This window comes from Clostridium sp. Marseille-P7770 (genome assembly GCF_902143525.1).
GTDB lineage: Bacteria > Bacillota > Clostridia > Lachnospirales > Lachnospiraceae > Pilosibacter.
On sequence record NZ_CABFVC010000009.1, the window covers coordinates 1 to 57,671 of the forward strand.

General features: G+C 48.5%; 52 protein-coding genes and 1 other annotated feature. Of the genes, 48 read left to right on the forward strand and 4 right to left on the reverse strand.

The window, feature by feature from the left end; genetic code table 11:
- Nucleotides 1-148: 148 nt before the first annotated feature.
- From FN001_RS18800 to FN001_RS16375, 6 genes are all read left to right on the forward strand, one after another.
- Entirely contained in the window at nucleotides 149-340 is a 192-nt protein-coding gene (locus FN001_RS18800) for a DUF7724 family protein (protein WP_142412546.1), read from the forward strand.
- Nucleotides 341-376: 36 nt separating this feature from the next.
- Nucleotides 377-649: a DUF7724 family protein gene (locus tag FN001_RS16355; protein ID WP_142412547.1), complete on the forward strand. Its 273-nt coding sequence runs from the start codon at nucleotides 377-379 to the stop codon at nucleotides 647-649.
- On the forward strand, nucleotides 639-860 hold the full coding sequence (locus FN001_RS16360) for a DUF7723 family protein (protein ID WP_142412548.1): 222 nt from the start codon (nucleotides 639-641) through the stop codon (nucleotides 858-860). Before FN001_RS16355 ends, FN001_RS16360 begins: the two co-directional genes overlap by 11 nt.
- 1 nt (nucleotide 861) lies before the next feature.
- On the forward strand, nucleotides 862-1,140 hold the full coding sequence (locus FN001_RS16365; RefSeq protein WP_142412549.1) for a DUF4160 domain-containing protein: 279 nt from the start codon (nucleotides 862-864) through the stop codon (nucleotides 1,138-1,140).
- Between the two features lie 85 nt (nucleotides 1,141-1,225).
- A complete protein-coding gene (gene xerA, locus FN001_RS16370) occupies nucleotides 1,226-2,212 on the forward strand; it encodes a site-specific tyrosine recombinase/integron integrase (RefSeq protein WP_142412550.1) in 987 nt (328 codons plus the stop codon).
- Nucleotides 2,213-2,221: 9 nt separating this feature from the next.
- Nucleotides 2,222-2,680, forward strand: coding sequence for a restriction endonuclease subunit S (locus FN001_RS16375; protein ID WP_142412551.1), 459 nt, complete (start codon nucleotides 2,222-2,224; stop codon nucleotides 2,678-2,680).
- On the opposite strand, the gene FN001_RS16380 is transcribed toward FN001_RS16375, so the two are convergent.
- Nucleotides 2,677-3,441 carry a restriction endonuclease subunit S domain-containing protein gene (locus FN001_RS16380; protein ID WP_142412552.1) on the reverse strand — a complete coding sequence of 255 codons (765 nt, stop codon included), beginning with the start codon at nucleotides 3,439-3,441 and terminating at the stop codon, nucleotides 2,677-2,679. The two genes, FN001_RS16375 and FN001_RS16380, sit on opposite strands and share 4 nt — an antisense overlap.
- Here FN001_RS16380 and FN001_RS16385 point away from each other — a divergent pair.
- The 5 genes from FN001_RS16385 (at nucleotide 3,415) to FN001_RS16405 (ending at nucleotide 5,718) form a co-directional block, all read left to right on the forward strand.
- Entirely contained in the window at nucleotides 3,415-3,687 is a 273-nt protein-coding gene (locus FN001_RS16385; protein ID WP_142412547.1) for a DUF7724 family protein, read from the forward strand. The genes FN001_RS16380 and FN001_RS16385 overlap by 27 nt on opposite strands.
- Nucleotides 3,677-3,898, forward strand: a complete 222-nt coding sequence (locus FN001_RS16390) for a DUF7723 family protein (RefSeq protein ID WP_142412548.1) — start codon at nucleotides 3,677-3,679, stop codon at nucleotides 3,896-3,898. The genes FN001_RS16385 and FN001_RS16390 overlap by 11 nt, the downstream gene beginning before the upstream one ends.
- 1 nt (nucleotide 3,899) lies before the next feature.
- Nucleotides 3,900-4,178, forward strand: a complete 279-nt coding sequence (locus FN001_RS16395) for a DUF4160 domain-containing protein (RefSeq protein ID WP_142412549.1) — start codon at nucleotides 3,900-3,902, stop codon at nucleotides 4,176-4,178.
- Nucleotides 4,179-4,263: 85 nt separating this feature from the next.
- The gene (gene xerA, locus FN001_RS16400) at nucleotides 4,264-5,250 is read left to right on the forward strand and encodes a site-specific tyrosine recombinase/integron integrase (RefSeq protein ID WP_142412550.1); all 987 of its coding nucleotides are present in this window, start codon (nucleotides 4,264-4,266) and stop codon (nucleotides 5,248-5,250) included.
- 9 nt (nucleotides 5,251-5,259) lie between these two features.
- Complete coding sequence (locus tag FN001_RS16405) at nucleotides 5,260-5,718, forward strand: restriction endonuclease subunit S (RefSeq protein WP_142412551.1); 459 nt, start codon at nucleotides 5,260-5,262, stop codon at nucleotides 5,716-5,718.
- Here the strand turns inward: FN001_RS16405 and FN001_RS16410 are convergent.
- Nucleotides 5,715-6,440 (reverse strand): restriction endonuclease subunit S, encoded by a 726-nt coding sequence (locus FN001_RS16410; RefSeq protein ID WP_142412553.1) that lies wholly within the window; start codon nucleotides 6,438-6,440, stop codon nucleotides 5,715-5,717. The two genes, FN001_RS16405 and FN001_RS16410, sit on opposite strands and share 4 nt — an antisense overlap.
- A gap of 18 nt (nucleotides 6,441-6,458) precedes the next feature.
- On the opposite strand from FN001_RS16410, the gene FN001_RS16415 reads away from it, so the two are divergent.
- The 19 genes from FN001_RS16415 (at nucleotide 6,459) to FN001_RS16500 (ending at nucleotide 27,904) form a co-directional block, all read left to right on the forward strand.
- Nucleotides 6,459-9,584, forward strand: coding sequence for a type I restriction endonuclease subunit R (locus FN001_RS16415; RefSeq protein ID WP_142412554.1), 3,126 nt, complete (start codon nucleotides 6,459-6,461; stop codon nucleotides 9,582-9,584).
- A gap of 375 nt (nucleotides 9,585-9,959) precedes the next feature.
- On the forward strand, nucleotides 9,960-10,184 hold the full coding sequence (locus FN001_RS16420) for a hypothetical protein (protein WP_142412555.1): 225 nt from the start codon (nucleotides 9,960-9,962) through the stop codon (nucleotides 10,182-10,184).
- On the forward strand, nucleotides 10,181-10,813 hold the full coding sequence (locus FN001_RS16425) for a stage V sporulation protein AA (protein ID WP_142412556.1): 633 nt from the start codon (nucleotides 10,181-10,183) through the stop codon (nucleotides 10,811-10,813). Before FN001_RS16420 ends, FN001_RS16425 begins: the two co-directional genes overlap by 4 nt.
- Nucleotides 10,803-11,225, forward strand: a complete 423-nt coding sequence (locus FN001_RS16430) for a stage V sporulation protein AB (RefSeq protein ID WP_142412557.1) — start codon at nucleotides 10,803-10,805, stop codon at nucleotides 11,223-11,225. The genes FN001_RS16425 and FN001_RS16430 overlap by 11 nt, the downstream gene beginning before the upstream one ends.
- A gap of 136 nt (nucleotides 11,226-11,361) precedes the next feature.
- Entirely contained in the window at nucleotides 11,362-11,802 is a 441-nt protein-coding gene (spoVAC, locus tag FN001_RS16435) for a stage V sporulation protein AC (RefSeq protein ID WP_118296823.1), read from the forward strand.
- 181 nt (nucleotides 11,803-11,983) lie between these two features.
- Nucleotides 11,984-12,982, forward strand: a complete 999-nt coding sequence (locus FN001_RS16440; RefSeq protein ID WP_142412558.1) for a DUF362 domain-containing protein — start codon at nucleotides 11,984-11,986, stop codon at nucleotides 12,980-12,982.
- Nucleotides 12,983-13,141: 159 nt separating this feature from the next.
- Entirely contained in the window at nucleotides 13,142-13,273 is a 132-nt protein-coding gene (locus FN001_RS18640) for a hypothetical protein (RefSeq protein WP_279230977.1), read from the forward strand.
- 1 nt (nucleotide 13,274) lies between these two features.
- On the forward strand, nucleotides 13,275-14,324 hold the full coding sequence (locus tag FN001_RS16445; RefSeq protein ID WP_142412559.1) for a stage V sporulation protein AD: 1,050 nt from the start codon (nucleotides 13,275-13,277) through the stop codon (nucleotides 14,322-14,324).
- A gap of 120 nt (nucleotides 14,325-14,444) precedes the next feature.
- Nucleotides 14,445-14,801 carry a SpoVA/SpoVAEb family sporulation membrane protein gene (locus FN001_RS16450; protein ID WP_142412560.1) on the forward strand — a complete coding sequence of 119 codons (357 nt, stop codon included), beginning with the start codon at nucleotides 14,445-14,447 and terminating at the stop codon, nucleotides 14,799-14,801.
- Between the two features lie 538 nt (nucleotides 14,802-15,339).
- Nucleotides 15,340-16,518: a PucR family transcriptional regulator ligand-binding domain-containing protein gene (locus FN001_RS16455; RefSeq protein WP_142412561.1), complete on the forward strand. Its 1,179-nt coding sequence runs from the start codon at nucleotides 15,340-15,342 to the stop codon at nucleotides 16,516-16,518.
- 265 nt (nucleotides 16,519-16,783) lie between these two features.
- Nucleotides 16,784-18,013 (forward strand): hydantoinase/carbamoylase family amidase, encoded by a 1,230-nt coding sequence (locus FN001_RS16460; protein WP_142412562.1) that lies wholly within the window; start codon nucleotides 16,784-16,786, stop codon nucleotides 18,011-18,013.
- Nucleotides 18,014-18,191: 178 nt separating this feature from the next.
- Entirely contained in the window at nucleotides 18,192-18,797 is a 606-nt protein-coding gene (gene thrH / locus FN001_RS16465) for a bifunctional phosphoserine phosphatase/homoserine phosphotransferase ThrH (protein WP_118320936.1), read from the forward strand.
- 302 nt (nucleotides 18,798-19,099) lie between these two features.
- Entirely contained in the window at nucleotides 19,100-19,768 is a 669-nt protein-coding gene (locus tag FN001_RS16470) for a FadR/GntR family transcriptional regulator (RefSeq protein WP_142412563.1), read from the forward strand.
- 336 nt (nucleotides 19,769-20,104) lie between these two features.
- Nucleotides 20,105-21,397 carry a nickel-dependent lactate racemase gene (larA, locus tag FN001_RS16475; RefSeq protein WP_142412564.1) on the forward strand — a complete coding sequence of 431 codons (1,293 nt, stop codon included), beginning with the start codon at nucleotides 20,105-20,107 and terminating at the stop codon, nucleotides 21,395-21,397.
- A gap of 57 nt (nucleotides 21,398-21,454) precedes the next feature.
- Nucleotides 21,455-22,894, forward strand: coding sequence for an FAD-binding oxidoreductase (locus FN001_RS16480; RefSeq protein ID WP_142412565.1), 1,440 nt, complete (start codon nucleotides 21,455-21,457; stop codon nucleotides 22,892-22,894).
- A gap of 141 nt (nucleotides 22,895-23,035) precedes the next feature.
- Nucleotides 23,036-24,172 carry an acyl-CoA dehydrogenase family protein gene (locus FN001_RS16485; RefSeq protein ID WP_118296809.1) on the forward strand — a complete coding sequence of 379 codons (1,137 nt, stop codon included), beginning with the start codon at nucleotides 23,036-23,038 and terminating at the stop codon, nucleotides 24,170-24,172.
- Nucleotides 24,173-24,274: 102 nt separating this feature from the next.
- Entirely contained in the window at nucleotides 24,275-25,051 is a 777-nt protein-coding gene (locus FN001_RS16490) for an electron transfer flavoprotein subunit beta/FixA family protein (protein ID WP_142412566.1), read from the forward strand.
- Between the two features lie 86 nt (nucleotides 25,052-25,137).
- Nucleotides 25,138-26,106 carry an electron transfer flavoprotein subunit alpha/FixB family protein gene (locus FN001_RS16495; RefSeq protein ID WP_142412567.1) on the forward strand — a complete coding sequence of 323 codons (969 nt, stop codon included), beginning with the start codon at nucleotides 25,138-25,140 and terminating at the stop codon, nucleotides 26,104-26,106.
- Nucleotides 26,107-26,278: 172 nt separating this feature from the next.
- Entirely contained in the window at nucleotides 26,279-27,904 is a 1,626-nt protein-coding gene (locus FN001_RS16500) for an IS1182 family transposase (RefSeq protein WP_142412568.1), read from the forward strand.
- Between the two features lie 302 nt (nucleotides 27,905-28,206).
- Here the strand turns inward: FN001_RS16500 and FN001_RS16505 are convergent, their stop codons facing one another.
- The gene (locus FN001_RS16505) at nucleotides 28,207-30,900 is read right to left on the reverse strand and encodes a transglycosylase domain-containing protein (protein WP_142412569.1); all 2,694 of its coding nucleotides are present in this window, start codon (nucleotides 30,898-30,900) and stop codon (nucleotides 28,207-28,209) included.
- A gap of 358 nt (nucleotides 30,901-31,258) precedes the next feature.
- On the opposite strand from FN001_RS16505, the gene FN001_RS16510 reads away from it, so the two are divergent.
- From FN001_RS16510 to FN001_RS16520, 3 genes are all read left to right on the forward strand, one after another.
- The gene (locus FN001_RS16510; protein ID WP_142412570.1) at nucleotides 31,259-31,912 is read left to right on the forward strand and encodes a YigZ family protein; all 654 of its coding nucleotides are present in this window, start codon (nucleotides 31,259-31,261) and stop codon (nucleotides 31,910-31,912) included.
- 429 nt (nucleotides 31,913-32,341) lie between these two features.
- Complete coding sequence (gene typA, locus FN001_RS16515) at nucleotides 32,342-34,183, forward strand: translational GTPase TypA (RefSeq protein WP_142412571.1); 1,842 nt, start codon at nucleotides 32,342-32,344, stop codon at nucleotides 34,181-34,183.
- Between the two features lie 220 nt (nucleotides 34,184-34,403).
- Nucleotides 34,404-34,880: a 2-thiouracil desulfurase family protein gene (locus FN001_RS16520; RefSeq protein WP_118606469.1), complete on the forward strand. Its 477-nt coding sequence runs from the start codon at nucleotides 34,404-34,406 to the stop codon at nucleotides 34,878-34,880.
- 341 nt (nucleotides 34,881-35,221) lie between these two features.
- Here the strand turns inward: FN001_RS16520 and FN001_RS16525 are convergent, their stop codons facing one another.
- Nucleotides 35,222-35,686, reverse strand: coding sequence for a methylglyoxal synthase (locus FN001_RS16525; RefSeq protein WP_118531692.1), 465 nt, complete (start codon nucleotides 35,684-35,686; stop codon nucleotides 35,222-35,224).
- Between the two features lie 301 nt (nucleotides 35,687-35,987).
- Nucleotides 35,988-36,214 (forward strand) — a binding site (T-box leader).
- A 68-nt stretch (nucleotides 36,215-36,282) separates the two neighbouring features.
- Here FN001_RS16525 and pheS point away from each other — a divergent pair.
- The 15 genes from pheS to FN001_RS16600 all read left to right on the forward strand — a co-directional run bounded on the left by pheS (nucleotide 36,283) and on the right by FN001_RS16600 (nucleotide 57,603).
- The gene (gene pheS, locus FN001_RS16530; RefSeq protein ID WP_142412572.1) at nucleotides 36,283-37,305 is read left to right on the forward strand and encodes a phenylalanine--tRNA ligase subunit alpha; all 1,023 of its coding nucleotides are present in this window, start codon (nucleotides 36,283-36,285) and stop codon (nucleotides 37,303-37,305) included.
- 18 nt (nucleotides 37,306-37,323) lie between these two features.
- The gene (gene pheT / locus FN001_RS16535; RefSeq protein WP_142412573.1) at nucleotides 37,324-39,738 is read left to right on the forward strand and encodes a phenylalanine--tRNA ligase subunit beta; all 2,415 of its coding nucleotides are present in this window, start codon (nucleotides 37,324-37,326) and stop codon (nucleotides 39,736-39,738) included.
- A 226-nt stretch (nucleotides 39,739-39,964) separates the two neighbouring features.
- Entirely contained in the window at nucleotides 39,965-40,198 is a 234-nt protein-coding gene (secG, locus tag FN001_RS16540; protein WP_118296789.1) for a preprotein translocase subunit SecG, read from the forward strand.
- A 186-nt stretch (nucleotides 40,199-40,384) separates the two neighbouring features.
- A complete protein-coding gene (gene rnr, locus FN001_RS16545) occupies nucleotides 40,385-42,619 on the forward strand; it encodes a ribonuclease R (RefSeq protein ID WP_486463533.1) in 2,235 nt (744 codons plus the stop codon).
- Between the two features lie 91 nt (nucleotides 42,620-42,710).
- A complete protein-coding gene (gene smpB, locus FN001_RS16550; protein ID WP_118297114.1) occupies nucleotides 42,711-43,181 on the forward strand; it encodes an SsrA-binding protein SmpB in 471 nt (156 codons plus the stop codon).
- A 162-nt stretch (nucleotides 43,182-43,343) separates the two neighbouring features.
- Nucleotides 43,344-43,481 (forward strand): 4Fe-4S dicluster domain-containing protein, encoded by a 138-nt coding sequence (locus tag FN001_RS16555; RefSeq protein WP_118606514.1) that lies wholly within the window; start codon nucleotides 43,344-43,346, stop codon nucleotides 43,479-43,481.
- A 518-nt stretch (nucleotides 43,482-43,999) separates the two neighbouring features.
- Nucleotides 44,000-45,424, forward strand: coding sequence for a hypothetical protein (locus tag FN001_RS16560; RefSeq protein ID WP_142412574.1), 1,425 nt, complete (start codon nucleotides 44,000-44,002; stop codon nucleotides 45,422-45,424).
- 112 nt (nucleotides 45,425-45,536) lie between these two features.
- Nucleotides 45,537-47,333: an ABC transporter permease gene (locus FN001_RS16565; protein WP_243021210.1), complete on the forward strand. Its 1,797-nt coding sequence runs from the start codon at nucleotides 45,537-45,539 to the stop codon at nucleotides 47,331-47,333.
- A gap of 1 nt (nucleotide 47,334) precedes the next feature.
- Nucleotides 47,335-48,987, forward strand: coding sequence for an ABC transporter ATP-binding protein (locus FN001_RS16570; protein ID WP_142412575.1), 1,653 nt, complete (start codon nucleotides 47,335-47,337; stop codon nucleotides 48,985-48,987).
- Nucleotides 48,988-49,509: 522 nt separating this feature from the next.
- A complete protein-coding gene (locus FN001_RS16575; RefSeq protein ID WP_142412576.1) occupies nucleotides 49,510-50,799 on the forward strand; it encodes an IS110 family RNA-guided transposase in 1,290 nt (429 codons plus the stop codon).
- A 441-nt stretch (nucleotides 50,800-51,240) separates the two neighbouring features.
- Nucleotides 51,241-52,536 carry a CapA family protein gene (locus tag FN001_RS16580; protein WP_142412577.1) on the forward strand — a complete coding sequence of 432 codons (1,296 nt, stop codon included), beginning with the start codon at nucleotides 51,241-51,243 and terminating at the stop codon, nucleotides 52,534-52,536.
- 391 nt (nucleotides 52,537-52,927) lie between these two features.
- Nucleotides 52,928-54,478 carry an AbgT family transporter gene (locus FN001_RS16585; RefSeq protein ID WP_142412578.1) on the forward strand — a complete coding sequence of 517 codons (1,551 nt, stop codon included), beginning with the start codon at nucleotides 52,928-52,930 and terminating at the stop codon, nucleotides 54,476-54,478.
- 112 nt (nucleotides 54,479-54,590) lie between these two features.
- Nucleotides 54,591-55,784, forward strand: a complete 1,194-nt coding sequence (locus tag FN001_RS16590; protein WP_142412579.1) for a M20 metallopeptidase family protein — start codon at nucleotides 54,591-54,593, stop codon at nucleotides 55,782-55,784.
- Nucleotides 55,781-56,947, forward strand: coding sequence for an amidohydrolase (locus FN001_RS16595; protein WP_142412580.1), 1,167 nt, complete (start codon nucleotides 55,781-55,783; stop codon nucleotides 56,945-56,947). The genes FN001_RS16590 and FN001_RS16595 overlap by 4 nt, the downstream gene beginning before the upstream one ends.
- Nucleotides 56,948-57,087: 140 nt before the next feature.
- On the forward strand, nucleotides 57,088-57,603 hold the full coding sequence (locus FN001_RS16600) for an SEC-C metal-binding domain-containing protein (RefSeq protein ID WP_021904246.1): 516 nt from the start codon (nucleotides 57,088-57,090) through the stop codon (nucleotides 57,601-57,603).
- Nucleotides 57,604-57,671 lie beyond the last annotated feature (68 nt).

A 57,671-nucleotide genomic window follows, 5' to 3' on the forward strand; every position in this document is an offset into this window, starting at 1 on the left:
AGGAAGTGCTTGAAGCAGAAAACTCACGACTTGCTGATATTCGAGATTCGTTGTTACCTAAGTTGATGTCTGGCCAACTTGATATATCTGCCATTGACCTCTAAGCCGCTAAATTCTTGTTTAGAAAAATTAAGGGGGTGAAATACTCATGAATAACTGTGCAATTATAAAGCATATTGGAGAATACACAGAATTTATATTTGATAATCAGATTATTCGCTTTATCACATCTGCGCGATTGGAACGATATACGAAAATCGTGGAATGGGATCACGGGTATTTAGTACTCATGGCAAAATATAAAGGGCTGGATGAAGTCGAAGAATATATCGATTNCTAAATTCTTGTTTAGAAAAATTAAGGGGGTGAAATACTCATGAATAACTGTGCAATTATAAAGCATATTGGAGAATACACAGAATTTATATTTGATAATCAGATTATTCGCTTTATCACATCTGCGCGATTGGAACGATATACGAAAATCGTGGAATGGGATCACGGGTATTTAGTACTCATGGCAAAATATAAAGGGCTGGATGAAGTCGAAGAATATATCGATTTAGTTCCGATTCTTGAAAAACTATATTATGATGTGGATGAATTTTTAAAACCGATTAAGGAGGTAAAAATTGATTATGCCGCTTAATATTAAAGAAATTGCAGATAAGGCCGATATGATTATCAATGGCTATGCGTTTACAAAAGAAGGAGATTATATACGTGTCTTAAACTTGAACTGTGTGAATCATGCAGCGGTTATTCTCAATGACAGAATTGTAGAAACCAATATGGATGATATTGAAAATCAGATTGTCCTGGACTATTACAAAGAGAATAAGCAATTCATGGAGGAGTGAGATGCCGAAATATTATGAATTTAAGGTTTGCGGATATTATTTGTACTATACAGCAAGCTGTGTGATCGAGGCAATGCATGTTCATGCGAGTGACGGTAAATTAACGGAAGCGGGATCAGCAAAATTTTTTGTAAAAAGTGATGGCGATACAACAGTAGAAAAGCAAGGAAGACTGAATGAACGTGAGATTCGTAAAATACGTGAATTTATAAAAAAGAACTATAAAGAAATGTATTTGAAATGGCAAATGCTTGCAGATACCGGATTTTATGGGGAATAAAACAAACTCCTGACAACGGCGGGAGATAAGCCAAAGGAACCCGTTGAGTTGTTCTCTGGAAAAATAAACTGAAGGAGAATAACTCATGAAACAGCAGATTATTACTAAAGTTATGCAGCAAATGCAGGTGCATCTTGATAATGCCCAAATGCAGCAATTGAAAAGTGTATTGGAAAGGGCATTGTTTGAATGCGAAATCACAGTGCAGACAGAAAATGAGAAAACCAATGATAATCCGAGGCTGATAGAGGCTTTTGTTGCTGCAAAGCGGATCGAAGGCTGTTCAGAAAAGACATTGAAATATTATCGCACAACAATTGAAACGATGATAACTTCAATAGGCAAAGGCGTTTGCCATATTCAGACAGAAGATTTGCGTTCTTATTTAACAGATTATCAGAGTAAACATCAATCTGGCCGAGTGACAATAGATAATATCCGGAGAATTTTGTCTAGCTTTTTTTCATGGTTGGAGGACGAGGATTATATTTTGAAAAGTCCTGTCCGTCGAATTCACAAGGTGAAAACAGTGACTAACGTCAAAGAAACTTATACAGATGAAGACCTGGAAAAAATGCGTGATAGTTGTTCAGAACTCCGAGATCTGGCAATGATCGACATGTTGGCATCCACTGGAATGCGTATCGGTGAAATGGTTTTGCTTAATAAGGCAGATATCAATTTCAATGAACGAGAATGTGTTGTTTTCGGTAAAGGAGATAAAGAACGAATGGTATATTTCGATGCTCGGACAAAGATTCATTTGCAAAATTACATCGATAACAGAACCGACGAAAACCCTGCATTGTTTGTTACCTTGCGTTCTCCAAACGACAGAATCAAAATCGGTGGTATCGAATCTCGCCTCCGTGAAATGGGGAAACAACTGGGCATTCAGAAGGTTCACCCGCATAAATTCCGCAGAACACTTGCAACGATGGCGATTGATAAAGGAATGCCGATTGAGCAGTTGCAGCAGCTCTTGGGACATAAACGAATAGATACGACCTTGCAGTATGCGATGGTCAAGCAAAGCAATGTAAAGTTGGCTCACAAAAAATACATAGGTTAGGAGAAAAACATGATTTGGGGAGATTTGCTTACTTTCGAATATGGTAAGCCTGTTAAGGATAAGGCAAGTGTAGATGGAGAGATTCCTGTTTTTGGAACAAATGGGCAAATTGGAACGTCACATTTACCGCCGTTGTGTAAGATTCCTTCTTTTATCGTGGGTCGAAAAGGTGCTTATAGAGGAGTTCATTATTCGAACGTTCCATTTTCGGTTATTGACACAGCATTTTATGCTATGCCTTTGACAGATACATTTGATATGAAATGGGCTTACTACAAGTTTTTAACTTACGATATAAATAGAATGGACAGTGGTTCAGCTATTCCATCTACTGATAGATATGAATTATATCGGATTTCGGTTGAATTGCCGCCGATTCAAGAACAAAGAAAAACGGTGGCAGTGTTAGAGGCTATAGAGAACAAGATAGAACAGAATACAAACATAAACAAGAATTTAGCGGCTTAAATATCAATGTCCGAGACATCCAATTCGCCGTACATCAGCTTGGGCACAAGAGTATCTCGAAGAACAGCAAGATATCCATTTTGCTTGCCATTGGCAAAAATCTGATTGAAAATTGATTTGCAATAATCATCAAATGCTATAACTTTATTTACTGGTGGAATTAAAATAGTTTCCGTTTCAATAAAGCCTGAGAAGTCAAGGTTCTTAATACCTGTTGTACCGTTTTCATAAGAGAAAAAAACACCTTTACCATACAGGTATTGCCAATAATAGTAGATGAACAAACTGTATCCTTCTTTTGGTTTCATTGCCTTACAGAAATTTGTGCAAACCATACCGCTATCATAACGGTCGAGTAATGATTGAGTTATAGCTGTACATCTACCGGTTGATTGAGTAGGACTACCTCCTGAAATTTCAACAACAATGTCACCGGCTGTAAGTTGTTTTGTGGCAAAGTTTTTAGGAATAATATATCTTGTGGGCATTTGGCCTTTATTGCCTGCTTTAACTTCGGGAATATCTGCACCTCTAATGCAGTAAACCTTTTCGGTATTATTGCCTGTCGGTGCTTCTTTTCCCCAATCACCATTTAAGGTTGATTTAATAAGTTCAGAGAATGTTCCTGTTGACCATTCATTGTTTTCGGGATTGTCTATAAACCATTCTTTGAATATTACCTGAGCTTGCTGCTCTAAATTCTTGTTTAGAAAAATTAAGGGGGTGAAATACTCATGAATAACTGTGCAATTATAAAGCATATTGGAGAATACACAGAATTTATATTTGATAATCAGATTATTCGCTTTATCACATCTGCGCGATTGGAACGATATACGAAAATCGTGGAATGGGATCACGGGTATTTAGTACTCATGGCAAAATATAAAGGGCTGGATGAAGTCGAAGAATATATCGATTTAGTTCCGATTCTTGAAAAACTATATTATGATGTGGATGAATTTTTAAAACCGATTAAGGAGGTAAAAATTGATTATGCCGCTTAATATTAAAGAAATTGCAGATAAGGCCGATATGATTATCAATGGCTATGCGTTTACAAAAGAAGGAGATTATATACGTGTCTTAAACTTGAACTGTGTGAATCATGCAGCGGTTATTCTCAATGACAGAATTGTAGAAACCAATATGGATGATATTGAAAATCAGATTGTCCTGGACTATTACAAAGAGAATAAGCAATTCATGGAGGAGTGAGATGCCGAAATATTATGAATTTAAGGTTTGCGGATATTATTTGTACTATACAGCAAGCTGTGTGATCGAGGCAATGCATGTTCATGCGAGTGACGGTAAATTAACGGAAGCGGGATCAGCAAAATTTTTTGTAAAAAGTGATGGCGATACAACAGTAGAAAAGCAAGGAAGACTGAATGAACGTGAGATTCGTAAAATACGTGAATTTATAAAAAAGAACTATAAAGAAATGTATTTGAAATGGCAAATGCTTGCAGATACCGGATTTTATGGGGAATAAAACAAACTCCTGACAACGGCGGGAGATAAGCCAAAGGAACCCGTTGAGTTGTTCTCTGGAAAAATAAACTGAAGGAGAATAACTCATGAAACAGCAGATTATTACTAAAGTTATGCAGCAAATGCAGGTGCATCTTGATAATGCCCAAATGCAGCAATTGAAAAGTGTATTGGAAAGGGCATTGTTTGAATGCGAAATCACAGTGCAGACAGAAAATGAGAAAACCAATGATAATCCGAGGCTGATAGAGGCTTTTGTTGCTGCAAAGCGGATCGAAGGCTGTTCAGAAAAGACATTGAAATATTATCGCACAACAATTGAAACGATGATAACTTCAATAGGCAAAGGCGTTTGCCATATTCAGACAGAAGATTTGCGTTCTTATTTAACAGATTATCAGAGTAAACATCAATCTGGCCGAGTGACAATAGATAATATCCGGAGAATTTTGTCTAGCTTTTTTTCATGGTTGGAGGACGAGGATTATATTTTGAAAAGTCCTGTCCGTCGAATTCACAAGGTGAAAACAGTGACTAACGTCAAAGAAACTTATACAGATGAAGACCTGGAAAAAATGCGTGATAGTTGTTCAGAACTCCGAGATCTGGCAATGATCGACATGTTGGCATCCACTGGAATGCGTATCGGTGAAATGGTTTTGCTTAATAAGGCAGATATCAATTTCAATGAACGAGAATGTGTTGTTTTCGGTAAAGGAGATAAAGAACGAATGGTATATTTCGATGCTCGGACAAAGATTCATTTGCAAAATTACATCGATAACAGAACCGACGAAAACCCTGCATTGTTTGTTACCTTGCGTTCTCCAAACGACAGAATCAAAATCGGTGGTATCGAATCTCGCCTCCGTGAAATGGGGAAACAACTGGGCATTCAGAAGGTTCACCCGCATAAATTCCGCAGAACACTTGCAACGATGGCGATTGATAAAGGAATGCCGATTGAGCAGTTGCAGCAGCTCTTGGGACATAAACGAATAGATACGACCTTGCAGTATGCGATGGTCAAGCAAAGCAATGTAAAGTTGGCTCACAAAAAATACATAGGTTAGGAGAAAAACATGATTTGGGGAGATTTGCTTACTTTCGAATATGGTAAGCCTGTTAAGGATAAGGCAAGTGTAGATGGAGAGATTCCTGTTTTTGGAACAAATGGGCAAATTGGAACGTCACATTTACCGCCGTTGTGTAAGATTCCTTCTTTTATCGTGGGTCGAAAAGGTGCTTATAGAGGAGTTCATTATTCGAACGTTCCATTTTCGGTTATTGACACAGCATTTTATGCTATGCCTTTGACAGATACATTTGATATGAAATGGGCTTACTACAAGTTTTTAACTTACGATATAAATAGAATGGACAGTGGTTCAGCTATTCCATCTACTGATAGATATGAATTATATCGGATTTCGGTTGAATTGCCGCCGATTCAAGAACAAAGAAAAACGGTGGCAGTGTTAGAGGCTATAGAGAACAAGATAGAACAGAATACAAACATAAACAAGAATTTAGCGGCTTAAATATCAATGTCCGAGACATCCAATTCGCCGGACATCAGCTTGGGCAAAAGAGTATCTCGAAGTACAGCAAGATATTCATTTTGCTTGCCATTGGCAAAAATCTGATTGAAAATTGATTTGCAATAATCATCAAATGCTATAACTTTATTTACTGGTGGAATTAAAATAGTTTCCGTTTCAATAAAGCCTGAGAAGTCAAGGTTCTTAATACCTGTTGTACCGTTTTCATAAGAGAAAAAAACACCTTTACCATACAGGTATTGCCAATAATAGTAGATGAACAAACTGTATCCTTCTTTTGGTTTCATTGCCTTACAGAAATTTGTGCAAACCATACCGCTATCATAACGGTCGAGTAATGATTGAGTTATAGCTGTACATCTACCGGTTGATTGAGTAGGACTACCTCCTGAAATTTCAACAACAATGTCACCGGCTGTAAGTTGTTTTGTGGCAAAGTTTTTAGGAATAATATATCTTGTGGGCATTTGGCCTTTATTGCCTGCTTTAACTTCGGGAATATCTGCACCTCTAATGCAGTAAACCTTTTCGGTATTATTGCCTGTCGGTGCTTCTTTTCCCCAATCACCATTTAAGGTTGATTTAATAAGTTCAGAGAATGTTCCTGTTGACCATTCATTGTTTTCGGGATTGTCTATAAACCATTCTTTGAATATTACCTGAGCTTGCTGCTCTAAATTCTTGTTTAGAAATAACACCACAAAGGAGTTGATGAACCCATGGCTGGCTTTTATACCGAAGCAGATTACGAAAATTCTGTCATAGAATTATTCCAGAATATGGGGTATCGCTATGTCTATGGTCCGGATCTGGAACGGGATTTTAAAAGTCCCTTATATGAAGAGGAGTTAGATGAAGTGTTGCATCGCTTGAATCCGGATATGCCGGAGGATGCGATTCATGATGCCTTGTATAAGCTGAAAAACTTTGAAAATGCAGAGCTGGTGCAGAAAAACGCTCTGTTTATGGACTATATTCAGCATGGCGTGGAAGTGCGATATTTTGTCAAAGGCGAAGAACGCGCTGGTCTGGTGTATCTCGTTGATTATAAGAATCCGGACAACAACTCCTTTATCGTGGCAAATCAATGGACTTTTATCGAAAACAGCAATAAACGTCCTGATATTTTACTGTTCTTGAATGGCCTGCCGGTGGTGCTGGTGGAATTGAAATCTCCATCACGCGAAGAAACAGATGCATCCGAGGCATATACTCAGATCCGCAATTATATACATGAGATTCCATCTATGTTCATCTATAATTGCATCTGTGTTATGAGCGATCTTATGACTTCCAAAGCAGGTACGATTACCTCAGGCGAGGATCGGTTTATGGAATGGAAAACGAAGGACGGAAATTATGAGAATACGCAGTATGCCCAGTTTGACACATTTTTTGAGGGTATCTTCGAGAAAAAACGCCTGTTGGACATTATCAAAAACTTTATCTGTTTCTCTAATGAAGGGACAAAGCAATTCAAGATTTTAGCCGGATATCATCAGTATTTTGCAGTCAACAAGGCAATTCTTTCCACGAAACATGCGACGGAAACAGATGGAAAGGCTGGTGTGTTCTGGCATACACAGGGCAGTGGAAAGTCGTTGTCCATGGTATTCTATGCCCATCGGTTACAGGAAGCACTGGACAGTCCGACGATTGTTATTATCACAGACCGCAACGATCTGGATGATCAGCTTTACGGACAGTTCGCAAAATGCAAGGATTTCCTGCGTCAGGAACCGGTTCATGCGGAAAGCCGAGCACATTTGAAAGAATGGTTGGACGGGAGAAAAGCCAACGGCATTATTTTTACCACCATGCAGAAGTTTGAGGAATCATTTGAGTGTCTTTCTGAGCGCAGAAATATTGTAGTTATGGCAGATGAAGCGCACCGTGGGCAGTATGGACTGAAAGAAAAGGTTGATGCGAAAACAGGTGAAATTAAGATTGGCTCTGCTCGTATTATCCGAAACACGTTGCCAAATGCTACATTTATTGGCTTTACCGGAACACCAATTTCCATGAAAGATCGAAACACGCGAGAGGTATTCGGTGATTACATAGATATTTATGATATGACACAGGCAGTGGAAGATGGTGCTACCCGTCCGGTGTACTATGAAAGCCGTGTCATTAAGCTGAAACTTGATGAGAATACTTTAAAACTCATCGATCAGGAATATGACATCATGGCAAACAATGCAGATCCGGAAGTGATTGAAAAAAGCAAAAAAGAACTGGGGAAGATGGAAGCGATTCTCGGTAATGAGAAGACCATTTATTCTCTTGTAGACGATATTTTGAACCATTATGAAAATTATCGTGCGGAGCTGCTGACAGGCAAGGCAATGATTGTGGCATACTCCCGCTCGATTGCCATGAAGATATATAATCGTATTTTACAGCTTCGCCCAGGATGGACGGATAAAGTTGCAGTTGTTATGACAAGCAGCAACAAAGATCCGGAAGAATGGAATAAAATCATCGGGAATAAGCACCATAAAGATAAACTGGCAAAAGAGTTTAAGGATAACGATAGTCCGCTGAAAATTGCGATTGTTGTAGATATGTGGCTGACGGGATTTGATGTGCCGTCTCTTGCAACGATGTATGTATATAAACCAATGCAGGGCTATAATCTGATGCAGGCAATTGCCAGAGTCAACCGGGTATTCAGAGATAAAGAAGGCGGTCTTGTCGTTGACTATGTTGGCATTGCTTCTGCATTAAAACAGGCGATGAATGATTACACTGCCAGGGATAAAAAGAATTATGGTGATACTGATATTGCGAAGGTTGCTTATCCGAAATTGCTTGAGAAATTGTCTATTTGCCGTGATCTGTTTCATGGATATGATTATTCCAAGTTTATGACAGGGACAAATCTGGAACGTTCGAAAGCAATTAGTGGAGCGGTCAATTTTATTGTTGGAATGGACAAAGAAAAAGAACGAGAAGATTTCCAGAAAGAAGCGCTTCTTCTCAAACAGGCATTATCTCTTTGCAGTTCTCTGGCGGAAAGAGAACTGCGTGTAGAAGCAACTTTTTTTGAATCGGTTCGTGTACTTGTTACACGATTGATGAATCAAGGCGAGGGCAGGAAAATATCTCTGCCGGAAATGAATGCCCGTATCAATGCATTACTGAAAGCCAGTGTGCAGAGTGAAGGCGTAATCAATCTTTTTTCTGATGTGGATCGGGAATTTTCAATTTTTGATCCACAGTTTCTTGAAGAAATTTCCAGAATGAAAGAGAAAAACCTTGCGGTAGAACTTCTGAAAAAATTGATTGCGGAACAGGTCCGGATCTACCGCCACACAAATATTGTGAAGTCTCAAAAATTCAGTGAGATTATTCAAAAGGTCATGAATGCGTATCTGAATGGAATGCTGACCAATGAGCAGGTAATTGAAGAATTGCTGAATTTGGCTAAACAGATTGCTGTCGCACATAAAGAGGGAGATCAACTGGGGTTGACAGCTGATGAGCTAGCTTTCTACGATGCCTTGACAAAACCACAGGCAATTAAGGATTTTTATGAAAATGAAGAATTGATTGCGATTACAAAGGAACTGGCAGACACACTCCGAAAAAATCGTACGATTGACTGGCAGAAAAGAGATTCTGCCAGAGCCAGAATGCGCATCATGATTAAGCGGCTGCTGAAGAAACATCGATATCCTCCGGAAGGAATGGATGATGCAGTGCAGACTGTTATGACGCAGTGTGAATTGTGGACAGATAATAATGATATGGAGTCGGAGGAAAAAAGTAATATATATTCATATTCGCCGAAAGTAGATCTGGGTATGGTTGCTGAGGAAAGATCGTCTTATTGTGATTAAACAGTTTTCTCTGAATATTACATAGTGTGAGAAATTTTTTGATATTAAAAGGAAGGTGTCATGATATGAACAATAAAAAGAAAAAGAACTTGATGTTCGTAGCTCTGCAGCGTAATATCTGACCTTTGCTGCCTCCACCGGTGAGAGCGATGCTGCTTCAGAAAAAATATCATCGTAGTTAACATTTATCGGAGACAGAATAATGACCTCGACATTGAAAATGGCGTTAATGTGGAGAATAATGGCATTGATGGTGTTGAAATGGCATTAATGACATTAAAAATGATGTTGATTCAGAAAACTCTGCATAAAACCATTCCAACCTGCGCATCCTTCTCCTGACAGAAAAGTTTGGATGAAAAGGTGGAATGTGAAATGAAACCGTTGAAAGACTATGTGGAGATTATTTTTGCGGTGCTGGCGCTGGCGGCTCTGGTGTTTGTGTTCTGGTATTTTCTTGTGGCGGTTCCGGCGAAACATGCGGAGCAGTCCGGGACGTTTGTGATGGTTCCGGGGGCGGAAGCTCCAGCCCGGAAAGGGAGTGTCACAGGGATCTTAAAGACACTTGAGGACGTGGAAAGAAAGCCGTGGAAGGCATGAGCAGTACGACTGTCTACTTAAAAATCCCTCAGGTGAAAGAGGTTTATGAGACAGAAGTGTATCTGGGGATGATCGCAGATGTCCACAGCAGCGACAGGGCTGCGGAGGCGAAGGCGAAAGCCGTGAAGGTCACCTCATTTTCCGGAAAGGGAAAGGAGGCGGCCTATGTCGGAAACGTCATGGATCTTGTGGAAAAGATCGAGAAGGCCGGGCAGAATATCCAGGTGGACAATCTCGGAGAAACAGATTTTGTTGTCACATACCGGGCGAAAAGGAGGAAAAGCCGCCTCTGGGAGTGGATGAAGACGGGACTTGTCTCTGCGGTGGCTTTTTTCGGGGCAGCATTTGCGATCATGACCTTCAACAATGACGCCAATGTGACGGATGTATTCGCGAAGCTCTACGAGATGGTCATTGGGACACGGGCGGACGGGCCGACGATCCTCGAGGCATCTTACTCCGTAGGACTTGCAGTGGGGATCCTGCTGTTTTTCAATCATTTTGCATCCTGGAAGATCACGGTGGATCCGACTCCGATCGAGGTGGAGATGCGCCTGTACGAGGAAAACCTGAATAAGACGCTGATCAAAAACGGCGGGAGAAAGGAGTCGGGGATCGATGTATCTTAGACTTGGACTCCTGGCGTTTGCGGGTCTCGGAGCGGGTGCTGTCATTGCGGCCGGAATCTTTGCCTTTCTTGCGATCATCGGTGTTTTTCCGCGGCTCATCGGTGTGACGCACACGGCAGAACATGTGCTGCTCTATGAGACACTGCTGATCCTCGGGGGAGTATGGGGAAACCTGGCGGATCTCTACCGTGTACCGTTTCCGTTTCCTGGGAGAATCGTGCTTGTAATATGCGGCATGTCTGTGGGGATCTTTGTCGGTTGTCTCGTGATGTCACTTGCGGAGACGTTAAAGGCGCTCCCTGTTTTAAACAGACGGATCCGGCTTGCGGTGGGACTTCAGTATGTGATCCTGGCTGTGGCAGCGGGGAAAGCGTTTGGGGCAGTAGTGTATTTTATAAGAGATTTTGGATAATGGAAAGCTGCTTTCGGGCAGCAAAAAGCCCATGGCTGCAGAGAAATCCTGCAAAGTGCCTGTCAGCCTCTGTGGCGGTTGAAATTCTGCGCCGGAGTGTATGTGTGTCTGAGTTGAAGATTATGAGGTGAAGATTATGGAGATCGACAAAAAAGAATACGGAAACTATGTAAAGCAGGTGACGCCGGTCCACAACACTTGGAAAAATCTCTGGCGCGCATTCCTGGTCGGCGGACTGATCTGCATGCTGGGGCAGATTCTGACTTCTGTCTACATGTCCTTCGGCATCGAAAAAGAGAGCGCTGCTTCATGGACAACCTTAAGTCTCATCGGACTCAGCGTGATCCTCACGGGAACCCATATATACCAGAAGATCGTAAAATTCGGTGGCGCCGGAGCGCTCGTTCCGATCACCGGTTTTGCAAATTCGGTGGTTTCGCCGGCAATCGAATATAAGGCGGAGGGCCATGTCTTCGGGATCGGCTGCAAGATCTTTACGATCGCCGGACCGGTGATCCTCTATGGGATCTTTGCGAGCTGGGTACTCGGAATGGTGAAATTTTTCTGGAGATTTTAGGAAAATTCGGATCTTATACAGTCGAACGGTCTCTTCGTATGCTTTTGTATTTTACAATATTTCAGCTAAAAAGTCCTTGACTTAAACCTAAGTTTAAGTTTTACAATCATATCAGAAAATGAACTTATGCGGCTGTGTGAAAGAACAGCCGCAAACTTTTTATCACAAAAAGGAGGACATTATGGCACAGAAAATTTTACCGGGAACCGGCGGAGAACATTATATTCCATATGAAGAGAGAACGGGGGAGGAGTCTGTTGTATACTTTACAAGAGATCTCTCCCCGGAAGGGCTGAGAAAGATCTACGAGCGCGTCAATGAGAAGATCGAGGGAAAGATCGGAATCAAGCTCCACACAGGCGAGAAGAACGGTCCGAATATCATCCCGCATACATGGGTGAAGGAACTGGTCGAGAAAGATCTTCCGGATGCAGCGATCGTGGAGACGAATACATATTATGAGGGAGATCGCTATACGACAGAACAGCACAGAGAGACTTTAAAGGTCAATGGCTGGACATTCTGCCCGGTTGATATCCTGGATGAGAACGGAACGACGATGTTCCCGGTAAAGGGCGGAAAATGGTTTGCTGAGATGTCTGTGGGAAAAGATCTTGCAGATTATGATTCCCTGGTTGTCCTGACTCACTTTAAAGGTCACACGATGGGCGGTTTCGGCGGTTCCAATAAGAATATCGGGATCGGCTGTGCGGACGGACGGATCGGAAAGGGAATGATCCATACAGTAGAGGGATCCGACAATATGTGGAGCATCAGCATGGAAGAGCTTATGGAGCGCATCGCGGAATCTACGAAATCAGTTGTGGACCATTTCGGCGAGCACATCACATTCGTGAATGTCCTCCGCAACATGTCGGTATCCTGTGACTGTGAAGGCTGTGCGGCTGCTCCGGTCGTAACACCGAACATCGGAATTGTTGCGTCCCGCGATATCCTTGCCGCGGATCAGGCTTCCGTGGACCTTGTGTACGCATTAAAGGAAGATCAGCATAAAGATCTCGTAGAGCGCATGGAGACCCGCCATGGTCTTCGCCAGCTTTCCTATATGAAGGAACTCCACATGGGCAACGACAAGTATAAACTCATCGATATCGATAATGAGGACCATGAGATCCTTCCGAAGGAAGCGGTCAAAGATGTAAAGCCGTTTGAGGGCTGATCGTAACGCGCGAAACGCAGATATGGAAATAAAATATGGAAATGAAAAAGATGCGGAAATTCAGAGAGTGCTGGATTTCCGCATCTTTTTTTGCATTTTGGGGAAGATATCGGTATCAAACATTTGCATGCTGTCACAGTGTATGGAATCTTCTTGACCATGAATGGCAACGGAAAAGCCGGAGCAGCAGGTCGTATGGGAGAAGTTGCGGAATGGTTGTTTGGCTATGAGCAGGCAGCGAAAGCGGACTGCAAATATCCTCTGAGAAATAAAAGACAGGAGCAGGAATGAAATGAAGGGAAAAACAGGAGAAGGAAAAAAACAGCGGGGGCGGGCGAGCATTGTATTTGAAACTCCGCCAGTGATTACCGCCGCGGCTTCAACCGTGGGAAAGAAGGAGGGAGACGGGCCGTTAGGGACCTGCTTTGACCGGGTGGAGCTGGATCCCATGCTGGGGAAGAAAACGTGGGAGGAGGCGGAGAGCGAGCTTCAGAGCAGGACCGCGGGGCTTGTGATCGAAAAGAGCGGGCTTTCCAGGGAGGAGATCCGGTACTCGTTTGCGGGCGATCTTCTGGCGCAGCTCATTGCGACGTCGTTCGGGAATGTGAATCTGGAGATCCCGATGTTCGGACTTTACGGGGCATGTTCCACGATGGGAGAAGGACTGGGGCTGGGTGCCATGTGCGTGGAGGGCGGATTCGCAGACCATGTGCTCGTGAGCGCGTCCAGCCATTTTGCCTCGGCGGAAAAGCAGTTCCGGTTTCCATTGGAGTATGGGAATCAGCGGCCGTATTCGGCGACATGGACGGTGACGGGATGCGGTGCGGTGATCCTATCTTCCGGGAGTTATCGGGGAGAGGAGCCGCCGCTTGCGAAGATCACGGCGGTGACGACCGGAAAGATCGTGGACATGGATTTTCATGATTCCATGAACATGGGCGCGGCGATGGCGATGGCGGCGCTCGATACGATCGTCAGGAATTTCCGGGATCTCGGGGTGGATGAGACGCATTACGATCAGATCATCACCGGTGATCTCGGGACTGTCGGAAGGAGACTTCTTCTAGATTATCTCATGCAGGCGGGATACCGGATCGAGAGCCGGTATATGGACTGCGGGATCGAGATGTTTTCACCGGAGGAGCAGGATACTCATGCCGGAGGGAGCGGCTGCGGGTGTTCGGCTGCGGTGCTGTGCGGATATATCTTGCCGAAGCTGCAGAGCGGAGAGTGGAAACGGGTACTGTTTCTTCCTACGGGAGCGCTGCTTTCGACGGTCAGTTTTAATGAGGGAAAAAGTGTGCCTGGGATCGCGCATGCGGTGGTGCTGGAGACGCCGTAGCTTGTGCCGGTGACTGTGCGGCTGAAGGTAGTGTTCACTGTGTGCAGTAGTAGCTATGAGGCTGAAAATAACTGCTGGAGATTTTTATATTAGAGAATCATATCAGGAGAAGGTATCGCTATGGAATATATAAAAGCATTTGTGGTTGGTGGGCTGATCTGCATGCTGGTGCAGATCCTGATGGAAAAAACAAAAATGATGCCGGGGCGGATCATGGTACTGCTGGTTGTCAGCGGGAGTGTTCTTGGCTTCCTTGGGGTGTATGAGCCGTTTGCAGAGTGGGCCGGCGCCGGGGCAACCGTTCCGCTTCTGGGGTTTGGCAATACGCTGTGGAAAGGCATCGTGAAGGCGATGAGTGAGGACGGCGTGCTGGGAATCTTTAAGGGCGGATTTACGGCGAGTGCGGTCGGGATCAGCGGGGCGCTGGTGTTTGGGTATCTGGGGGCGATCGTGTTTCGGCCGGGGATGAAGGAATAGGGGGGGTACGCGGCGGGGAGACTCCGGGCGCGGACGCTTGGTGGATTCCGGGAGGGTTCCTCTAGGCTTGCAGAAGAATGCTAAAGGCGGATAGCTGCGGACACAACTCGCTGCGCTCAGACAAGTGTCCGCAGCTATCCAACGCATTCTCCTGCGAGCCAAGAGGAAGCCAGCTCCCGGAATCAGGCGGTCCGTGCCCGGAGTCTCCCCGCCGCTGTGTATTGGCATGGGTGGGCTGTTTTTGCCCTGGAAGGGCAAAAAGGCGCGGATGTTTGGAATGTGGGGAGATGAGGAGGTATGATAGATGATTTTGCACAGTAAAGGATGTTTCTTCTCCAGGGGGTAAAGAGTGATAGCGGCATGTAAAAATACATGGAATCTTTTGCGAATACACGTTATAATACATACATTATGAGAATGCTGGTCAGTGTTGCCGGAGCGGAGGAAGATGGATGGCTCGTGGAGGGGATGCTGTATGTGGGGAGTCTATCGTATGGATATGGTGTGGGATGACTGACAGAAGGAGACAGGATCGTTTATGGCGAAGGTGAGTGATGTTTTGAAGCTTCCGGTCATGCGGGGAGTGCGTGTCCTTGCAGGGGAAGCGGGGCTTTCTGGGAAAGTGGAGCATGTGACGGTGATGGAGGTTCCGGAGATCAGGCAGTGGTTGAAGGGGAATGATTTTCTGATCACGAGTTTTTATTCTGTGAGGAAGAGTGAGGAGGAGCAGTGTGCGTTGATCCGGGAGGTCGCGGACATTTGCTGTTGTATCGCGGTGAAGACGGGGCCGTATGTGGCGTGTATCTCAGATCGTGTGCAGGAAGAGGCGGATAAAGTGGGGCTGCCGATCCTGGAGCTGCCGGAAGCTCTTCCTTATATTGATATTATCGTGAACGTGATGAACCTGATCTTTGAGGAGGAAGGAAATTCGGCGATCCTGGAGAAATATGTGAAGGATATTCTATACGAGAATTACAGTGACAGGGTCCTGATGGCGGAGCGCGGGAGACTTTTTGGGATGGATGTGGAGCATGACTGGTTTGCGGCGGTCGTGATCAATTTTAGGAAGATGGTCGTGCCGGACGAGCAGGACTGGAAGGGAATCCGTTTTCTTGCAAGGGCGGTTCTTGGACTCCTCAGGGAAAGAACGGAGATCACGGAGTGTATCCGGATCCCGTTAAAGAAGGGATATCTTCTCCTGGCAGAGGGAGAGACGGAGGACAAGGTCAGGACGGTCCTTGCGGATCTGTTTACGGAGGAGAGGATCCGGGAACTCTGGGATGCCGGGGCGGACCGGATCGTCTGTGCGGCCGGATCGGTCCGGAGAGGTCTTACCGGGATCCGGGATACATACAGCGATGCGTTTCAGGCGATCCGGGTCCAGAGAAAGCTCTGGCCGGAGACGAGTGTCTGTCAGTATGAAAAAGTCCGGGCATTCTGTGCGCTTCAGGAGTTTTTTGAATCCGGAAGGGGAAAAACATTTGAAGAAATCTTAAAACCTGTGGAGAGTCAGGAGTTCCTCGATACACTTGCAACTTATTTTAGCTGTTCCGGAAACCTCGATCAGGCAGCGGAACTTCTCCATGCGCATAAGAATACCGTGAAATACCGCCTGGGGCGGATCCAGACGCTCACGGGGCTGGATCTTAAGAAACCGGAGGACAATTTTATGCTCTATATGGCGGTACTGGCGTGGAAGCTGGGAGCGGAGGTATAGCAGTATAGAATGCAGGGTTCTTTCTTGGTTTACATGACTTCGATTCCCTGAAAATGAAAAACGGAAAACCATGATCTGGGTGGAAGGCGTTGTTTGTCTGTAACGCCAAAAACAATCCTCTTTTTTTGTCGTTATACACATATGATTCTGAGTATTTTGCGTTTATAATGATATTATCAGAAAAAAGCATACTGGAAACCTGTTTCCTGAAGGAGAACAGGCGGACAGTTACGATAAACGTGAGCATACGCAGGAGGAAGCGCATATGAAGCATAAACCTAAGGATATTCAGTACTGTGAAAGACTGTTTCAGAGTTTTTATGAGATCGGGAGCACGCCGCAGGGAGGTGTGACAAGACTTGGCTATACGGAGACGGAGGACGCGATGCATGAGGTCTTCAAAGGACTCGGCAGGGAACTCGGCGGATCGATCCATACGGATGAGGTCGGAAATACTTATGTGGCCAATACGGATGAGATGGGGTATACGCTGATCGGTTCGCATCTCGATTCCGTGATCGACGGCGGCCGCTATGACGGCGTCGCGGGTGTGATCGCGGGACTTATGGTGATGAAGTGGGCGAAGGAGGACGGTCTCCGGATCCCGCTGCGGGTCGGTGCGTTCCGCTGTGAGGAGTCGAGCAATTTCGGCTGCTGTACGATCGGAAGCGGACTGATCACGAAGGAAGTCTACAAGCAGGATATCGGCCATCTGACTGCGAAAAACGGGGAGACTCTGGAGCAGATCTTTGCCAGCCGCGGTCTGAACCTTCATCCGAAACAGATCTCCGGTGTGGGGCGTTATCTGGAACTCCATATCGAGCAGGGAAAGGTCCTCGAGGAATATCAGACGGAGGTCGGGATCGTCGGCACGGTCGCGGGACCGATCCGGTACCGGGTGTATTTGAGAGGAATGGCGGAACATTCCGGAGCGACGCCGATGGACATGAGGAGTGACGCGCTGTGTGCGGCGGCGGAGATTATCCTGGAGTTAGAAAAGATCGGAAAGCAGGAATCTGCGTACCAGTCCGTTGCGACCGTTGGCGTGATCCAGAATTATCCGAACGTTTTAAATGTGATCCCGGGGCGTGTGGAGATCGGCGTGGACATGCGCGGGATCGATCAGGACAGCTTAAACTGCATGGAGCGGAATTTCAAGGCCGCTGTGCGGGAGAGCTGCAAAAAGCGCGGCGTTGAGTATGTGGCGGAAAAGATCAACAGCATCCCGCCGATCAGGATGAGCGCCGAGGTGGAAGACGGCCTGGAACAGGCGGCAAAGAAGCTCGGGATCTCGAGCCGGAGAATGCCGAGCGGTGCCGGCCATGATTCCATGTCTTTTGCGAATATCTGCGACACCGGCATGGTATTCATCCCGTGCCGCGGCGGAATTTCCCATAATCCATCCGAGCACACAGAGATTTCAAGTATCTGTGACGGGGCGCGGGTGATGTATGAATATCTGAAAACAGTCGCCGGTTTGCAGGGACAGGAATAGGCAGTGAGTTTGAGCGTGGTGTCTTCGGATACATGCAGGAGAAAAATTCGGTGCACAATGAAATTCCGGGTGAAATTCTGTGGACACGATCATAAAGCAGTTCTGGATTTTTACAGTGGATGATGGTATAATATCTGCATTGCGACATAGAAGTACGATCAATGAGGAGGAACTGATTATGGATATCGTGTGTCTTGACCTGGAAGGAGTTCTCGTGCCGGAGATCTGGATCGCATTCGCGGAGGAGAGCGGGATCCCGGAGCTTAAGAAAACGACGAGAGATGAGCCGGATTATGATAAATTGATGAACTGGAGACTTGGAATTTTAAAGGAACACGGTCTTGGTCTGAAGGAGATCCAGGAGACGATCGCAAAGATCGACCCGCTCCCGGGCGCGAAAGAGTTTTTAGACAAGCTTCGTGAGATGGGACAGGTTATCATCATCAGTGACACCTTCACGCAGTTTGCAAAGCCGCTGATGAAAAAACTCGGCTGGCCGACGATCTTCTGCAACTCTCTGGAGGTTGCCCCGGACGGAACGATCACAGGGTTTAAAATGCGGATCGAGAAGTCGAAGTATACGACGGTAAAGGCGCTCCAGTCGATCGGATTTGAGACGATCGCGAGCGGCGACAGCTACAATGACCTCGGAATGATCGAGGCGAGCAAGGCGGGATTCTTATTCCGCAGCACGGAGCAGATCAAAAAGGATCACCCGGAGCTTGCGGCATATGAGACATATGACGAATTATTTGATGCGATCAAAAAGGCAATGGAAGTGTAATAACGGAAAGGCGTGAAAGACTACAGCCGGTACATGATACCGGCTGCGGCTTTCAGCTGCTATGTATCCGAAAGGGGCAGCTCCTGCAGGCGGCTGCGAAGGACATACGAATGTGCCATGGCACATTCCTTTTTTCTATCCTGAAGAGGAAAAATTCCGTTCCTTTTAGCGGGTAGGAATTTTCTGAACTGAAAATTCCGTATGATACTAATGGGGTCGCGGATTTTTCCGATTCGGAATGCGGAGCGTGAAAGGCATGACGGTTCCGGACAGGAAACGATTTGGGGAAAGGATCAGAAACGATGGAGAAATCCTATGAAAAAGTCATTGAATATGTAAAGAAAGGGATCGGAAGCGGAGAGATCCAGGCGGGAGAAAAACTTCTTCCGGAGCGGGAGCTCGCCCAGAAACTGGAGATCAGCCGCAACTCTGCAAGAGAAGGACTCCGGATCCTGGAGAACATGGGAGTCCTGGAGAGCCAGCAGGGAGCCGGGAATTATGTCTCCGGAAATTTTGATGAGATCCTCGCGGAGATGCTCTCATTCATGTTTATCTTAAAAAAGATCGATGTGGATAAGATCACGGAATTCCGGTCCACCCTGGAATGGGGAGCGCTTGAGAACGGGGTCCGTCAGGCAACCGCGGAGCAGCGTGATAAAATGATGACATATCTGGAAAACCTGGAGAATGCTGAGACGGAGGAGGAGCGTGTCCGTTGGGACAAGGCGATCCACTATCTTCTGATCGAGGCGGACGGGAATCTCTGCATGATCGCGAACTATAAAGCACTCAATAAGATCATGGATGAGTATATCCCGAAGATGCGCGGAAAGATTATCGAAGGAATGCACAGCGAACAGTTTTTGAGCCGTGCGCACCGGACGCTGGCGGAAGGTTTTTCAGAAGGAAATATCGAGAAAGCACGAGAGGGACTGAAACTCCATTTCCATTATATTTATCAGTATATGTAAGGAGCAGACTTCCCAAGATTGACAAAAATCAGACAATCTGTGTGAAATTCATGCAAAGAAAAACAAAATGTCTTGACAAAAATACAAGACAGCGCTATCCTTGTATCAGAAAAAATACACTGCTTATGAGAGCAGTTATTTTTTAAGGATAATTGGTTCTACCAATAAGAAGCGAAGAAACAACAGTGTGCGCATAGTAAAAACAAATGTTCACAGTGTTTTAAAAACAATATAATTGGTACTACCAATAAAACATTGATCAATACGATCAAAAAGATAGCAGGAAAAGGACAGGAAAGACAGGAAACGACATTTCATGTCAGACTGGAGGGGAATATGGCAAACATCACACTTCCGTACGGAAGAGAGAACAAGACGGTCTGTATTCCGGACGAGCGGCTGCGGGGGACCCTGGTTTCCGGAGCGCATGGATACCATGCAGAGAAACCGGAGCGCGAGATCGTGAGGGATGCGATGGAGCACCCGATCGGATCACCTCGTCTGAGAGAACTTGCGAAGGGAAAAGACAACATCGTCCTGATCGCAAGTGACCACACGAGACCGGTCCCGAGCAAAGTGATTTTTCCGGAAATGTTAAAGGAGATCAAGGAAGGCAATCCGAATGCGAAATTAACAGTTCTGATCGCGACAGGTTTCCACAGGGAGACCACGAGAGAGGAGCTGGCAGATAAGTTCGGTGAGGAATACCTGGACCGCGACGATATCCGCTTTGTGGTACATAAAAGCCACAACAAAGAGGAGATGAAGGAGATGGGAGTTCTCCCGTCCGGCGGGATCTTAAAGGTCAACCGGATCGCTGCGGAGGCGGATCTTCTGATCTCGGAGGGCTTTATCGAACCACATTTCTTTGCCGGATTTTCCGGAGGGCGAAAGAGCATTCTTCCGGGAGTTTCCAGTGCGGAGACGGTCATGGCAAACCACTGCTCCAAATTTATCGACAGTCCGAATGCAAGAACGGGAATCCTTGATGGAAATCCGATCCACAAAGATATGGTGTTTGCGGCAAAGACCCTGAAGCTTGCCTTCATCGTCAATGTGGTCCTCGATGAGAACAAGAAAGTCATCCGGGCGTATGCCGGGGACTTCGATCAGGCACACAGAGAAGGATGCCGCTTCGTCGATAAACTTTCCGGAGTTGACGCGATCCCGGCAGACATCGTGATCTCCACAAACGGAGGTTACCCGCTCGACCAGAACATTTACCAGTCGGTAAAGGGAATGACGGCTGCGGAGGCCACCTGCAATCCGGGCGGAGTGATCATCATGGTCGCAGAGTGCGGACAGGGTCACGGCGGTCAGTCTCTCTATGACACCTTTGCAGGCGGAAGAGACAAAAATGAGATTATGAAGCAGTTTCTCGACACACCGATGGAGAAGACGATTCCGGATCAGTGGGAAGCACAGATCCTGTGCAGGATCCTTTTAAAACACAAGGTGATCATGGTGACCGGTGCACCGGAATCCATGGTGCGGGATATGCAGATGGATTACGCGGAAAGTGTGGAGGAAGCGATCCGGATGGCGGATGCGTACCTTGGCAAAACGGATGCGGGGATCACCGTGATCCCGGACGGGGTATCCGTGATCGTGAGAAACACGAAAAAATAGAAAGACAGCAATACGGAATGACTGAAAATTTAGGATATGAGAAGAGGAGAAACAAACATGGAAGCAAAGAAGTACAATCAGGTGACGCCTGAGATCCTGGAACAGTTCAAAGCGATCGTTCCGGGAAAAGTATACGCAGGCGAGGAGATCAACAGCGACTATTTTCATGATGAGATGCCGATCTACGGAAAGGGAATCCCGGAGGTTGTGATCGAGGCGACAACCACAGAGGACATTGCAGCGATCGTGAAAGTCTGTTATGAGAACTCCATCCCGGTGATCCCGAGAGGAGCAGGAACCGGTCTTACCGGAGCGGCGGTTGCCATTGATGGCGGCGTCATGATCGACATGACCAAGATGAACAAAATCCTCGGATATGACCTTGAAAACTTTGTTGTCCGCGTAGAGCCGGGCGTTCTGTTAAACGACCTCGCGGAAGACGCACAGAAACAGGGACTCTTATATCCGCCGGATCCGGGTGAAAAATTCGCAACACTCGGCGGCAATGTTTCCACAAATGCAGGCGGCATGCGCGCAGTAAAATATGGATGCACAAGAGATTACGTGCGCGCGATGACGGTTGTCCTTCCGACAGGTGAGATCGTAAAAATGGGCGCGACGGTCTCCAAGACAAGTACCGGCTACAGCCTGCTGAACCTGATGATCGGTTCTGAGGGAACACTCGGCATCATCACCGAGCTCACCTTAAAACTCATCCCGGCTCCGAAGGAGACGATCAGCCTGATCATCCCGTATGAGAACCTGGAAGACTGTATCGCGACCGTTCCGAAGTTCTTCATGAATCATTTCCAGCCGCAGGCAGTGGAGTTCATGGAGAAAGAGATCGTCCTCGCTTCCGAGCGTTATCTCGGAAAGAGCGTATTCCCGAAGCAGGTCGAAGGTGTTGACATCGGTGCTTACCTCCTTGTGACATTCGATGGCGACAGCATGGACCAGCTGGAAGAGCTCACCGAGCAGGTTGCTGAAGTTGTTCTTGACGCGGGAGCAGTCGATGTTCTCGTTGCGGACACACCTGCAAAGAAGAAAGATGCATGGGCAGCGAGAAGCTCCTTCCTCGAGGCAATCGAGGCAGAGACAAAACTCCTCGACGAGTGCGACGTTGTTGTTCCGGTCAACCAGATCGCAAAATATCTGACATATGTCAAAGGTGTTTCCGAGAAATATGATTTCGCAGTCAAGAGCTTCGGACATGCAGGAGACGGCAACTTACATATCTACACCTGCGCGAACGATCTGGATGAGGAGACCTTCAAGAAAGAAGTTTCCGAGTTTATGGCAGACATCTACAAGAAGGCAGCAGAACTCGGCGGCCTGATCTCCGGTGAGCACGGGATCGGCTTCGGAAAGAAAGGCTATCTCGCAGAGTTTGCCGGTCCGGTCAACATGCGCCTGATGCGCGGTATCAAGGAGACCTTCGACCCGAAGATGATCTTAAATCCGGGCAAGATCTGTTATGACCCGAAGGAAGAGGCATAACGATCCGTTTATGATTCCCCCGGCGGCAGCCGCTTTCCTCCCCATTTGGCAGCCGCCGTACACCATATTTGTCAAATAACAGCCGGCCGGTGCGCTCCCCCGCGCCGGTCAAACAAAAAGAGACACGAAAGGAAATCGATTATGGCATATTTAATTTCTGAAGAAGCGCAGGATCTCCTGCAGGATGTAAAAAATTTCTGTGACAAAGAAGTTGTTGAACAGTGCAAAGAATACGATGTTTCCGGCGAATGGCCGAAGGCAATTTATGAGAAAGCGATCGAGCAGGGATATCAGGCTCTCGAGGTTCCGGAAGAGTACGGCGGACCGGGACTTTCCCGTGTGGATGTAGCAGCACTGATTGAGCAGATGGCGATCGCAGATGCCGGATTTGCGACCACGATCTCCGCGAGCGGCCTTGGAATGAAGCCGGTCCTGATTGCAGGAAATGAAGAGCAGAAACAGCATGTCTGCGACCTCGTTCTCGACGGCGGTTTCGGTGCATTCTGCTTAACAGAGCCGGGTGCAGGTTCCGATGCCAGTGCAGGCAAGACGACCGCAGTCAAAGACGGCGATGAGTATGTATTAAACGGAAGAAAGTGCTTCATCACAAACGGCGGTGTCGCTTCCTTCTACTGTGTAACAGCGATGACAGATAAGTCCAAAGGCGTAAAGGGAATCTCCATGTTCCTGATCGATGCAGGGACTCCGGGTCTCTCCACCGGCCATGAGGAGAACAAGATGGGAATCCGTACCTCCAACACCTGCGATGTTGTTCTGGAAGACTGCAGGATCCCGGCAGCGAACCTCATCGGTGAGGAAGGAAAGGGCTTTGGCATCGCAATGAAGACGCTCGACCAGGCGCGTGCATGGATGGGCTGCGTGGCGACCGGTATTGCACAGAGAGGCATCAATGAGGCTGTTGCATACGGCAAAGAGAGGATCCAGTTCGGCAAACCGATCATCAAGAACCAGGCATTACAGTTTAAGGTAGCTGATATGGAGATCAAGACCGAGACTGCCCGTCAGATGGTCGCACATGCCCTGACAAAGATGGATATGGGACTTCCGTACAGCAAGGAATCCGCGATCGCGAAATGCTACGCATCCGACATTGCGATGGAAGTTGCTTCCGAGGCGATCCAGATGTTCGGCGGTTACGGTTACAGCAGAGAATACCCGGTCGAGAAGCTCTTAAGAGATGCGAAGATCTTCCAGATCTTTGAGGGCACCAACGAGGTACAGAGGATCGTTGTTGCAAATAATGTGATCGGGAAATAAATAATGAAATAAGGGAACTGTTCAGCAGGTCTGCGCACTTGCTGCGCTGACCGTAATACCTGTGAGGGGACTGAACAGCTGCGAATAAGTTTGGAGGATAACATGGAAATTTTAGTTTGTGTAAAACAGGTTCCGGACGATTCCGTAGAGATCGCTCTGGATCCGAAGACAGGCGCACCGGCGCTCGACGGTGTGACACCGGTCGTAAACGCATTTGATACATATGCACTGGAGATGGCAGTCCGCTTAAAAGAGGCAGCAGGAGGAGAGGTCACAGTTCTTTCTATCGGTGATGAGAGCGTTAAGAACTCTTTAAAGAACTGTCTGGCAGTCGGCGCTGACTATGCATATCTGGCAGCAGATGACGCATATCAGAATGCGGATCCGGAGGTCATCGCAAAAGAACTCCAGGCCGCAAAAGCAGAGATCGAGGAGAAGACAGGAAAGAAATTTGACATCGTATTCTGCGGCAAGGAGACTACAGACTTTGCATCCGGACAGGTTGGAACGATCCTCGCAAAGGAGCTTGACGTTCCGGTAACTGCTGACATCGTTGATATCACAGCCGGCGAGGGCAAAGTGACAGCAAAACAGGAGACTGAGGAAGGTTACCGCATGATCGAGTCCGTCCTTCCGTGCGTTGTGACCGTCAATAAGCCGGAGTATGACCCGCGCTATCCGACGATCAAGAGCAAGATGGCAGCGAGAAAGAAACCGATCGAGGAGCTCGCATCGGCAGAAAAGGCAGAGGCTCAGGTAACGGTCCTCAAGGTCTATGAGCCGGCAAAGAGAGCTGCAGGAACAAAGATCAAGGTGGAAGATCCGGAGGAGGCAGTGCGCCAGGCACTTGCCATGATGGATGAGGCAAAGGCGCTCTAAGACTGCCTGATTTGCCGGTCTGAATGCAGTTCATGGCAGAAATGTTCATGAACTGCAGCAATCTAGTCGTGGAAGGAAATGAAAAAATGAAATATACAGATGGAAAGAATATCATGGTCTGCGTCCAGAGCGCAGACGGCGCTGTGATCGGAGCCGCACTCGAGACAGTCAGCAAGGCAGCAGAGCTTGCGAAAGCAGCAGGAGAGGAAGTCCTCGCAGTCGTATTCGGGAAAGATACCGATACAAAGCCTGTGATCGCAGCAGGAGCAGCAAAAGTCCTCACAGCAGGAAGCAATGAGCTTCAGGCAGCAGAGAAAGCAGAGATCCTTACAAAGCTTGTGGAAAAATATCAGCCGAAGGCTCTCTACATGGCAGGAACACCGGAAGGAAAGATGATCGCTCCGGCGGTTGCGGCAGCGTTTGAGTCCGGCTGTGCGACGGATGTGACAGGGATCACTGCAGATGGTGTTTACACAACACTTTCCTACAACGGAAATGTATTAAACGACATGAAGATGGGAGAGAACCTTCCGCATATCGCGACTGTCCGTTCCGGATCTTTCGCAAAGAATCTGGATGAGAGCAGGAGCGGAGAGGTTGCAGATGAGGATGTGACAGCAAAGGATGTCCGCACAAAGGTCGTTGAGACTGTAAAGGAGATCGCTGAGAGCGTCAACCTCGAGGAAGCCCAGGTCATCGTATCCGGCGGAAGAGGAATGGGAAGCAAGGAGAATTTTGCTCTTGTGGAACAGCTTGCAGAGGTACTTGGAGGCGTTGTAGGCGCCACAAGACCGGCGATCGAGGAGGGCTGGGTATCCAGAGCCCACCAGGTCGGACAGTCCGGTAAGATCGTCGCTCCGAAGCTCTACATCGCATGCGGAATCTCCGGTGCGACCCAGCATGTATCCGGTATGATCGGTTCCGGATATATCGTAGCGATCAATAAAGATGAGGACGCATCCATCTTTGATGTGGCCGATGTCGGAATTGTCGGAGATGTCACAAAGGTTCTGCCGGTGATGATCGAAGAGATGAAGAAGAGAAAAGCAGAATAAAGCGAGCGGATCACAGTCAGAATTTACAGAAAATGCCATGATGTAAATGAAAACACGCTTCGCGTAAATTAAGAAAAAGGGGCTGTCGCACTAACGTGCGGCAGCTCATTTCATATTCCCAACACAAAACGCCGAGCTTCGAAAAGCCCGGCGTTCGTGGTATAATCAGTTTATGCGACTAAACAAAATAATACAGAGAGATTATACCTCTTTTTCTCTGTATTATCAAATCAAACTTCCGCTGGATTTAGAGATTTCTATTCCATCTGATGATCCGGTTCGTCTGGTAAGTGCCTTTGTGGAGGAAATGGACCTTTCTGAACTGTATAAAACTTACAGCAGGATCAGAAAAAATCAGGCAACGCCGCGTCAGATGCTGAAACTCGTCATCTATGCAGCAATGAATCGAATCTACTCAAGCAGGGATATCCAAAAGGCATGCAAACGGGATATCAACTTTATGTACCTCCTGGAAGGAATGCCGGCTCCTGACCATGCAACGATCGCGCGTTTTATCTCCCTGCATTTTTCGGCTTGTGCAAAGGTACTGCTTGCCCAAATGTCAGATCTGCTCTATCTTCTTGGTGAGATCGAAGGAAAAACCATTGTTATTGGTGGCAACAAGATCGAGTCTGCAGCCAATAAATATACATTCGTATGGAAACGTGCTATTACGAAAAATCAGGCCCGGTTATACACAAAACTAACTTCTTTTGTGGCTGAATGCGAAGAACTCTATGAAATCAGGACAGTATACCATGACCGGATATCCATCCACACATTAAAACGGTTAAAGAAGCAGTTGTGCCGCATAAAAGTGCAGGAAGGAATTGTGTTTGTACATGGAATCGGGCGTAGAAAAACACAATTACAGAAATCTCTGGAACAGCTGGATCAATATCTGGAGAAACTAAAGGAATATACAAAAAAGCTGTATACGCTTGGGGATAGAAACAGCTATTCCAAAACAGACCCTGACGCAACCTTCATGAGAATGAAAGAGGACGCGATGCTGAATGGACAGTTAAAGCCTGCTTATAACATTCAGCATGGAGTGGATTCCGAATACATCACATGGATCGATATCAGCCCGCACCCTACCGATACACGTACCCTGATCCCGTTTTTGAAAGACATGGAGAATCACCTGGGATTTAAGTATTCAGAAGTCGTTGCAGATGCCGGGTACGAAAGTGAAGAAAACTATCTTTTCATTGAGGAAAACGGACAGACCGCCTATATAAAGCCGCAGAACTATGAGATTTCGAAGACCCGAAAATACAAAAAAGACATCAGTAGAAGGGAAAACATGGAGTACCATGCAGACAGGGACAGCTACATCTGCCTCAACGGAAGGGAACTAACTGTCACAAATGAACGCAGAAGCAAAACAACTAGCGGATATGTCAGTGTAAAAACTTATTACAGAAGCCCAGACTGCACTGGTTGTCCTTATAAAACGGAATGTATCAAGGGAAACAACTGCAAAACACCTATGGAAAAGCGCAATAAAGTGCTGATGGTTTCAAAAACAATGAGCCAGAAACGCGCAGAAGATCTGGAACGGATCACAAGTGAGTATGGAACGATGCTCCGTATGAATCGCAGTATTCAGGCAGAAGGTTCTTTTGCTGACGTAAAAGAGGACATGAATTTTCGAAGATATCTGTATCGTGGAAAGGCAAATGCACTGGCAGAGAGCATCCTTCTGGCGATGGGACGAAATATCAATAAGCTTCATTGCAAGATTCAGACCGGAAGAACGGGAAGTTATCTTTTTCCCTTAAAAAGGGCATAGATTTTGATAGTTGAAAATAAAACAGCCTGAAATAAGGCATGCCGAAAGGGATGCCTGGGAATGAACTGCGTTTATAAAGAATGGCATCGAAAACGTGACCGATTTCGATGCCATTTGGGCATAAAGCAGGGCTGCCGCCCAGCAAAAAATATTTGCTAATGCGACAGCCCCTTTTTCTTAATGGAAAAGAGCTTACTTTCATGCAACGTCCCAGACTCTTTTTTTGTATACAGGGAAACCGGGTATATGCTCATAAAAATACGCCATGCAGGAATTTCTGTATGGCGTATTTCCTATGGATTTTATTCGTATCCGGGACCTCTCGGGATATATACCTGGTCAAGCGGCGATTTCGGCGCTGCCTTTGTGGTCTCGGGAACCGTTTCCTGCGTGGTCTCAGCCTGAGAGGAACTGTTTTCATCAGACGTCTCATCGCTCGGGACTACAACGGAAGACGATCCGTGGATCGTGCAGGTTCCAGGTGAGCGGTACTTTGAATCATCCGTTCCGCCGGACTCACCTTCCGGGATCACCATGAAGGTTCTCGTAGTCTTTTCCGGACAGTATTCGGTCGCAAGACCGCCGGATTCACTGCAGACGGTCAGCTGGACGTGATGATCGCAGACCTCGGTGGGAACTGTCCCCTTTGCGAAATATTCCGTGTAGACGGCGCTTCCTCTCGGGTCATGATCGCAGACGCCTGGGATCGCGAGTTTTCCGGATTTCCGGCAGATCTGGGCGGTCGTGACGGAAGACGGAACCGGGAAACCGGTATCTGCAAGTCCTTCGTGGATCGTTGTCATGATCTTTTTCCAGATCTTCTTGTGGTAGGAAGTGCTGCTTCCGATCGCGGAGATCTTCTGGTTATCATCACATCCGGACCAGATTCCCGCCGTGTAATACGGGGTAAATCCGACGAACCAGATATCGTTGTTGCTCGTTGTCGTACCGGATTTACCGGCATTGGACATCCCCGGGATATTAGCCACCGCACTGGTGGAGTTTAAGCTGACTCCGGAGGAGGCGAACATGCGGCTGCTCTCCATCGACTGTGCCATCGCATCCGTGAGAAGGAATGCGGTGGAATCCTTGAGAACACGTTTTGTCTCCGGCTCATTCTCCAGAAGAACTTTTCCGTTGTGGTCCAGGATCTGGGTGAAGAAGACCGGCTTCGTGTAGATACCGCCGTTTGCGATCGCAGCGAACGCGTCCGTCAGCTCCAGGTTGGAAACACCTTTTGTAATACCGCCGAGAGCGGTAGAGGCGTTGTAATCGCTGTCCGTCAGGGAGGTGATCCCGAGGTTTCTCGCGTATTCCACGCCGAGCTGAGGTGTCACAGTCTCGATCATACAGCGCACGGCAACGATATTCATGGAGTAGACGATACCGTCACGGATCGTACTGTAGCCCATATAGCCTTTGCTGCTGTACCAGTTCCGGAATGTCTTTGTTCCCATCGTGTACGGGGCATCATAATAGACACTTCCGAGGGTAGCTCCGCATGTATCGATCGCCGGAGCGAAGGATGTGATGACCTTGAAGGTAGATCCAGGCTGGCGGAGCGTGTTTGTCGCACGGTTTAAGGAACGGCTGACTTCTTTCTGCCCGCGGCCGCCGCTCAGGGCTTTTACATAGCCGTTGGACTGGTCAATAAGGACGAAGGACGCCTGCGGCTGGAGCACGTAGTGTACGGATTCACCGAGGATCGTATCGCCGTCCTTTGTCATCGCCGTCCGGTATTTCTCGATCGCCTCATCCGCCTTTTCTTTCGAGGTGAACAGGCCGTCAAAGTTAGATTCTCCGAGATCCTTGCGGAAATATGTCTTTAAAGTCTCATCGGAATAGTTCGTTGTTGTCTGGTCTGCGTGCTGGATCGACAGCCGATAGTCGATAGAGTAGTAGACCACGTCATAGTTTTCAGGATTGCTGATCTCCGTGTCCACAACGGACTGGATATCAGGATCCTGGGTGGTGTGGATCTCAAGACCGCCGGAGAAGAGGAGATTGTAGGCCTGTGTCTCCGTGTAGCCTTTTTTGTCCTGCAATGCTTTTAACACCTGGTCAATCAGCTCGTCGGTAAAGTAAGAGTACGGAGTCTGGGTCTCCTTTGTGACGATATCCACGTTTTTGATGCGGGAGTAAACGTCATCGGCGAGAGCCTCTTCCTGTTCTTCCTTCGTGATCTTCCCCTGCTCGTACATGTACTGGAGAATAACGCGGCGTTTTTCCTCGTTGCGCTTTCTTCCGTTTTCGGAGAGCGGGTTGAATCTCGACGGGTTCTGGGTGATACCGGCGATGACCGTTGCCTCTGAGAGCGTGAGCTCCGAGACGTCCTTATCAAAGTAGCGGAGAGCCGCCGCCTTTACGCCCAGGGTGTTGTTTCCAAGGTTGATCGTGTTTAAATAGTTTTTGAGGATGATCTTTTTATCCATGATCTTCTCTAACTGAATCGCCAGATACTGCTCCTGGATCTTTCGCTCAAGCTTTTCTCCGAAGGTGTCCTCATTTCCGCCTTCAAAGATATTGTTTTTGATGAGCTGCTGGGTCAGGGTACTTCCGCCGCCGGCACTGGAGTCGCCGGTGATGATCCCGACGGCCGCACGGACCATCGAACGGACGTCAACGCCCTTGTGGGACCAGAACCTGGAATCCTCGATCGCAACGAAGGCGTCGATCAGGCACTGGGGAAGTTCCTCGTAGGATGCCTCAAGACGGTTCGCTCCGGATTTTACGAGCGTTTCCGTGAGGTTTCCCTTACTGTCATAGACCATGGTGGCATAACCGCTTGGTTCGATGCTCGCCACATCAATCTCCGGGGCCGCGTCGATCACGCCCTTGAAGATTCCGTAGCCGAAGCTGATTCCAAGCACCGCCGCAAACAGGACAAGGATCAGGATGATCTTTGTGAGAAGAAGTACCAGATGTGAGGTAATCTTCTGAGCCCTGGAATTTGTTTTGCGGAGTGTCTTTTCCACCTCGTTTTTTCCATAATTCATTCAGGATGCCTCCTTTGTCATTCCCTAATTATAGCAAAGTTTCTTTCATTTATAAATAGTTATTGTGGAAAAGTTTGGTTTGTATTATGATATTTTTGACCGCAAAGTGGGGAAATATGAAGGAAAAATTACATTTTGTGGTCGGATTCGTCAAAAATATGACAAAAAGATAAATATCATGGGCGACTTTCCATGATGTGGAATTCAGAAACGACATTCAGCTATATACAGGGAACATAGAAAAATACACCGTTGGATTGGTTGCATTTGTACATTTCGGCGGAAATTTTCTGTCATATGCAAATGAAAACAGGAAGCAGGGAATGGCTGAGCGGACTTTTGAAAAAGGAGATAAGATATGGCTGCTGACAGCGTAAAAATTTTGTATAAAGGCGGAACGGCGGAGACTGAGGTGAAGAAATCCCGCTTTATCGCGAACTTAAAGTCGGTGGAGTCCGAGGAGGAGGCGACGGCATTTATCGCGGAGATGAAGAAGAAATACTGGGATGCCCGCCACAACTGCCAGGCGTTTACAATCGGGATGAACCACGAACTGACCAGGTGCAGCGATGACGGGGAGCCTGCCCAGACGGCGGGACGCCCGATGCTCGATGTGCTCCTCGGCGAGGATGTCCACAATGTCTGCGTTGTGGTGACCAGGTATTTCGGCGGAACACTGCTCGGGACCGGAGGACTTGTACGGGCTTATTCGGGTGCGGTGAAGGAAGGACTTGCGGCCTCCGAGATCGTGGAGAAGAAGCGCGCCTTTGAGATGAAGATCGTGACCGATTACACGGGAGTCGGAAAGATTCAGTATATTCTCGGGCAGGAAAACATGACGGTGCTTGACAGCGTGTACACGGATAAAGTGGAATTCTCCGTTCTCGTCCCGGTTGCGGCTTACGACAGTCTGGAAAAGAAGATCACGGAAGGAACAAGCGGCAGCGCGAAGATCGAGAAGGGCGACGAGGTGTGGTACGGCACACTTAATAAGGAAGTGATCCTTTTCTAGACCAGCCATCAGCACCAGAACATAAGAGGCTGAGGGCTGATTTCCCACGGAATGGCAGAAGAGAAGATAGAGGGTGGCAATCTGTACGGTGTAGACTTTCGCGCTCGCATGCCGTAGGAGGCACACAGTCTGAACATAGGCAGACTTCGGCTTTTTAGCAGCCTGTTTTCTCAGGCGGAAACAGAGGCACTCTCCAGAGAGTAAGAGATGTCTAACCGCAAATTGCTCAGAAATAAACACAAAGAATGGCGAATTCACCCCGAATTTTGGATGATTTTATATTGCATTTTGATTTCATGAATGCTATAATTTTGAGTCGGTAACGCAAAAATCAGGAAATGTAACAGATACAAGATAAGATGACTGTGCAAAACGGGTCGGAAAATGATCGGTGTGCGGACAGTTATAGATGAAGAAAGAGGATTGATTATGAAGATCAAACGCGAAGATATCAGAAACATTGCGATCATCGCCCACGTTGACCACGGTAAAACGACCCTGGTAGACCAGTTATTAAAGCAGAGCGGCGTATTCCGCGCAAACCAGGAAGTAGAAGAGCGTGTCATGGACTCCAATGACATCGAGAGAGAGAGAGGAATCACCATCCTTTCCAAGAATACGGCTGTATTCTACAAAGGAGTAAAGATCAACATCATCGACACCCCAGGCCATGCGGACTTCGGCGGTGAGGTTGAGCGTGTCCTTAAGATGGTAGACGGTGTTGTTCTCGTTGTCGATGCATTCGAGGGACCGATGCCGCAGACAAAGTTCGTTCTCCAGAAGGCACTTGACCTTGACTTAAGAGTTATCGTCTGCATCAACAAGATCGACCGCCCGGAGGCAAGACCGGAGGCAGTCATCGATGAGACACTGGAGTTATTCATGGACCTCGATGCATCCGATGAGCAGCTCGACTGCCCGTTCGTATATGCGTCCGCCCGTGCAGGTTTTGCAAAGAAAGAATTAGATGATCCGGAAGTGGACATGAGTCCGTTATTCGAGACCATCATCGACTATATCCCGGAGCCGGAAGGTGATCCGGATGCTGAGACACAGGTCCTGATCAGCACGATCGACTACAACGAGTTCGTTGGCCGTATCGGTATCGGTAAGATCGACAGCGGTTCCTTAAAGTTAAATCAGGACTGCGTGATCGTAAACCATCATGATCCGGACAAGATGAAGAAGGTTAAGATCGGTAAGCTCTATGTATTCGACGGCTTAAAGAGAGTGGAAGTACAGAATGCGACGATCGGTGAGATCGTTGCGATCTCCGGTATCCCGGATATCCACATCGGTGATACCCTCTGCTCCCCGGAGAAGCCGGAGGCGATCCCGTTCCAGAAGATCTCCGAGCCGACGATCTCCATGAACTTCATGGTAAACGACAGCCCGCTCGCAGGTCAGGAAGGTAAGTTCATCACTTCCCGTCACCTCCGCGACCGTCTGTTCCGTGAGTTAAACACAGACGTCAGCCTTCGTGTCGAGGAGACAGAGTCCGCAGACTGCTTCAAGGTTTCCGGACGTGGTGAGCTCCATCTGTCCGTTCTGATCGAGAACATGCGCCGTGAGGGCTTTGAGTTCGCTGTCAGCAAGGCAGAGGTTATCTACAAATACGATGAGAGAAACAGAAAGTTAGAGCCGATGGAGCTTGCTTATGTGGATGTTCCGGATGAGTTTACCGGAGCTGTCATCCAGAAGCTCACGAGCAGAAAGGGCGAACTTCAGGGAATGAGCCCGACAAACGGCGGCTACACAAGACTTGAGTTCTCCATCCCGTCCAGAGGTCTCATCGGTTACCGCGGTGAGTTCATGACGGATACAAAGGGTAACGGTATCTTAAATACAAGCTTTGACGGATATGCTCCGTTCAAGGGTGAGTTAAGCTACAGAAAGACGGGTTCCCTGATCGCATTCGAGGCCGGCGAGTCCATCACTTACGGTCTGTTCAACGCTCAGGAGAGAGGTACGCTGTTCATCGGACCTGGTGTAAAGGTTTACTCCGGTATGATCGTCGGACAGAGCCCGAAGGCAGAGGATATCGAGATCAACGTCTGCAAGACAAAGAAGCTGACAAATACACGTTCCTCCAGCGCCGACGAGGCATTAAAGCTTGTTCCGCCGAAGATCATGAGCCTGGAGCAGTGCTTAGACTTCATCGATACCGACGAGCTTCTTGAGATCACACCGACGAGTCTTCGTATCAGAAAGAAGATCCTCGATCCGACTCTCAGAAAGAGAGCAATGATCAGCAAGAAGAGCCAGATGTAATCTGACCGGGAGCGAATTGAGATACAAGTGAAGAGGGGATTGCGAAGACGCAGCGTGATCTCTGAAAATAGAAAGAGAAAGCAGGATCGCTTCCGCAGGTTGATTTGTGGGGCGGTCCTGCTTTTTTCGAACAGATGACCTGCATTGGCAGATGATCGAGCGAGCGTGAAAGAGCTGGATTTGCGGTTTGCGCGAGCTGGTCTATGAAAGAGGGAGAATTATGATACATATTCTTATCAGCGCCTGTCTCATCGGTGAGAACTGCAAGTGGGACGGGACGAACAATCGGAATCAGGGTGTGCTTGAGTTTATGAAAAAGATGGAGGGAAAGGCCGAGTTCCATCCGGTCTGCCCGGAGCAGCTGGGTGGTCTTCCGACTCCGCGTGCGGCTTCCGAGATCCATATGCCGGATGAGGCGGTGATCAATACGGAGGGCGAGGATGTGACGGGAGAGTTCCTTCTCGGTGCGGATGCGGCATTGCAGACAGCGAAGAAGTATGGGTGTGAGATCGCGATCCTGAAGGATAGAAGTCCGTCCTGCGGATCGAATGGGGTTTATGATGGGAGTTTTTCCCATAAGCTGCGTGAGGGAATGGGGAAGACGGCGGCGGTGTTGGCCGGGTATGGGTTGAAGGTGTATGGGGAGAGCCAGATTGAGGAGCTGGTGGATCTTCTGGATAAAGGTATGAAGGAATGATGTGATTGGCGAGAGGGACGCGGTGAGCTTCCGGGCAGGGGCGCTGGGGATGCGGGGAGGGTTCCACTAGGCCTGCGTGAGACTGCTAAGAGCGGACAAGCGATAACACAACTCGCTGCGCTCAGACAAGTGTTATCGCTTGTCCAACGCAGTCACCAGCGGGCCAAGAGGAACCAGCTCCCCGGATCATGCGCCCCTGCCCGGAAGCTCACCGCTGTTGGTTGGCGTGAGATGATAAATGCAGAGGGTTCGAAAGGCATGGAAACGTTGTGAACGTGTTTCCATGCCTTTCTAGGTTTTGCAGAATTTAGTTTGCATCGATTGGTTTTACATTTTGAGTTCTACAGTTTGCTTGCCCGCTCCTTGATGTTCTGGTGGAAGTTGATGATCTGGTGATCATATTCTTCGTTCATGAGTGGGGAGGTGATCATGAAGTCGGCGGTCGCGCGGTTGTTGGCGATCGGGATATCGTAGACCTGGGCGATGCGGAGGAGGGCTTTTACGTCCGGGTCATGTGGCTGGGCTGTGAGGGGATCGGAGAAGAATACGACGAAATCGATGCGTCCTTCGACGATTTTTGCGCCGATCTGCTGGTCTCCTCCGAGAGGACCGCTGTTGTAGCCTTTGACCGGGAGACCGGTGGCTTCGGTGATCATTCTGGCGGTTGTTCCTGTGCCGCAGAGAAAGTGGCCCTTTAAGATTTCTTTGTTTGCTTCGCACCAGTCGATCATTTCATGCTTTTTGCTGTCATGGGCGATCAGGGCGATGTTTTTTTGTTTTCCGATGGTTAATGTCAGAAAATCCATAGGAATCCTCCTTTTCTTGAGGTTGTTTTTCGTTTGTTTTGCGGGCAGATCATATATAAATTCCATGGAATGGAATATTAACAGATTATTCCTGCCTATAGACTGATGATGCCATAAATGGATGGATGTGTCAAGAAAGTGAGAGAAAATTTCGCTGAAATTTTACACTTATTATGCGGGGACAGTGTCTGTTAGAAGGTTTGGGCGGGAAACTGCGTTGCGTGCAGCTTTGGTGCTGATTTTGCCTCTGCCCCGGTGAGACTTGACAAACCAGTGGGAATGTGCTACCATCGACCATGTGTGAAACGCAATGACAGAGACAGTGCAGGAGAGTTCCGGTATGACAGAGAGAAGGTTCACCGGCTGAAAGACCTTCCGAAGGAAACTTTTGTAAATTCACTCTTGAGCAGCCTGTGCGAAAGGAATCCAAGTAGTGCAGGACGGGAAGTCCCGTTACAGACGTTTGAGTGCCGCATGAATGCATGCGGAATCTGGGTGGTACCACGGAGAGTCAGCTTCGTCCCATGGCGGGACGGAGTTTTTTTTGTCCTCGCACTGATAGAATGTAAAACCATACCGAAAGAATGAGGTGGACTATGGAAGAGAAGATCAAAGCACTGAAGGAGCAGATGGAAGCCGCTCTCGGCAGTGTACAGTCCAAGGAACAGCTTGGTGAGTTCTGGCAGAGCTTCCTTGGCAAGAAAGGCAGCATCGCAGACCTGATGAAGGGTCTTGGAAGTGTTCCGAAGGAGGAGCGCCCGAACGTCGGAAAGACGATCAATGAATTTAAGAACCAGGTAGAAGCCCGCTACCAGGAAATGAAGAATAAGATGGATGAGTTAGAGCTCGCAGCCCGCAATAAGAGCGAGCAGGTCGATATCACGATGCCTGCAAAGATGCGTCCAGCCGGAGGTCTCCATCCGCTTACCGTAACAGAGAATGAGATGATCGATGTCTTCGCAGGAATGGGCTTCGAGATCTTCGACGGCCCGGAGATTGAGGATGACGACCACAACTTCACAAGATTAAACGTTGCGAAGAACCATCCGGCGAGAGATATGCAGGATACGTTCTATGTAGCGGAAGATATCTTACTCCGTACCCATACAAGCCCGGGACAGATCCGTGTGATGGATGCGAAGAAGCCGCCGATCAAGATGCTGGCACCGGGACGTGTATTCCGTTCCGACAGTGATGCGACTCACTCCCCGATGTTCCACCAGATGGAAGGCCTTGTTGTCGATAAGAAGATCACGCTCTGCGACCTTCAGGGTATGCTCGACAAGTTTGTCCAGGCGATCTTCGGCAGCAACGTAAAGACACGTCTCCGCCCGAGCTATTTCCCGTTCACGGAGCCGAGCGTTGAGGTCGATGTCAGCTGCTTCGAGTGCGGCGGAAAAGGCTGCCCGCTCTGCAAGCACACCGGCTGGATCGAGGTATTAGGCGGCGGTATCGTACACCACAAGGTTCTTGAGAACTGCGGCATCGACCCGAATGAGTATTCCGGTCTCGCTTTTGGTATCGGTATCGAGCGTATCGCCATGTTAAAATACGGTATTAACAACATCAACCTGCTTTATGAGAATGATCTTCGTTTCCTGAAGCAGTTCAAAGGCTAATAAGGGAGGGAGAAGATCATGAAAGTACCATTTAGTTGGCTGAAAGAATATGTTGACATTGATGTCACTGCCCAGGAGCTGGAAGACAAGCTCTTTGGCTGTGGATTTGAGGTAGAGGAACTGATCGATCTCTCCGCTGAGATCGACCGTGTCGTTGTCGGCGTCGTAAAGGAATGCGAGCCAATCGAGGGAACACATCTCTTCAAGTGTAAAGTAGACTGCGGCGAGTATGGAAATGATATCCAGATCCTCACAGGTGCTCCGAACGTCTACGCAGGCATGCACACACCGGCGGCTCTTGATAATTCCACACTGCCGGGCGGCATCAAGATCAAGGCAAAACCGATGCGCGGCATCGAGTCAAACGGTATGCTCTGCTCCGGTGAAGAGCTCGGCTTAAACGATGACCTGTATCCGGGCGCTGAGGTTTACGGTCTCCTGGATCTTCCGAAGGACACGGTTCCGGGAACCGATATCGCAAAGGTTGTTGGTCTCGACGACTACATCTTCGATATCTCCGTAACGGCAAACCGTGCAGACTGCCAGTCTGTTCTCGGTATTGCGAGAGAAGTTGCAGCAGTCCTTGATAAACCGCTGAAAATGCCGGCTCTCGACTACAAACAGAGCGATTATAAATATGAAAATCTTGATATTAAAGTAGAGGCACAGGATCTCTGCCCGCGCTACTTAGGACATGGCGTGAGAAACATCACTCCGGGCCAGTCCCCGAGATGGATGCGCCGTCATCTGGCTCTCTGCGGTCTCAGAAGCATCAGCAACGTGGTCGATATCACGAACTACGTAATGCTCGAGATCGGTCAGCCGATGCATGCATTCGATATGAGCACGTTGGAGAGCTCCCAGATCATCGTCCGCCGCGCAAAGCAGGATGAGATGATCCAGACACTTGACGGCAAGGAATTCAAGTTAAACGAGAATAACCTTGTGATCTGCGACGGAAGCAAGCCGGTTGCTCTTGCGGGTATCATGGGCGGAATGAACAGTGAGATCACAGAGAATACGACACAGCTTCTCTTTGAATCCGCAAAGTTCATGCGCGACAACATCCGTAAAACTGCGAGAAGTCTCGGACAGAACACAGACGCATCCAGCCACTACGAGAAAGGCATCGCGGAGTACACCGTTGAGATCGGTATGGCGCGTGCCCTTCACCTGATCGAGGAACTCGGCTGCGGCGAGATCACAGCGAGCGCATTCGATGTGGATGCGGGAGCACCGAAGGAAGGAAAGAAATTTACCGCAACATTGAGCGGCATCAACAAGATCCTCGGCATCGAGGTCCCGGCAGAGAATGTTCTCGACATTCTCCGCAGACTCAGCTTCGAGGTTGAGCGCGACGGCGATGTCATGACTGTCACAGCACCTCGCTACAGAGAGGATATCGAGGTTGGCGAGCCGGATCTTGCGGAGGAAGTCATCCGTGAGTACGGTTATGACCACATTGTTCCGACCTTCTTAAAGAATTCCGCAGTCACAAACGGCGGATTAAACCCGGCACAGAAGAGAAGAACAAAATTAAAACAGGTGATGGTATCCCAGGGTTACTATGAGGTTTCCACGCTGGCATTCTACTCCGACGCAGACCTTGACGCGCTTCATATCGCTGAGGACGCGAAGGAGCGCAATGTGATCCGCCTGTTAAACCCGATCACGACAAACCTTTCCATCATGCGCACCACACTTGCTCCATCCATGTTAAATACAGTCGTTGAGAACGTGAAGAAAGGCAACACAGCCGGACGTTTCTTCGAGTATGCAAACGTATACTATCCGAAGGCACTTCCGCTCACAGAGCTCCCGAACGAGATCCCGCATGTCGGCTTCGCGGCATTCGGCGAGCAGGAAGATTTCTTCACTGTAAAGGGAACGATGGAAGAGCTTGCAGCTTCCTTCGGTGTAAGCTTTGAGTATGAGAGAGCGGAGGATGTTCCGTATCTCCATCCGGGAATCTCCGCGTATGTCCTCTGCGGCGGCGAGCGCGTTGGTTCCTTCGGTAAGCTGGCAAACAGCGTTGCCGGTGAGTTAAAGCTTCCGAAAGACAGCAAGGCGAACAACCAGATCTACCTCGGTGAGATCGACTTCGCAGCACTTTCTGCCCATATGCCGGAAGGTCTGCGCTACAAACCGATCTCCGAGTACGATACCGTGACCCGTGACCTCGCGATGGTCGTTGACGAGGAGACAAGCTGCGGCAGCCTGATCGATGAGATCAAGAAGGCATGCAAGCAGGTCGGAGATGTTGAACTCTTCGATATCTACCGCGGCGACCAGATCGGCAAGGGCAAGAAGAGCATGGCATTCAAGATCTCCTTCATCCCGGAGGACAAGGCACTTGATCCGAAGGACGTCGAGCGCTTTGTAAAGAAGATCCTCGGAAACCTGAAGTTCCGTCTCGGTGCGGATATCCGATAAGTGACATAATACAGAACGGTCATTCCTGTGGGAGAAATCCTGCGGCGGATGGCCGTTTTTTGACCCCTAAGTCACGATCAGCGAATGATGTGCACTTGCAAGACGAGTGAGATCGATGCAAGCAGCCGCGCCCGGCACACTCCTTTATATGCCGGAAAATACGAGGATTGACAGCCATCCTATTTTATGTTATGATGACTTTAATTGTGGACAGGAGGTGTAGTCGGTGATTAGAATTATTCTGACGATTGTATTCGTTATCTTATGTATTGCAATGACAGTGATCGTGTTAATGCAGGAAGGAAAGACTTCCGGACTTGGTGCGATCAGCGGTGTGGCTGAGAGCTACTGGGGAAAAAATAAAGGTCGTTCTATGGAAGGCAACCTTGAGAAATTTACAAAAATTGCGGCAGTCCTGATTTTTGTACTTGCCCTGGTATTAAATTTAAAGGTAATCTAATTCTAAGATGACGAACACTCCTGCAGCGATCATTCCCGTGCAGGAGTGTTTTTGTTTAACACGAAGATCGGAAGCTGCACTGTCTGAGAACTGTCCGCAGGATCTATCCGGTTATTTGCGGTTGCCCGGCGTGAAGTCTGTGCCGGGAACTTTTAAAAAACTGTTTTTGATATGACAAGGAGAAGAATGGAAGAAACGTTAATGGAAGAGCGGAAACAGATGCTGCTGACCCTGATGAAGGATCCGACATATGTTCCGATGAAATTAAAAGAACTCGCGATGCTTCTCGGAGTTCCGAAGGAGCAGAGAAAAGATCTGGAAGAGGTCTTAAATGAACTGGTCGCTTCCGGCAAGGTCGGGATCTCGAAGAAGGGAAAGTACGCGAGATCCGAGGTGTTTGCGCAGACGGGGATCTTTTCAGCGCATCACAGAGGCTTTGGATTTGTGACGATCGAGGGACGCGACGGCGATCTCTTTGTCCCGCCGGATGATACCGGGGACGCGATGGACGGGGATACGGTCCAGGTCATTATTGATGAAAACGGAAGAGGCGGCCGCGCGGAGGCGAGAGTTTTAAAGGTATTAAAACATGCCAACGAGACGCTGATCGGTACCTTTGAAAAAAATAAAAGCTTTGGCTTTGTGATCCCCGACAATCCACGGATCACGATGGACATCTTTATCCCGCAGGGGAAAGAGAACGGTGCTGTCTCCGGACACAAGGTAGTCGTGAAACTGGACACATATGCGACCAGAAATAAGAATCCGGAGGGACATGTGCAGGAGATCCTCGGACATATCAATGACCCGGGAGTCGATATCCTGTCGATCGTCCGTGCCTACGGACTTCCGGAGGAGTTCCCGGAGGACGTGATGGAAGAAGTTTCCCATGCGCCGGAGGAACTCTCCGCAGAATATGTGGCGGAGGAGATCGGGAAGAACGGAAGAGTGGATCTCAGAGATGTCCCGATGGTGACGATCGACGGCGAGGACGCGAAAGACCTCGACGATGCGGTCAGTGTGTCGAAGGAGACGATCAACGGGGAGACGATCTACCATCTCGGAGTCCATATTGCGGATGTGAGTCACTATGTGAAGGAGGGGACGCCTCTCGATGCGGAGGCATATAAGCGCGGAACGAGCGTGTATCTCGTGGACCGTGTGATCCCGATGCTGCCGCACCGGCTCTCCAACGGGATCTGTTCCCTGAATGCGGGCTGCGACCGTCTGGCAATGAGCTGCCTCATGGATATCGATGAAAAAGGGATCATCGTGGGACATAAGATCTGTGAGTCGGTCGTCCGGATCGACCGCAGAATGACATACACGGCGGTGAATGCGATCCTGGAGGCAAAGAATGGGACTGAGGAACCGCAGACGGATGCGCCGGAGAAAGAGAAATCGAAGGAAAAAGTGGAATTTGCAAAGAAGTGCCTCGAAGAATATGCAGATTTCGTTCCGATGTTCCTGCTTCTCGACGAGACGGCCCGTGTGCTGAGGAAAAAGCGCATGGCGCGCGGTGCGGTCGACTTTGATTTCCCGGAGTGCAAGATCATCCTGGACGCAAAGGGACGCCCGGTCGAGATCAGGCCGTATGAGCGGAATGCGGCGACGATGCTGATCGAGGACTGCATGCTGGCTGCGAACGAGACGGTCGCAGAGGATTATTACTGGCAGCAGATCCCGTTCCTGTACCGGAGCCATGAGAAACCGGACGGTGAGAAGATCAAGCGCTTCGGCATTCTGATCAACAATTTTGGCTATTCGATCCGGCTCCAGAACGGCGAGCTTCATCCGAAGGAGATGCAGAAACTGCTCGAAAAGGCAGCGGGATCCCCGGAGGAGGCGCTGCTCGCGAGACTGGCACTCCGCTCGATGAAGCAGGCAAAGTACACGACGGAATGCATGGGCCACTTTGGTCTCGCAGCAAACTATTATACGCACTTTACCTCCCCGATCCGAAGATACCCGGATCTCCAGATCCACCGGATCATCAAGGAAAATCTCCACGGCGGTCTCACGAAAAAGAGGATCGCCCATTATGAGAAGATCCTTCCGGAAGTTGCGATCTGGACATCTTCCCGGGAGCGTCTCGCAGACGAGGCGGAGAGGGAGACCGATAAGGCAAAGAAAGTTCAGTTCATGGAGCGCCATATCGGAGAAGAATTTACCGGCGTGATCTCCGGGATCAGCAATTACGGCTTCTATGTGGAGCTTCCGAATACGGTGGAAGGCATGGTGCGCTTAGCGAACCTCGACGGCGACTACTATGTGTTTGATGAGGAACACTATGAACTGGTGGGAGAGCGGACGAGAAAGAAATTCAAGCTTGGCCAGACCGTGAAGATCCAGGTCGTCTCTGTGGACCGGTATCTGAAAACGATCGATTTCCTTCCGGTTCGGAATTTCGACAAACGATAGCACGGTTTCGTTTTTTGCAGCGGACAGACCTTGTGATAGAAATGGTTCCGGCATGGGACACTCCTGCCGGAACGGAAAAGAGGACGAAGTTATGGCAAAGAGCAGCGGATTTAAGCTGATCGCAAACAATAAAAAGGCATATTTTGATTTCTTCATCGATGACAAATTTGAGTGCGGTATCGCGCTTGCGGGAACCGAGGTAAAATCTCTCAGGATGGGAAAATGCAGCATCAAGGAATCTTTTGTGCGGATCACGAACGATGAGGTCATGATCTACGGCATGCACATCAGCCCGTACGAAAAGGGAAATATCTTTAATAAAGATCCGCTCCGCGAGCGGAAACTCCTGATGCACCGCTATGAGATCAACAAGCTGAAGGGAAAGATCCAGGAAAAAGGATACACGCTGGTCCCGCTTCAGGTGTACTTTAAGGGAAGTCTCGTAAAGGTTGAGATCGGCCTGGCGAGAGGTAAGAAATTGTACGACAAACGTGCGGATATCGCGAAAAAGGACCAGAGAAGAGAGCTTGAGAAAGAGTTTAAGGTGAAAAACCTGTATTAATAGCGGAGAAAATTGTTGTAAAGAGACCTCAGTCCGGAAAGAGATGATCTATCAGGTGCATTTTGGAGCAAACTACGAGACCGAGGAATACGGCTGGACAACAAATCTCGAGAAGGTGAAAAAGCAGATCGACTGGCAGTTAAAAGAATTTCCGGGGATACGATGGCGGCGGACCACTACGCGACACTGGAAAAACATGCTTCCGACTGTATCTCCTGCGGTCACTGCGATAAGCGCTGTCCGTTCCATGTCGTACAGACGGGAAGAATGAAGGAGATCGCGGCGTATTTTGGAAAATAGGCGGAAAGCTCTGCAATGGAAAAGTGGCAGAGGATCCGGAATCTGAAATGACAGAAAATAAAAATGATGAAAAGAGAACTGAGCCTGCCGGGGCAAGGTTCTCTTTTTTAATTTACGCGAACAACGAGCCAAAGTCCGCGCTTGCGCGAGATCTTGGCGACTGTCGCGATAACAAGGGGAAACTCGCGAAACGTGTTTTCACTTGTTTACGCGAACAACGAGCCAAAGTCCGCGCTTGCGCGAGACGCCCGAATGTGACAAGGCACATTCTTTTCATATCGAAGAACATGACTTTACAGCAACATGCCGGTACTACCAATTCTGACAATCTAAAACATATGTCGAAACTGCACAAAAAAAGCAGAAATACGAAACATAATTATACAAAATCACAGGATTTCACAAACTATCGCAGTTTTGTCCACTGTTAAATTTTTCTGCGCACCGCTATAATAAAAGTACAAAATGAGTCGTGAGAAAAACAAAATGACCCAATCAGATGAAGGAGGAATAGTTTTATGAGAAAACGTACTTTGTCATTGGCACTTGCAGTTTCCATGGCAGCGATGTCCCTCGCAGGATGCGGCGGCGGTGGAACCACAACGGCAACCACAGCGGCGGCAGGCGGTGAGACAGCGGCAGCCGGAAGTGAAGCGGCAACGGAGGCAGCGAAAACGGACGATGCTGATCTTTCCGATGTAGAAAAGATCATCAAGGAAGCCGAAGGAATGTCGATGGAAGAGCTTGCAAAGAAAGCCATCGAGGAGTCCAACGGAAAGACCTTCTACGGTGTCGGAAACTCCAGCCGTGGTAAGAGCGCACTCCCGTTATTCATCGAATACCTGCAGTCGATCGACCCGTCCTACAATATGGAATATGAGTGGCAGCAGCCGAAGAACAACAAGATCTTTGAGCAGCTGACCGCAGATTCCTTAAAGACCGAGGGAACTTTCGCGATGACCCTGATCCAGGACGGCAACCAGATCCAGACGAAGATGGTAGAGCCGGGAATCTTAAAGACTTATATCCCGAAGGAATGGGCAGAGGCAAACGGGACCACACCGGATGCATATGAAGGATTCCTTCCGTTGCAGACCTTAAACAAGGTATTCATGTACAACAGCACCGGAAGCGCAGAGTACAATAACTGCTGGGATTTCGTGGCAGAAGGCGTTCATCCGTTATACATGGATATCGATTCCGAGATCGTCGGAAAGAACTTCTTATACATGCTGACAGAAGATAAGTATGCGGGATGGTTAAAAGATGCTTACGATGCTCTCGATGATACAAAGAAAGCATACTTCAAGCCGGTCATCGACGAGATGGCAGCAGATGCCGAGGATCTTGGACTTGGCGAGAACGGCGCATACGCACTTGCATGGATCAAGCTCTGGGTTGAAAATTACAACGAGCAGACAGATGATGGTCCGATCTGCAACACACTTGTATCTGATTCCGCAACGGATCAGGCTGGCCTTTTAGTTTACTCCAAACTTCGTTCCGTTGAAGAGTCCGCAGGCGTTTCCTTAAACAACATTAAGGTTGCTGCTTACCAGGACGGATATAAAGGAATCGGTGGCTTTGGTTACTGCCATTACCTTTTCGTTACAAACAACAGCCCGCTTCCGTGGACTGCATGCGCATTCATCCAGTACATGACATGCACAGAGGACGGCTTCTCCGCATGGGGCAAAGATATGGGCGGCTACTCCGCTAACCCGGAAGTTGCAGCAGCGATCGAGGAAACTTATCATCACAGCAAGGGCGGCTACAACGAGGCCGGCGAAGATGTATATCCGTGTAAAGATGACCGTGGATATGACTGGTGGACAACTGACGGCGAGTTAGTTCTGGAAGATCCGGACTACTGCGCATCCGTTTCCTTCACAGTCGGAAGCTGGATCGAACTTCTCACGAAGTACAGTGACTCTGCTAAGTAAATCTGACTGACACTTGAGAGGGTGCCGTACATGCGTGCGGCGCCCTCGTGTTACATATGGCATCTGCCGTAACAAACGGCATCCATGTTTTAGGAAAGGAGCGGACATTTCTGTGAATGGATATAACCGGGTAAAAACATATTTTTCAAAACCGCAGAACATCATCCTTCTCCTGTTCGGCATCGTACTGACTTTCTCCACTGTTGCACCGATCGTTGCGATCGTAAAGGATACGATCACGATCCATCCGGGAACCATCGACGCCCACCTCGCGGGAAAAGCGTCCGGTTACACGCTGGTCAACTATGTGGACCTCTTTACAAGCCGTCTGGCGAAGACAAACCTCTGGAAGCCGCTGTGGAATACGATCCTCTTAGCAGTATTTACCTGCACGATCTCCATCATTTACGGCGGAACCTTCGCATTTTTAGTAACAAGAACAAACCTGAAATTCAAAAAATATTTAAGCTCTATTTTCATTTTTCCGTACATCATGCCGCAGTGGACACTCGCCGTTGTATGGCAGAACGTGTTCAACAGCAACGCGGTTGTCGGAACATCAAACGGACTTCTTGCATCTCTTGCGGGGATCTGTATGCCGAAATGGTGGTGTCAGGGGCTGTTCCCGAGTTCCGTTGTCTTAGGACTCCATTATGCGCCGTTCGCCTATATCCTGATCGGCGGTATTTTCCGGAATATGGATGCGAACCTTGAGGAGGCAGCGACGATCCTTGATACACCGAAGCTCAAGACGATGTTCCGGATCACGCTCCCGATGGTAAAACCGGCGATCCTCTCGACGATCCTTCTTGTATTCGGAAGTTCGATGGGAAGCTACCCGGTACCGCATTACTTAGGTCTTACAACGCTTTCCACAAAGTATATCTCCTTAAACTCCAAGTACACAGGTGAGGCGAGTATCCTGGCGATCATCATGATGATCTTCGGAGTCGCGATCCTCACGATGAACCAGGTGAGCTTAAAGAGCCGGAAAAATTATACGACAGTCACCGGTAAATCGGGACAGCTGTCAAAGATGAACCTTGGAAAAGTCGGAAAATATGCGATCGGTATCGTGATGATCGTCCTGACATTCTTTACAAGTATCTTCCCGATCTTCTCCTTCGCACTTGAGACCTTCCTTCCGAACCCGGGCGATTACAGCTTCCTCTATACAGGAGATCTGAGCAACCTGACGACGAAGTGGTGGATCACAAAGGAGAATATCACCGAGAACGGTATGTACGGACAGCACGGCATCCTCTACAACAATACGATCTGGCATGCATTTGCAGGAACCTTGCTCGTCGCTGTCTGCTGTGCCCTGCTTGCCGGAACGATCGGTACCCTGATCGGATATGCGGTCGCGAAGAACCGCAGAAGCCGGTGGGCGAGCTATGTAAATGGTGTGGCATTTCTTCCGTACCTGATGCCGTCCATCGCAGTCGGTGCAGCGTTCTTCATCCTGTTTTCGAATGAACATATCAACCTCTTTAATACATATACGCTGCTGATCATCGCAGGTACGATCAAGTACATCCCGTTTGCGAGCCGGAGCGCGCTGAACTCCATGCTGCAGATCAGCAATGAGATCGAGGAGGCGGCGATCATCCAGGATATCCCATGGACGAAACGAATGTTCCGGATCATCATCCCGATCCAGAAGTCAGCGATCATCAGCGGATACATGCTCCCGTTCATGACATGTCTCCGTGAGCTGTCCCTGTTCCTGCTCTTATGTACGCAGGGCTTTATCCTCTCGACAACGCTCGATTACTTCGACGAGATGGGACTTTACGCGTTCTCGAGTGCGATCAACCTGATCCTGATCGTTACGATCCTGATCTTCAATACATTAGTCAATAAGCTGACAGGTGCAAGCCTTGACGATGGAATAGGAGGAAACTAATATGCCGGAAATCACATTGAGAAATATCACAAAACGCTGGGGGAAATTTTACGGGGTCGATCATCTGAACCTGGATATCGCGGATAACTCCTTCATCACACTGCTTGGACCTTCCGGATGCGGAAAGACGACGATCCTCCGTATGATCGCAGGACTTGAAACGCCGACGACCGGTCAGATCAAGATCGGGGACAAGGTGGTCTTTGACAGTGAGGCGGGGATCAACATTCCTGCCAATAAGCGAAAAGTCGGTTTCCTGTTCCAGAACTACGCACTGTGGCCGAACATGACCGTCTACCAGAACATTTCCTTCGGTCTCAGCAATATCAAGGAGGAACTCCCGAAATATGATTTTGATGCCATGACGACCGGGGAACTGATCCGGGCTTTAAAGAGCGGAAAGAAGATCAAAGAGCTCGTGGAAGAGTGCCGCGATAAGCGCGGAAAACTCGACACGGATAAGGTATATCTGAAGTTTATCGACGCGTTCATCCTCTCGATCTATACAGCAAAAATCCTCTACGGATACGGGATCCAGGATGCAGCGGATCCGGATGCGGCTGCGAAGGCGAAGGCGGAGGAGCTGAAAAAGAAACTGGACGGGATCAGAAAATCCTATGAAGCAAAAGGACAGTCCCTGAATGACGAATATGCGATCGTATCCGGCGGAAAAGTCCTCACCGAGGAGAGAAAACTCACAAAAGAGGAGATCGATAAATCCGTCCGCAGAGTCTCCCGGATCGTAAAGATCGGGATGTTCATGAACCGCTACCCGGCAGAGCTTTCCGGCGGCCAGCAGCAGCGTGTCGCGATCGCGAGAACGCTTGCCCCGGAGCCGTCCGTGCTCTTCATGGATGAGCCGCTGTCCAACCTGGATGCGAAGCTCCGTCTTGAGATGAGATACGAGCTGCAGAGACTCCATGTGGAGACGGGAAGCACCTTTGTCTATGTCACACATGACCAGATGGAGGCGATGACGCTGGCGACGAAGATCTGTCTGATCAACAACGGGGTCCTTCAGCAGTATGACGCACCTCTTGATGTATACAACAGACCGGCGAACCTCTTTGTTGCGGACTTCGTCGGAAATCCGTCGATCAACTTTGTGGAGGCGAAAGGAAAGGAACAGGCGGACGGAAGCTTCCGCTTTACGATCCTGGATGACCTCGAGGCGACTTTCCGGCCGAATGGGCCGATCGATATGGATGCCTGGTTCAGAAAGCGTGATCGGGATGCGGCGGACCTGGAAGCCCAGCGGCTGGAGATGTTAAAGGATAAGAAGGCTGTCGAGAAGAGCAATAAGGATGAGGTATTTAAATATCATATCGCGAAGGTCGATGAATCCGACTATGCGGTTGAGGAAGAGCCGGAGATCACCAACGAGGATTTTGTCCTTGCGATCCGGCCGGAAGCATTAAAGCTTTCGAAAGACGGTTCTGTCGCATCTACGATCTACGGAGCGATGCCGACCGGTATGGAGTCGACCGTGAAGTTAAAGATAGGAAAGTACCTCCTGACAGGCGTGATCTTCGGAGGCGTTACCTTTAAGCTCGGCGAGGAGACAGGTGTGGACATCGCAGGTACGGATATCCTGCTGTTTGACAGGAAGTCCGGGAAGGCGATCGCGGCTGGAAGTCTCAGCGTGAAAGGGTGAAAAGCTGGTATTGGATTTATAAAATTGAATGATGAGTAGAGGAGTGCGGCAGATCTGTGAGTGGGTCTGCCGCACCTTTTTGCGTATGCAGCCGGTCGCGTTGCACAGCGCCGTTGTGAGAGGTTGACGTTACTTTTCACGGGTAGGAATTTTCTGAACTGAAAATTCCGTATGATACCGTTATGGCCGCGGATTTTGCCGATTTGGAATGCGAAGCATCGGCAAAATCCTGTTACAGTGCGCGGGCATGGAGTGCCCGTGCACTGTAACAGGCTGGCAGTTCAGGGATGGTTGTGGGGATTAAAGCGTTGCATGGGAGGGAAAAGTCTGGTAAGATGGAACGAAGGAGAAAAATCGAAAGAAACCAAAGAAAAGAAAGGTGGAACCGAAAGAGCGTTTTCTTGCGGTAGGAGCATTCCTGTAATTCATTAAAAGCGCCAATTGAATAAAAAAGAACCTCAAGGTATGATTGAGTTGCATCTTGGCGGATGTAAACAAAACAATCAACACCGGAGGTTCCAAATGAATTATACACAAAATGAGAAGATTGAGCAAGTGACAGATACAACAATGGTTGTCGGAGTCGATATCGGAAGCCAGACACATTATGCCAGGGCATTTGATAATCGAAGCCGTGAGCTCACGAAGAGAGTTTTTTCTTTTCAGAATGACATCGAAGGATTTAATTCCTTCAATATTTGGGCGGAAACGCTTAAGAAGGAGAACGGTAAGACCGATGTTCTGATCGGCTGTGAGCCGACCGGTCATTACTGGTTCGCATTTGCGAAGTATGTAAAGGACCACCGGAAAACACTGGTAATGGTCAACCCATTCTCCGTAAAAAAGATCAAGGAACTTGATGACAACAGTCCGAAGAAAACGGATTCAAAAGATCCGAAAACGATCGCAAAACTGGTGGTGGATGGACGATATTCGATTCCATACATGCCAGAAGGCATTTATGCCGAAATAAGAGACTTGGTATACAGCCGTGACAGGATCATGAAGCAACACAACATATCTGCAAACAGGATCCAGAGATGGCTTGCAATACACTTTCCAGAGTATCTGGGATTATATACAAAGTTTGATACGACAAGCGGCCTGGCGGTGCTTGAGAGGGCACCATTGCCAAAAGATATCATCGCGCTTGGAATCGATGGGATCCGGAAGATCTGGCACGATAAGAAGATCCGTGGCAGAGGAGTTACCGAAGATAGGGCAAAGACCCTGGTGGAAGCTGCCCACAACAGTGTTGGTCTTGACGGAGGGATCGGAAGTAAGAGTGAATTGTATATGCTGCTTGAAGAACATCGTTTATGGAGTTCCCAATTAGAAGCCATAAATAAAGTGCTGGAAGAGGTGATTCTGAAAGTACGGAACGTGGAGAAGTTACTCGCCATTAAAGGAGTAGGAAGTATAACGATCGCAGGATTTATTGCTGAGGTAGGTGATATCAGACGCTTCAGTTCACCGAAACAGATCCAGAAGTATGCAGGATTAGAGCTGGTAGAAAACAGCTCTGGAAAGCATAAGGGAAGGTCAAGAATCAGCAAACGCGGGCGAAGAAAACTCAGAAAGATCCTATATCAGGTGATGATCCCATTGCTTGCGAGAAACGAAGAGTTTCGGAAGATCTATGATTATTATGTAACCCGAGTACAGAACCCGCTGAAACGGAGACAGGCAATGGTCGCTGTGAGCTGTAAGCTGATCCGTGTATTTTACGCGGTGCTTACAAAAGGAGTGGATTACGACAGAATTAAGATGATGTCGGATATCCACCATGAAAGCGACGTAATAGCCGCTTAAGCCGGAAGTACTGTGAACAGGAAAGCGTCCGCCATCAATGGTGCTGTGAAACAGGAATGCAAAAATATATAAGACAAAGTAGAGCCAGTAGCTGCGTTGACATTTTTTATAGGGCAGAGACCCTGTTGTAGGAGCATAAGCAGCACCCGACTATGGATAAGCAGAACGAAGGAATTTAGGACCTGGCAGAGGCTGGAGATCCTGGTAGACATGAGAGGTTAGTTACTGTAGATGGATTTGGGAGACAAGAGGACCTTCATAGAGAAAAACAAAGGCGTTTTCTTTGTTGTACCCAAAATCACCAGAAATGGACTCGGAGAAGTCGCTTCATATCCAGAGAACTCTACTTTGAATATATATGGAATCTATTGACCGTTCAACAAAGTCAGTAAAAACAAGGCTTTTTGTTGAATATACACTAAAAAGAATAGAGAGTATATTATGAGAAAAGAAACAGCAGCAGGCTGGCTGACGGCAATTCTGACTTGTGTCTTGCTTACAGGCTGCGGAAGTCAGGCAGCCGGGGCAGCGAGAACGGCGGCAGCCATTGAAAGTCAGGCCGGGAGTACGGAAGAGATAGCTGATCATTCTGAAGAAAAGGCGGAAAAACCGCGCGTGGTCCTGCAGCAGGAGGAGATGGGAAAAGAGACAGAACGGTCGGAGAGCGAAGCAGGAACAGAGCCGGAACCTGAGACGGATACGCCGGATCCTTACGCGGATCTTTTAAAGGATCCGGAAGTGATGGCGGCAAATAAGACCTATGCGAAGGAGACAGCAGAGCCCGGAAAGACGCGGATCGTCTTTGCGGGTGATATCCTGTTTGACTCCCACTATGCGATCATGGCATCGCTTTTAAAGCGCGGACAGGGAATCGAAGGCGGGATCTCCGCGGATCTTCTCTCCATCATGCGGGACGCAGATATTTTTATGGTAAACAACGAGTTCCCGTACACGAACCGCGGGACGCCGACGGCCGGAAAAAAGTTTACCTTCCGGGCGGATCCGAAGTATGCGTCCTGGCTGTTTGACATGGGCGCAGATCTTGTGTCGCTCGCGAACAACCACGCGTATGATTACGGGGAGGTGTCCCTGACGGACACGCTCGATACGCTGGAGTCCATCGGAATGCCGTATGTCGGAGCCGGGAGAAACCTCGAGGAAGCGGTCAGACCGGTTTCTTTTATCGCAAACGGGAAGAAATTTACGTTCATCTCCGCGACACAGATCGAACGGCTGAATCCGCCGGATACGAAAGGGGCGACGGAGACATCCCCGGGCGTGTTCCGGTGTCTCGATATCACAAAACTCCTGGAAGTGATCGGGGAGGCAAGAGCGGACAGTGACTATGTGATCGTGTACATCCACTGGGGGACCGAAGGAACTGACAAGCTGGACCACTGGCAGACGGAACAGGCTGCGCAGATCGCGGCAGCAGGCGTAGATCTCATCATCGGGGATCACCCGCATGTGCTGCAGCCGATCGGGTATGTGGGGGAAGTTCCGGTCGTGTACAGCCTCGGAAATTACCTCTTTAACTCAAAGAGTCTCGACACCTGCCTCGTCGAGGCGGTGTTTGGAACGGAGGGACTGGAGTCCCTGCAGTTTATCCCGGCAAAGCAGGAAAACTGCCGCGTCACGAAGGCGGAAGGAGCGGAGAAGGATCGGATTCTCGCGTATATGAGGGAGATCTCCCCGGAAACTTTAATCGATGACAACGGGGTTATCACTGCCAGATAGGACGTTGCTTTTTTGAGGGAAAGATCAGGAGAATCATGAAAATGCTCTGCTGAAAATACAGACCGCAGCAGAGACTCGGAAAACGCATGGGATTGCAGACAGAAGATGTGTCGGAATCCCATGCATTTTTTATCAATAATACTGCAGATTGCAGTGCGTTCCAATAAGCAGCGGGGTGCTTGATGATCAATGGAGAACGGACTGTCTGAATCTGCAGCCCGACTGATAAAGAAGAACGGATCGAGGATTCTTTTAGAAAAAATTCATAGGAAATTTATTTTTTTCATAAATATTCAACAAAAGGTTGCAAATGAAAAACTTTACCGCTATAATATATTAAAAAAATAAAGAGCTGCCTAATCAATACGGCAGTGGAAAGAAGGGGTCACCTATGAGTGAGAACAGTTCCGCAAAGAAAAGCCTCCTTGATCGTATTCTGGATGCGATTGAGCGTGCCGGAAACAAACTTCCGGACCCGATCACGATGTTCCTTGGACTGGCGATCATTGTCACGATCATTTCAGCGATCTGCAGTGCAGCCGGTGTCTCCGCGGTAAACCCGGCGGATGGATCAACGATCGAGGTGTTTAACCTCCTGTCCCTCGATGGAATTCGTTATCTCTGGACGAATGTCATCACAAACTTCTCCGGCTTTGCACCGCTCGGCATGGTGCTTGTCGCTGTCATCGGTTCTTCCGTTGCAGAGAAGAGTGGTTTCCTCGTTGCCGTCATGGTCAATTTCCTTGGCAAGGCAAAAGGATGGATCGTCACCATGGTCATCATGTTCCTCGGAATCAACTTAAATATTGCCGGTGATGCAGGCTTTATCGTACTGCCGCCGCTTGCAGCGATCCTGTACATGTCCATCGGACGTCATCCGCTTCTCGGAATGTACACCGCATTCGCATCGGTTGCAGCCGGTTTCTGTGCGAACATTCTTCTCGGTCTTTCCGATGCACTTGCATACGGATTCACAGAGCAGGCAGCACAGATGATCGATCCGAACTATCAGCAGTCCATCGCGATCAACTGGTATTTCCTGATCGTCTCCTGCATACTTCTTACGATCGTGGGTACGATCCTGGTTGAGAAAGTTCTTCTTCACCGTTTCCCGGTTTCAAAAGAAGAACTTGCCAAATACGATTTTGATGAAGATAATTCCAACATCACACCGATCCAGAAAAAGGGAATTGCAGCAGCAGGTCTTTCCGTTCTGATCTATGCGGCTGTCATAGTCTTCATGTGCCTGCCGATCTTCGGCGGACGTGCGATCCTCGCTGATGAGAACGGATCCATCACAAGCGGTGCATCCCCGTTCTCAAAAGGTATTGTCTTTACGGTTACCTTATTCCTCATGATCCCGGGTATCGTCTACGGTATTGTGATCGGAAAGTATAAGAGCGACAAAGATGTCTGGGCAGATATTAGCCAGGGCTTTGCCGAGATGGGAAACTACGTATTCATGTGCTTCTTCATCTCCATCTTTACAAACTTCTTCTCCGTATCAAAACTCGGAACTGTCCTTGCGATCAAGGGAGCAAACCTTTTAAGCACGATCGGATTTACAGGAATCCCGCTGCTTCTTGGCCTGATCTTCCTGTCCTGTATCGTCAACATCTTTATTGGATCTGCTTCTGCAAAATGGGCGATCCTTGCACCGGTATTTATCCCGATGATGATGTTAATGGGCTTCGATCCGGCGATCACACAGGTCGTTTATCGAATCGGCGATTCCATCACAAACCCGCTGTCTCCGTTATTTACATACCTTCCGGTCATTCTGGGCTTTGCTCACAAGTATGACGAGAAGGTTGGTCTCGGAACTGTCATCGCGAACATGCTTCCGTTCTCGGTAACATTCGCGATTGCATGGATCCTTCAGGTTGTGATCTGGGTTCTCTTAAACCTTCCGCTTGGACCTGGAGGAGCGATCTATCTGTAGAAACAAACGGAAATGTTTGAGCAGATAAAAGAACTATAGTAAAAAAGAGCACCGCATGAGATGGCAGTTATGCCGTGCAGTGCTCTTTTTACTTGCTAAGAAAGGAGCATTTATGAATTTTGCAAAAAGAGCAGAGGAAACAGAGAGTGCGATCATAAAAGACCGCCACTTCCTCCATGAACATGCCGAGCTTTCTTTCGAGGAGAAAGAGACAACGGCATATCTCGTCTCAGAACTTGAAAAAATGGGGATCCCGGTGCAGACATTCCCGGATTATACGGGCTGCATCGCGACCATAAAAGGAGAAAAAGGAGACGGACCAACGATCCTGCTCCGTGCGGACATCGATGCACTCCCGATCATGGAGGAGAGCGGAGTCGATTTTGCGAGCAGGACTCCGGGTGTGATGCATGCCTGTGGCCATGACTGCCACGCGTCGATACTTTTAGGGGCGGCGAGACTCTTAAAGGAGCAGGAAAAGGAATTAAAGGGAACTGTAAAACTCCTGTTTCAGGCGGCGGAAGAGGCGTTTATCGGAAGCCATTACTATGTGGATCACGGATATCTGGAAGGGATCGACGCGGCGATGGGAATGCATGTGTGGCCGACAGGCCCTGCCGGACAGGTCCTTATCAAAGATGGAGAGCTGATGGCAAGCTGTGACAACTTTAAAATTACGGTCCACGGCATTTCGACCCACGGCTCCATGCCGCATCTCGGAAAGGACGCGATCGTCGCGGCGAGCTCGATCCTGCTCGGACTCCAGCACATTGTGAGCCGTGTGAATGATCCGTTGAATTCGCTGGTCGTTTCGGTCGGAAAGGTCTCCGCGGGAACCCAGTTCAACATCATCACGGACACCGCTGTCATGGAAGGAACTGTCCGATGTTACGTGAAGGAGACACGGGCGATGGTCGAGGAGACCATGAGAAGGATCGTGACGGATATCGCAGCTGCGGAAGGATGCACGGCGGAGCTCGAATATTCCTATCTGGAGCCGTCGGTTGTGAACGGGGATCCGGAGCTTACGAAGATCGCCAGGGAGGCTGCGGAAAAGCTCTACGGACCGGGTGCATGGGCTGAGGCGAAGAAGGCAGGCGGAAGTGAGGACTTCTCCTATGTGATGGATCATATCCCGTCTTCCATGTTCGCATTTTTAGGCTGCTATGATGAGAACGACAAGGACATCTATCCGCTCCACAACGGAAAATTCAGAGTCAACGAGAAGATCCTGAAAAAGGGAGCTGCGTTCTACGCGCAGTTTGCCGCAGATTATCTGGAGAAAAAGGGAGGAGAAGAGCGATGAGAGTACAGGAACTTGCAAAAGAACAGGAAGCATATGTGATCGCGTGCCGCCGCCATCTCCATGAACATCCGGAACTCAGCACGCAGGAAGTTGAGACGACAAAGTTCATCAAATCGGAGCTTGAGAAGATGGGAATCCCGGTACAGGAATTCGACGGGATCACCGGCTGCGTCGGAACGATCGAGGGGATGATGCCGGGAAAGACCGTGATGCTGCGCGCGGACATCGATGCGCTCCCGATCCAGGAAAATCCGGGGAAATCATACTGCAGCAAAAATCCGGGCGTGATGCATGCCTGCGGTCATGACTGCCACACGGCGATGCTGCTCGGAGCTGCGAAGATCTTAAGTGCAAACCGTGATAAAATTCACGGGACCGTGAAGCTGATCTTCCAGATGGCGGAGGAGATCGGAAGAAAATCGGAGGAATATGTAAAACGCGGGGCGTTGGAAGGCGTGGATGCGATCTTCGGAATGCATATCTGGGCGACGATGCCGACCGGAACCGTAAACTTTGAATCCGGCGAGCGGATGGCGTGCAGCGACCGCTTTACGATAAAGATCCATGGTCAGAAAGCACACGGAAGTGCCCCGAATCTCGGAAAAGACGCGATCCTGGCGGCGGCTGCGGCGATCCAGGTCCTCCAGACGATCCCGAGCAGGATCAATGACCCGTTCAATGCACTCGTCGTCTCCGTTGGAATGTTCCACGGGGGAACAAAGGAGAACATCATTGCGGATGAGGCGGAGCTTGTCGGAACGGTGAGAGCCTTCAACCGGGAATTCCGGAACGGAATGCCGGAGCTGATCAAAAAGGTCGTGGAGCCGACGGTCGAAGGATATGGATGTACAGCGGAGTTTGACTACTATTTCGGACCGAGCCCGCTGATCAATGATGATGAAGAGCTCGTGAAGACAGCGAGACGCGCGGCAGCGGAGGAGATGGGCGAGGAAGCACTCATCCCGTTAAAGAAGATGACAGGGGCCGAGGATTTCAGCGTCTACACGGAACATGTCCCGGGCGTGTTCGGCTATCTCGGCTGCAGAAATGAGGAAAAAGGCGTCACAGCACCGCATCATCATCCGGCGTTCGATGTGGACGAGGATGTTCTGTTCCACGGCACAGGGATCTATGCGCAGTTTGCATTAGACTATTTGGAATAACCTTTTGCCAATTTTCCTGTTTACAGAAAAAATATCCTATGTTATAATACGCTCTAGACGTTTCCTGTACCAGTCTGCCCTTTTGGAGCTCGCCGGTGCGGAAAAGAATAGAAACAGTATACGAAAAGGATGGAACTGATATGGCAACATTACTTGAGACATGGAGAAACCTCGCTTACGGCGACGGTCTCGATGATAAAAAGAAAGAAGAACTCTGGACAAACTATTTTACGATCGAGAAAGGCATCTACGAGAAGATCCTCTCCAACCCGACAGAGGTTGTTGAGGGAACTGTAAAAGAGCTTGCTGAGAAGTATGGCACAGAAGTTCTCATTATGACCGGTTTCCTCGATGGAATCAACGAGAGCTTAAAGGGATATGAGAACCCGATCGACACAATGACAGAAGATACTGTTGTTAAGATCGAGATCGATCCGGAGAAGCTTTACTACAATATGGTAGAGGCAAAGGCTTCCTGGCTCTATGAGCTTCCGCAGTGGACAGAGATCCTCTCTGCTGAGACAAGAACCGAGCTCTACAAGAAGCAGAAAGCTTCCGGAACCGTACGCCGCCAGGGCCACAAGATCTACCCGAACGATCCGTGTCCGTGCGGAAGCGGAAAGAAGTACAAAAAGTGCTGCGGCCGCAACGCATAAGATGAAACGTAAGCCATTACCTATTGCGGGTAGTGGCTTTTTCATTACTGTACACGGGCAGAAATTTT

Excerpts from the sequence above, each read along its gene's own strand:
- FN001_RS16355 (WP_142412547.1), top strand. The coding sequence starts at position 377 with ATGAATAACTGTGCAATTATAAAGCATATTGGAGAATACACAGAATTT.
- FN001_RS16360 (WP_142412548.1), top strand. The coding sequence starts at position 639 with ATGCCGCTTAATATTAAAGAAATTGCAGATAAGGCCGATATGATTATC.
- FN001_RS16365 (WP_142412549.1), top strand. The coding sequence starts at position 862 with ATGCCGAAATATTATGAATTTAAGGTTTGCGGATATTATTTGTACTAT.
- xerA (WP_142412550.1), top strand. The coding sequence starts at position 1,226 with ATGAAACAGCAGATTATTACTAAAGTTATGCAGCAAATGCAGGTGCAT.
- FN001_RS16375 (WP_142412551.1), top strand. The coding sequence starts at position 2,222 with ATGATTTGGGGAGATTTGCTTACTTTCGAATATGGTAAGCCTGTTAAG.
- FN001_RS16385 (WP_142412547.1), top strand. The coding sequence starts at position 3,415 with ATGAATAACTGTGCAATTATAAAGCATATTGGAGAATACACAGAATTT.
- FN001_RS16380 (WP_142412552.1), bottom strand. The coding sequence starts at position 3,441 with ATGCTTTATAATTGCACAGTTATTCATGAGTATTTCACCCCCTTAATT.
- FN001_RS16390 (WP_142412548.1), top strand. The coding sequence starts at position 3,677 with ATGCCGCTTAATATTAAAGAAATTGCAGATAAGGCCGATATGATTATC.
- FN001_RS16395 (WP_142412549.1), top strand. The coding sequence starts at position 3,900 with ATGCCGAAATATTATGAATTTAAGGTTTGCGGATATTATTTGTACTAT.
- xerA (WP_142412550.1), top strand. The coding sequence starts at position 4,264 with ATGAAACAGCAGATTATTACTAAAGTTATGCAGCAAATGCAGGTGCAT.
- FN001_RS16405 (WP_142412551.1), top strand. The coding sequence starts at position 5,260 with ATGATTTGGGGAGATTTGCTTACTTTCGAATATGGTAAGCCTGTTAAG.
- FN001_RS16415 (WP_142412554.1), top strand. The coding sequence starts at position 6,459 with ATGGCTGGCTTTTATACCGAAGCAGATTACGAAAATTCTGTCATAGAA.
- FN001_RS16420 (WP_142412555.1), top strand. The coding sequence starts at position 9,960 with ATGAAACCGTTGAAAGACTATGTGGAGATTATTTTTGCGGTGCTGGCG.
- FN001_RS16425 (WP_142412556.1), top strand. The coding sequence starts at position 10,181 with ATGAGCAGTACGACTGTCTACTTAAAAATCCCTCAGGTGAAAGAGGTT.
- FN001_RS16430 (WP_142412557.1), top strand. The coding sequence starts at position 10,803 with ATGTATCTTAGACTTGGACTCCTGGCGTTTGCGGGTCTCGGAGCGGGT.
- spoVAC (WP_118296823.1), top strand. The coding sequence starts at position 11,362 with ATGGAGATCGACAAAAAAGAATACGGAAACTATGTAAAGCAGGTGACG.
- FN001_RS16440 (WP_142412558.1), top strand. The coding sequence starts at position 11,984 with ATGGCACAGAAAATTTTACCGGGAACCGGCGGAGAACATTATATTCCA.
- FN001_RS18640 (WP_279230977.1), top strand. The coding sequence starts at position 13,142 with ATGAATGGCAACGGAAAAGCCGGAGCAGCAGGTCGTATGGGAGAAGTT.
- FN001_RS16445 (WP_142412559.1), top strand. The coding sequence starts at position 13,275 with ATGAAGGGAAAAACAGGAGAAGGAAAAAAACAGCGGGGGCGGGCGAGC.
- FN001_RS16450 (WP_142412560.1), top strand. The coding sequence starts at position 14,445 with ATGGAATATATAAAAGCATTTGTGGTTGGTGGGCTGATCTGCATGCTG.
- FN001_RS16455 (WP_142412561.1), top strand. The coding sequence starts at position 15,340 with ATGGCGAAGGTGAGTGATGTTTTGAAGCTTCCGGTCATGCGGGGAGTG.
- FN001_RS16460 (WP_142412562.1), top strand. The coding sequence starts at position 16,784 with ATGAAGCATAAACCTAAGGATATTCAGTACTGTGAAAGACTGTTTCAG.
- thrH (WP_118320936.1), top strand. The coding sequence starts at position 18,192 with ATGGATATCGTGTGTCTTGACCTGGAAGGAGTTCTCGTGCCGGAGATC.
- FN001_RS16470 (WP_142412563.1), top strand. The coding sequence starts at position 19,100 with ATGGAGAAATCCTATGAAAAAGTCATTGAATATGTAAAGAAAGGGATC.
- larA (WP_142412564.1), top strand. The coding sequence starts at position 20,105 with ATGGCAAACATCACACTTCCGTACGGAAGAGAGAACAAGACGGTCTGT.
- FN001_RS16480 (WP_142412565.1), top strand. The coding sequence starts at position 21,455 with ATGGAAGCAAAGAAGTACAATCAGGTGACGCCTGAGATCCTGGAACAG.
- FN001_RS16485 (WP_118296809.1), top strand. The coding sequence starts at position 23,036 with ATGGCATATTTAATTTCTGAAGAAGCGCAGGATCTCCTGCAGGATGTA.
- FN001_RS16490 (WP_142412566.1), top strand. The coding sequence starts at position 24,275 with ATGGAAATTTTAGTTTGTGTAAAACAGGTTCCGGACGATTCCGTAGAG.
- FN001_RS16495 (WP_142412567.1), top strand. The coding sequence starts at position 25,138 with ATGAAATATACAGATGGAAAGAATATCATGGTCTGCGTCCAGAGCGCA.
- FN001_RS16500 (WP_142412568.1), top strand. The coding sequence starts at position 26,279 with ATGCGACTAAACAAAATAATACAGAGAGATTATACCTCTTTTTCTCTG.
- FN001_RS16505 (WP_142412569.1), bottom strand. The coding sequence starts at position 30,900 with ATGAATTATGGAAAAAACGAGGTGGAAAAGACACTCCGCAAAACAAAT.
- FN001_RS16510 (WP_142412570.1), top strand. The coding sequence starts at position 31,259 with ATGGCTGCTGACAGCGTAAAAATTTTGTATAAAGGCGGAACGGCGGAG.
- typA (WP_142412571.1), top strand. The coding sequence starts at position 32,342 with ATGAAGATCAAACGCGAAGATATCAGAAACATTGCGATCATCGCCCAC.
- FN001_RS16520 (WP_118606469.1), top strand. The coding sequence starts at position 34,404 with ATGATACATATTCTTATCAGCGCCTGTCTCATCGGTGAGAACTGCAAG.
- FN001_RS16525 (WP_118531692.1), bottom strand. The coding sequence starts at position 35,686 with ATGGATTTTCTGACATTAACCATCGGAAAACAAAAAAACATCGCCCTG.
- pheS (WP_142412572.1), top strand. The coding sequence starts at position 36,283 with ATGGAAGAGAAGATCAAAGCACTGAAGGAGCAGATGGAAGCCGCTCTC.
- pheT (WP_142412573.1), top strand. The coding sequence starts at position 37,324 with ATGAAAGTACCATTTAGTTGGCTGAAAGAATATGTTGACATTGATGTC.
- rnr (WP_486463533.1), top strand. The coding sequence starts at position 40,385 with ATGGAAGAAACGTTAATGGAAGAGCGGAAACAGATGCTGCTGACCCTG.
- smpB (WP_118297114.1), top strand. The coding sequence starts at position 42,711 with ATGGCAAAGAGCAGCGGATTTAAGCTGATCGCAAACAATAAAAAGGCA.
- FN001_RS16555 (WP_118606514.1), top strand. The coding sequence starts at position 43,344 with ATGGCGGCGGACCACTACGCGACACTGGAAAAACATGCTTCCGACTGT.
- FN001_RS16560 (WP_142412574.1), top strand. The coding sequence starts at position 44,000 with ATGAGAAAACGTACTTTGTCATTGGCACTTGCAGTTTCCATGGCAGCG.
- FN001_RS16570 (WP_142412575.1), top strand. The coding sequence starts at position 47,335 with ATGCCGGAAATCACATTGAGAAATATCACAAAACGCTGGGGGAAATTT.
- FN001_RS16575 (WP_142412576.1), top strand. The coding sequence starts at position 49,510 with ATGAATTATACACAAAATGAGAAGATTGAGCAAGTGACAGATACAACA.
- FN001_RS16580 (WP_142412577.1), top strand. The coding sequence starts at position 51,241 with ATGAGAAAAGAAACAGCAGCAGGCTGGCTGACGGCAATTCTGACTTGT.
- FN001_RS16585 (WP_142412578.1), top strand. The coding sequence starts at position 52,928 with ATGAGTGAGAACAGTTCCGCAAAGAAAAGCCTCCTTGATCGTATTCTG.
- FN001_RS16590 (WP_142412579.1), top strand. The coding sequence starts at position 54,591 with ATGAATTTTGCAAAAAGAGCAGAGGAAACAGAGAGTGCGATCATAAAA.
- FN001_RS16595 (WP_142412580.1), top strand. The coding sequence starts at position 55,781 with ATGAGAGTACAGGAACTTGCAAAAGAACAGGAAGCATATGTGATCGCG.
- FN001_RS16600 (WP_021904246.1), top strand. The coding sequence starts at position 57,088 with ATGGCAACATTACTTGAGACATGGAGAAACCTCGCTTACGGCGACGGT.